Below are 57,671 nucleotides of genomic sequence, written 5' to 3' on the forward strand. Positions count from 1 at the left end.
CCTCCAATTGTCAGATGGTGTCTAACAATTGGGGTGCAGTTCATAGTGCGGGGTTTTTTTTGATTGGAGAGGCGTGATCAAAACGAAGCGAAGTACTGATGAGTGTTCGCTATACAAAACACGTCTTATTTTACTTATACGAGCCGGTCCACCGTTATCATGAAAGTATAAATAAATTTCTCCTTTTATTATTTCATATCCGATTAAGACAACCCAGTGATAAGAGTAAAGTGATGGTGAAAGAAAGCGGAACGTAAAATACTTGTCGAATTTTGCTGCTACAGGATGGCCGCTCTGAAGTTCATTTATTACTTCGTCAATTCGGTTTGAGCTTTTAATTGACCAGTTTGTTCCAAGTATCTTACGGAGTCGACGTACCATGCTAAACCGAAACGTACCGATCGGGGTGGTGAATAGCTTTTTGTAAAGTTCATTTATCGAAAGAAAATAGGCATCGCTGAACCAGTAATTTAAAATAACAGAAACCGTGACGGGTCCGCAGGCTGAAGATCGGTATTTCTGCTTTATATCCTTATCGTACTGTGATTTTCCATTAACCGAGATCATCGTGGTTTAACCCTCCAATTCAAAAAGAGCTTTCCTGATAAAAGGAAAGCTCTTTTTTGTTACGTCACACTTCCATAATGATTGGTAAAATCATTGGGCGGCGTTTCGTTCTTTCATAAAGAAACGGCGAAAGTGCATCGGTAATTTCATTTTTTATATCAGACCATTGAGTGGTGTTGTTGTTTAACAGTTGTTTAATATGGCGATTTAACATTGATTGTGCTTCATAAATTAAGTCACCAGATTCACGCATGTACACAAAGCCGCGTGAAATAATGTCTGGGCCAGCTTCGATTTTATTTGTTGTTTTGTTAATGCTGACAACAACGATAACGAGGCCTTCCTCAGATAAAATACGGCGATCGCGTAAAACGATATTGCCAATATCACCAATTCCGCTTCCGTCAATATAGACGGATCCTGATTGAATTCGTCCTGCAACGTAAGCCTCATCTTTTGAGAGAGCCAGCACATCTCCGTTGTCCATAATAAAGCAGTTTTCTTCCGGAACACCACAATCTATGGCATGCTGGCAGTGTGTTTTTTGCATCCGATATTCTCCGTGAATCGGCATGAAAAACTTTGGCTTAATTAAACGGAGCATCAATTTCTGTTCTTCCTGGCTTCCGTGTCCTGATGTGTGGATATCGTTAAGTGGTCCGTGAATGACGTCTGCTCCGGCACGTGACAAAGAATTAATGATCCGGTTCACACTTACTGTATTTCCTGGAATAGGCGAAGATGAGAAAACGACCGTATCATTTGGCTGAATTTGAATCTGGCGGTGAGAGCCATTTGCAATGCGAGAAAGAGCTGCCATTGGTTCACCCTGACTTCCTGTGCAAAGAATCGTTACTTTGTTCGCAGGAAGTTTATTCAGTTGATGCGTATCGACAAAGGTATCTTTCGGGCATTGGATGTAGCCTAGCTGCTGCCCGATCGTAATGGCAGATTCCATGCTGCGTCCAAACACACCGACCTTCCTGCCATCTTCAACGGCTGCTTCCACCACCTGTTGAAGACGGTGGATATTTGATGCAAACGTCGCAAAAATGATTCGGCCTTCTACCTTACGGAAAACATTGCGAATGCTTTCGCCTACTTTGCGCTCGGACATAGTGAAATTCGGCACTTCACTGTTCGTACTGTCAGAAAGAAGACAAAGTACACCTTCTTTGCCTATTTCAGCCATCCGAGTTAAGTTAGCAGGTTCGCCGACCGGTGTAAAGTCGAATTTGAAGTCGCCTGTGTGAACAATGCTTCCCTGAGGTGTTTTGACTACAACGCCATATGAATCTGGGATACTATGAGTTGTCCGGAAAAAAGAAACGGACGTTTTTCGGAATTTTATCACATCGTCTTCGCCGATTTCATGAAGGCGGGCACGGCGTAAAAGTCCATGTTCATCAAGCTTGTTACGGAGCAGGCCAAGAGCAAGTTTGCCGCCGTACACCGGGACATTCACAACACGAAGCAGGTAAGGGATTCCGCCAATGTGATCTTCATGTCCATGTGTGATGAAAAGCCCTTTAATTTTATCTGCATTTTTTTCTAGGTATGAATAGTCAGGAATAACGTAATCAATTCCGAGCAATTCATCTTCCGGGAATTTAATTCCGGCATCAATCAAGATAATTTCGTCTTGAAATTGGACTGCATATGTGTTTTTGCCGATTTCACCCAAACCGCCGAGGGCGAAAACAGCTGTTTGATCATTTTTTACAAATTTCATGCCTTACAGCTGCTCCACTTTAAAGTCAGGCGATTGTTTTTCGTATTCGAGATGCGGATCGTTTACCTTTTGAACGAATTCGATATTGTAGGGGCGGCTTTTTAATGCGTGTCGAACAGCACGTTCTGATTCCGCTTCTGCGTATAACGATTTCGTTTTTTCGCGAACGGGTACTTCTGATCGATCTTCTTGATAGTACACTTTGAAAATCATAGTTTTCTCTCCTTTTCCGAAATGATATATACAAACCGCAATTAGAGCGGTTCTTCTCGGTTTTTATTGGTTATATTAGATAGAAAGAAAGATGTTTTTAAATGTAATAAACATCTGTTGTATCTTACACAAAGACAGCCCTTCATGAGGAAGGGCTTAACCATTCATTTTTTATGCAATTGATTTTCTTCTAAGCAGGTCTTTCCACTGTTTTACAAGCTTCTTTTTCAGCTTTTTTAACATTGTGGATCACTCCTTAAAGTCATTTTATCATATGGGTGTCTTTATGCAAAGAAAAATGGATACGCGTATAATGCACGGTTTCTACAATATCATACATTTTAACGTTCAATTGGCTGTGCATTTTCCTCAACGTGGAACGGATCTTTTTTATTAATGTAGTCATAAAACATAATACCATTTAAATGGTCGATTTCATGCTGGATACAAATAGCCGGAAGTCCTTTTAACCGAAATTTAATCTCGTCGCCATCAATCGTTGTTCCTTTCACGGTAACACGTGCGTAGCGGTGGACGTAACCCGGTACATCACGGTCGACGGACAGGCAGCCTTCACCGCTAGTCAAAAATGCTTTTTCCACTGAATGGCTGACGACCTTTGGGTTAAAAAGAGCATAGCTGACCTGTTCTCCTTTTTCATTCTTTAAGTGAATGGCAATCATTCGTTTGGATATGCCGATTTGTGGAGCTGCAAGTCCGATGCCGGGGCGCAGTCCATACTTTTCAGCTATGTCTGGATTCTGGCTGTTTTGTACATATTCAATTAATGAAGCAAGAGTTGCTTTATCTTCATTTGAAGCGGGAAGCGGCACATCGCTCGCTTTTTCGCGTAAAACAGGGTCTCCTTCACGGACGATATCGTTCATTTTTATCATCGCTATACCTTCCTTTTTGCAATTGGTGTAATTATCTTATCAAAAAGTGAGCAGAATGTTAATGACACAAACCCCGTGTTTTAGAGGATAGAGAACGGGAAAAGAGAGAAAGGCGGGTTCAAGAACGTAATGTATAACAGATGTTAAAAGCGCTTTCTTTTTATAGTACAGATAAAGAAAATCAACTGATACAGATTTTGTTTTTGGGAAAATATACAATAGGATTATTAAGGAATCTTTTTAAATTGACGGAACAAACGTGATGTTATACACTATGAATGTAGCTTTAGATTGTATTAGTGATTTTTAAAAAATAACTGGTACAGGAAATTATAAATAAAAAACAGACGTGAAACTATTAAAGAAAGGATAGGTGACGATCATGAGTGCAAAGAAAACTGCTCAGTTCGATCCGCAAAAAACACTCGAATCAATTGAAAATGAATTTGAGATGGTTCAAGTTTTAAATGAAGAAGGAAAAATCGTAAATGAAGAGGCAATGCCAAAATTGTCGGATGAAGAGCTTCAAGAGTTAATGACACGAATGGTGTATACTCGTGTCCTTGATCAGCGCTCTATTTCCCTTAACCGTCAAGGTCGCCTTGGCTTCTATGCGCCGACTGCCGGTCAGGAAGCGTCACAAATCGCTTCTCATTTCGCTTTAGAAAAGGCGGACTGGATTTTACCAGGCTACCGTGATGTGCCTCAAATTGTCTGGCACGGTCTTCCTCTTTACCAGGCTTTCTTGTTCTCACGTGGACATTTCGTCGGCAACCAGGCGCCAGAGGGAGTAAACGTATTATCTCCGCAAATCATCATTGGAGCACAATATGTGCAAAATGCCGGTGTCGCCCTAGGATTGAAAAAACGTGGCAAAAAAGCGGTTGCTGTCACATATACAGGCGATGGTGGCTCTTCACAAGGAGACTTTTACGAAGGAATCAACTTCGCAGGTGCTTTCAATGCTCCGGCAATATTCATTGTCCAAAACAACCAGTTTGCCATTTCAACACCGCGTGAAAAGCAAACTGCAGCCAAAACAATTGCTCAAAAAGGGATTGCAGCAGGTATCCCTTCTGTTCTTGTTGATGGTATGGACCCGCTTGCTGTATACGCTGTGGTGAAGGAAGCACGTGAACGCGCACTTAATGGAGAAGGTCCAACATTGATCGAAACATTATGTTACCGTTATGGTCCGCATACAATGGCCGGTGATGACCCGACACGTTACCGGACATCTGATCTTGATACAGAGTGGGAGAAAAAAGATCCACTCGTTCGCTTCCGTAAATACCTTGAAGAAAGAGGTTTGTGGAGTGAAGAGAAAGAAACAGAAGTGATCGAACGTGCGAAAGAAGAAATTAAAGATGCAATTAAAAAAGCAGATGAAACACCAAAACAAAAAGTGACAGATCTAATGGCAAATATGTACGAAGAAATGCCGGCTAATCTGAAAGAACAATATGAAATTTATACTGCAAAGGAGTCGAAGTAAGCCATGGCACAAATGACAATGATTCAAGCGATTACTGATGCCTTGCGCGTAGAACTAAAAAACGACGAAAACGTCCTTGTCTTTGGAGAAGATGTCGGCGTTAACGGCGGTGTGTTCCGTGCGACGGAAGGCCTTCAAAAAGAATTTGGAGAAGAGCGTGTTTTTGATACGCCGCTTGCAGAATCAGGAATCGGCGGTCTAGCTGTCGGTCTTGCTCTTGAAGGATTCCGCCCTGTACCGGAGATTCAATTTTTCGGGTTTGTTTATGAAGTTATGGACTCTGTGAGCGGTCAGCTTGCTCGTATGCGCTACCGTTCTGGAGGCGTCTATTCGGCTCCTGTCACAATTCGTTCACCTTTTGGCGGAGGTGTACATACACCTGAACTGCACGCTGACAGCTTAGAAGGATTAATGGCGCAGCAGCCTGGTTTGAAGGTTGTCATTCCATCATCTCCATATGATGCAAAAGGACTTTTAATTTCTGCTATCCGTGATAACGACCCGGTTATTTTCCTAGAGCATATGAAATTATACCGTTCGTTCCGCGAAGAAGTGCCGGAAGAAGAATACACAATTCCATTAGGGAAAGCTGCAGTAAAGCGTGAAGGTTCTGACTTGTCGATCATCACATATGGAGCGATGGTTCACGAATCTTTAAAAGCGGCAGAAGCACTTGAGAAAGAGGGACATTCTGTTGAGGTAATCGATCTTCGTACGGTTCAGCCGCTTGATATTGACACAATTATCGCCTCTGTTGAAAAAACAGGCCGTGCGATCGTTGTTCAGGAAGCGCAAAAACAAGCGGGCATCGCTGCGAATGTAGTTGCCGAAATTAATGATCGTGCGATCTTGAGCCTAGAAGCGCCGGTTCTCCGCGTTGCTGCACCGGATACTGTTTTCCCATTCTCACAAGCAGAGGGCGTTTGGCTTCCAAATCACAAAGATGTGGTGGAAACAGCGAAAAAAGTGCTTGGATTTTAATCAATAGATCACATTAGAAAAGGGCCCCCAAACCGAGAGCAGGGTCCCTTTTCTCAAATTTACATCATAGGAGGATGAATACATTGGCATTTGAATTTAAACTACCGGATATCGGTGAAGGAATTCATGAAGGCGAAATCGTCAAGTGGTTCGTAAAGCCAGGAGATAAAGTACAGGAAGACGACGTGCTTTGCGAGGTGCAAAATGACAAAGCGGTGGTAGAAATCCCTTCTCCAGTTGCAGGAACAGTAGAAGAAATTCTTGTTGAAGAAGGTGCCACAGCAATCGTCGGCGATACGTTAATAAAATTTGACGCTCCTGGTTATGAAGATTTGAAATTTAAAGGCGATGACCATGGAGACCAAGACGAAGCCAAGACAGAAGGACAAGTACAGGCTACTGCTGAAGCAGGGCAAAATATCGAAAAAGCCCCAGCTGAAACGACAAAAGCAGCTCCTGCAGCAACGGGCGCTGGCAGTCAGCCGCAAGCTGATCAGTCTGATGTAGATCCGGATCGCCGCATCATTGCAATGCCATCAGTTCGTAAATATGCGCGCGAGAAAGATGTAAACATTGTCCTGGTAGCTGGCAGCGGTAAAAATGGCCGTGTTTTAAAAGAAGATATCGACGCTTTCTTGAATAAACCTGAAACACAATCAGAAACACCGTCTCAGGCAGCGCAGGTAAACGCACAAGAAACGACGCAAGAATCAAAACCAGCTGCAGCTGTGGTGATTCCAGAAGGCGAATTCCCGGAAACTCGCGAAAAAATGAGCGGCATCCGCAAAGCGATCGCCAAAGCAATGGTCAATTCAAAACAAACAGCACCACACGTAACATTGATGGATGAAGTTGAAGTAACGAAACTGTGGGCACACCGCAAAAAATTCAAAGAAGTGGCTGCGGAGAAAGGCGTAAAACTAACGTTCCTTCCTTATGTAGTAAAAGCATTGACAAGCGCGCTTCGAGAATACCCTGCTTTGAATACATCCATTGATGATGCAACAAGTGAGATTGTTCATAAGCATTATTACAATATCGGTATTGCAGCCGATACAGAAAAAGGTTTGATGGTTCCAGTTGTTAAAAATGCGGACCGCAAATCAATGTTCACGATTTCAAACGAAATTAATGAACTAGCTGTAAAAGCGCGTGACGGTAAACTTGCCCCTGCTGAAATGAAAGGTGCATCTTGCACGATTACAAATATCGGATCTGCTGGAGGCCAATGGTTTACACCGGTTATTAATCATCCGGAAGTAGCGATTCTTGGAATTGGAAGAATTTCTGAGAAAGCAATTGTAAAAAATGGTGAAATTGTAGCCGCACCTGTGTTAGCATTATCATTGAGCTTTGATCATCGTATGATTGACGGAGCGACAGCACAAAATGCGTTGAATCACATTAAACGGTTGTTGAACGACCCAGAACTTTTACTAATGGAGGCGTAACCAAATGGTAGTAGGAGATTTCCCGATTGAAACAGACACTATAGTCATCGGCTCAGGTCCTGGGGGATATGTAGCCGCTATTCGTGCAGCACAACTTGGACAAAAAGTGACAATTGTTGAGAAAGAGAATCTTGGAGGAGTTTGCTTAAACGTAGGATGTATCCCTTCAAAGGCACTCTTAACAGCCGGTCATCGCTTTGAACAGGCGAAACATTCCGATGATATCGGTATTATTGCTGAAAATGTGTCAGTAAATTTTGATAAAGTTCAACAATGGAAAGCCAGTGTTGTTAAAAAGTTAACTGGCGGCGTTGAAGGCTTGTTAAAAGGAAACAAAGTAGAAATCGTACGCGGTGAAGCGTATTTTAATGATGCGAATACACTTCGCGTTATGAATGACGATTCTGCTCAAACGTACACATTCAAAAACGCGATCATTGCAACAGGATCACGTCCTATTGAAATTCCGAACTTCAAATTTTCTAAACGTGTTCTCGATTCAACGGGTGCTCTTGCACTTCAGGAAATTCCAAAAAAACTTGTTGTCATTGGCGGCGGCTATATCGGATCAGAACTATCGACGGCATATGCCAACTTCGGTTCTGAAGTAACAATTCTTGAAGGCGCTCCTGAAATTCTTGGTGGATTTGAAAAACAAATGACGGCTATTGTTAAACGCGGCATGAAGAAAAAAGGCGTTACCATTGTAACAAAAGCAATGGCAAAATCCGCTGAAGAAACAGCAAACGGTGTGAAAGTAACATACGAAGCTGGCGGCAAAGAAGAAACAATCGAAGCGGATTACGTACTTGTAACAGTAGGCCGTCGTCCGAATACTGATGAAATGGGCCTTGAAGGCGCTGGTATTAAAATGTCAGACCGTGGCGTAATCGAAGTTGATAAACAATGCCGTACAAGTGTTGATAACATTTACGCGATCGGCGACATTGTTGAAGGACCGCCACTTGCCCACAAAGCATCATATGAAGGTAAGATCGCAGCGGAAGCCATTAGCGGTGAAAAATCCGAAGTAGATTATCTTGCTATTCCAGCTGTGTGTTTCACAGAACCGGAACTTGCAACAGTGGGTTACACAGAGGCACAAGCGAAAGAAGAAAATATCGCTGTTACCGCTGCTAAGTTTCCATTTGCAGCGAATGGACGTGCACTTGCGCTTAATAGCACGGACGGTTTCGTGAAAATCGTTGCACGTGAAGAAGACGGTCTAGTGATCGGTGCTCAAATTGCCGGATCAGGAGCATCAGACATGGTGGCTGAGCTTGGTTTAGCGATTGAAGCGGGTATGACTCTTGAAGATATTGCGATGACCATCCATGCACACCCAACGCTCGCTGAAATGACAATGGAAGCGGCTGAAGTGGCACTAGGTACACCAATTCACATTGTAAAATAATCAGACCCCCCGACTTCCTTTTATGAGGAAGATCGGGGGTTTTTTGTCCCATTTTTTATTATGACATACAATTTGTGCTTGAATTCTTAATTGTGTTATATTATTATGTATTCAAGGAACATAAATCGCTTTCAAAACAAAAATGGGAGGTAACAAAATGGGAACAATCGTCTGTAAATCTTGCTTGTCTACAATGGAGCACTTTGAAGAGGAAAAGGTGACAGTTCTTTACTCTCACTGTGGATGCGATACTGAAACGGAAATTGATGACTAAAAATGATAAGAGCTGCTCCTATACGGGAGCAGCTCTTTTTAATATATAGGCTTGCGTTCTTTAATGACACGCAATGTTTTTAATTGTTCATCTTCAGGACCTTGTACAGGAAGTCCTGCTGCCACGTTTTCACGCACGTATCGTAAATTCTCTTCGGTAATAATTTCGCCTGGGATGAAAATAGGGATACCCGGTGGATAAACCATCATAAACTCAGCCATGATACGGCCAGCTGACTCTTCAAGCGGGACGGTTTCTGTCTCAGCGTAAAAAGCTTCACGCGGTGACAGTGCAAGAAGAGGGATATCAGGAAGCATAACATGCGCATATTTTGATTGTACGGTATCTGTAAAAGTTGATGCCATTTTTGTAAGTGCTTCAATGAGTAATGCGCAGTCTTCTTTTGAATCTCCGGGAGTGATGATACAGAGTAAGTTGTATAAATCACTTAATTCCACTTCTATATTGTACTGTTCTCGAAGCCATTTTTCCGCATCATGGCCGGTGATGCCAAGATTTTTTACGGAAATAATCAGTTTCGTCGGATCGTAATCGTATGTCGCTTTCGAACCAAGAATTTCCCGTCCTGCACAGTAAAGATGATCAATTTTGTTGATTTTTTCACGAGTGTTTTCCGCGAGTTTAATGGTTTCTCCAATAATCTTTTTTCCATTTACAGCTAAATGCTTCCGCGCTGTATCCAGTGAAGCAAGAAGGATATAAGATGTTGACGTCGTCGTTAACATGCTTAAAATAGACTGTACACGATTGACCGAGACAAGACCGTCACGGACATTTAAAATCGAGCTCTGAGTCATAGAGCCCCCAAGCTTATGAACGCTGGTGGCGGCCATGTCTGCGCCTGCCTGCATGGCGGAAATCGGCAGATCATCATGGAAATGAATGTGAACGCCGTGTGCTTCATCGACGAGGACCGGAACAGAAAATGAATGCGCCGTCTCGACAATCTGCTTTAAATCGCCGGCAATTCCGAAATATGTCGGGTTAATGACAAGAACTCCTTTTGCATCTGGATGCTCTGTTAAAGCCCGTTTAACCGACTCTGTCGTCATTCCATGTGAAATACCAAGATCTTTATCGATTTCAGGGTGAATAAAGATTGGGACGGCACCAGAAAATACAATTGCCGTCATAATGGACTTATGTACATTACGCGGAACGATGATTTTTTCTCCGGGTCCGCAAACCGCCATGATCATTGTCATAATGGCTCCGCTTGTTCCTTGTACGGAGAAAAAGGTATGATCTGCACCAAATGCTTCGGCGGCAAGCTGTTGTGCCTCTTTAATAATGCCATGTGGCTGATGGAGGTCATCAAGAGGGCTAATGTTTATTAAATCGATTGATAACGCATTTTCACCGATAAATTCTCTGAAGACAGGGTCCATCCCTTTTCCTTTTTTATGTCCAGGTATATGAAATTGAACAGGGTTCTTTTCTGCATGCTTGAGAAGCCCGTCAAATAATGGTGTTTTGTGTTGTGACAACGTTTCTTCCACCTCTTTCTAAATAGTTCGCTAAAACAAATGAATTATAGCACTTTGATGGGGCGTTGCATAGAAAAATTCACATACATATCGTGTCAAAAAAACAAGGGTTTTAATCGCTGGAAATCGAATAAAATAAAGTGAGGTGAATTGAATGGAATACTCTTATCCATTTAGGGATGATTGGTCGACCCAGGAAGTCATTGACGCAGTATCTTTCTTTGAAGCGGTGGAGAACATATATGAAAAAGGAATGAACCGTGAAGAGTTTATGAACCGTTATCGCCGTTTTAAAGAAATCGTTCCGGGAAAGGCAGATGAAAAACGAATCTGCGATGAATTTGAGGAGGCGAGCGGCTATTCTTCGTACCTTGCCGTTCAAAAAGCAAAACAGTCGGAAGAAAATACGCGCATTCGTATGTGAAAGAAAGCCCGTTTGTATGAGCAAACGGGCTTTCTTATTATTTAAACGACAATTTGTATAATGGAATCAGCGTTTCAAATGTTTCTTTTGCCAATTCATAAAATCGAGTCCCATCTTGTAGAATTGGATCATTTGCTGCAATATGCCGTCCAATTAGAAATTCAGCTTTTTTCACATCACGGAACCGTTTAAGCGATTCCTTCAAATCAATTTCTTCTAATGAAACAGCATCTTTTTTCATATGGTCTAATGAAATGACATAATTATTCGGAACATTCTTTTCAATGATATCGATGTTTTCTAAAAATGTTTTGGCGATGTCTGACTTTTGAGGCAGTTCATAAATAAATGCCAGCCAAATGAACACGTGATCGTCAAATAAGCCAATTTGAAAATGAGGATGCTGTTTGTATCCGCGTTTATTTCCGGCAATGGCCATCCACGTATCGTTTGGCGGGTTTACTTTGCGCCGCGCGTGCTTGGCGATATGCAAAAACATTTCATTCCCAAGCAGTGCCGATAGGTCAGCTGTTAAATTTGTGCCAATCTCTTTAAACTTCGGCTGGATTCGTTCTTGAATTGCCGCCATTCTTTCGTCAAGACCTTCAATCAAAAATGTGTCGAAATCGCTCTGTGTAAATCCTTTAAATTGCATTGGCTACTATTCCCTTCCCTGTGTTTAATCGTTTTTGTGTTAAAATTTCTGCTTCTATCTTCTATTTTACCATAGCAAATATGAATGGAAAAACTTGATAAGCACGATCAATTAGAGTAATGTGAAAAGAAACTAAACTGGAATATAAGAGGAGCAGGAGGGATGAAACATGACAAATTGGACAGCGATAGATGAAACCGTAAAACGTTGGATACAAGAAGCGGGCTCTTTAATCAGGGCATCGTTTCATCATGCCCTCAGTATCCAATCAAAATCAAATCCTAATGATTTAGTAACGAATATGGATAAAGAAACGGAACGATTTTTTATAGACAATATACGAAAACATTATCCCGATCATTTTATTTTAGGGGAAGAAGGTCAGGGAGACAATGTCCAGTCGCTTGACGGAGTAGTGTGGATTATTGATCCGATTGACGGAACGATAAATTTCGTTCACCAGCAGCGCAATTTTGCAATTTCTATTGGTATTTATGAAAATGGCAAAGGGGTTCTTGGATACATATATGATGTTGTAAATGGTGAACTGTATCATGCCCGTCACGGGGAAGGCGCATGGATGAATGATGTGCCGCTTGAAAAGCTGAAACCGGTGCCTGTAAAAAAAGCGATTATCGGCATTAGTTCGACATGGCTTGTCAGCAATCGTCATTTTGATCAAAAAAAGCTGGTTTCACTCGCGAAAGATGTTCGTGGAACGCGCTCGTACGGTTCTGCTGCTCTTGAACTCGCGTATGTTGCATCAGGAAGGCTCAGTGCTTATATAACAATGCGGAATGCACCATGGGATATTGCCGGGGGGAAAATAATTGTAGAAGAAGCAGGCGGTTATGTGAGTACACTGGATGGCTCGGAATTAAATATGTTAACAGTCAATCCTGTTTTAGCTTGTGCACCGGGATTGCATGAACAAATTGTAAATGATTATTTAAAATAAAAAACCGGAAAGACAGCCTTCTGTCTTTCCGGTTTTTTAGAGACGTCCTGCACGGCGCATCTTAGCTTTGTAAGAAAATCCAAACCCCATGACAGCTAAAAGAAAAACAATAGAAAGGATTGCACCAATCCAGCTTTGTTCACCAATTGCGACTCCCATGCCGATCATGCATAGAGCAGCAAGGACAGCGAACCCGAGAAACGGCCATTGAATGTTAGGCACTATGCCAGCCCCCTTTTTCTCTATTGTAGTATAAGCTGTTCTTTTTTTGCAATGACCGTTTTTTCCAAATAGGCAGAGCGGAAAGTGTATGATATAATAATTCAGTTAATGGAAACCGAACAAAACGAAGTTTCTAGAAAAGGCAGGAGGAAATAGTTTGAAAACAAGAAACGATTTACGGAACATCGCGATTATCGCCCACGTTGACCATGGGAAAACGACACTCGTCGATCAGCTTCTAAAACAGTCAGGGATTTTTCGTTCAAACGAACACGTAGAAGAGCGCGCGATGGATTCGAATGACCTTGAACGCGAACGAGGCATTACGATTCTGGCTAAAAATACCGCGATTCAATATAAAGACACGAAAATTAACATTCTCGATACACCTGGACATGCAGACTTCGGAGGAGAAGTAGAACGGATCATGAAAATGGTTGATGGTGTTCTTCTCGTTGTCGATGCATATGAAGGTTGTATGCCGCAAACGCGCTTCGTGTTAAAGAAAGCATTGGAGCAAAACTTGCGTCCAATTGTTGTCGTCAATAAAATTGACCGTGATTTTGCCCGGCCTGCAGAAGTAGTAGATGAAGTTCTTGAATTGTTCATCGAACTCGATGCGAATGACGATCAGCTTGAATTCCCTGTTATTTATGCATCTGGTATTAACGGAACAGCGAGCACAACAGCGGATAAACAGGATGAAAATATGGAGTCTCTCTATGAAGCAATTATTGAGCACATTCCAGCACCTGTGGATAACAGCGATGAGCCGCTTCAATTCCAGGTTGCCCTTCTGGATTACAACGATTACTTAGGCCGGATCGGGATTGGGCGTATTTTCCGTGGCGAAATGGCCGTTGGACAGTCTGTTGCCTTAATGAAACTTGATGGTAAAGTAAAACAATTCCGCGTTACAAAAATGTTCGGTTTCTTAGGTTTAAAACGGATTGAAATTGAAAAAGCAAAAGCCGGGGACCTCGTTGCTGTTTCAGGAATGGAAGATATCAACGTTGGGGAAACGGTTACGCCTGTCGAGCACCAGGAAGCACTTCCGGTTCTTCGCATTGATGAGCCGACACTGCAAATGAATTTCTTAGTAAACAACAGCCCATTTGCAGGCCGTGAAGGGAAATTTGTTACGTCTAGAAAAATTGAAGAACGGCTGCACGCGCAGTTAGAAACAGATGTCAGCTTGCGTGTCGAAAATACAGCATCTCCGGATGAGTGGATTGTGTCTGGACGCGGAGAACTTCATTTGTCGATTTTAATCGAAAACTTGCGCCGTGAAGGATTTGAGCTTCAAGTATCAAAACCGCAGGTCATTGTACGTGAAATTGACGGCGTAAAATGCGAACCGGTTGAACGCGTTCAAATTGATGTTCCTGAAGAATACACAGGATCCATTATTGAATCCATGGGTGAACGTAAAGGTGAAATGCTGGATATGGTGAACAATGGTAACGGACAAGTTCGCTTAATCTTCATGGTACCAGCCCGTGGATTGATTGGATACACGACTGAGTTTTTAACAATGACTCGGGGGTATGGAATAATTAACCATACATTCGATAGCTATCAGCCAATGCAAAAAGGCCGGATCGGTGGACGTCGTCAAGGGGTTCTTGTTTCACAGGAAACAGGCAAAGCATCCACATATGGGATTATGGGTGTTGAAGACCGCGGAATCATCTTTGTTGAAGCAGGTACTGAAATTTATGCCGGTATGATCGTAGGGGAGCATACACGTGATAATGACTTAACAGTTAATATTGCCAAAACAAAACAAGCGACAAACGTCCGTTCTGCGAACAAAGACCAGACGGCTACAATGAAAAAACCAAGAATTATGTCGCTTGAAGAAGCGCTTGAATACTTGAATGATGACGAATATTGTGAATTAACACCAGAATCTATCCGTCTCCGCAAAAAGATTCTTGACAAAAGTGAGCGCGAGCGGGCAGCGAAAAAGAACAAGCAGGACTAAGCACATTAAGCAGGAGGGATGGGTGTGGAAGGACTGGAACACGTCAGTCCGCTTCTTGGTACAATCATTGAAGTGTTCGGCGTTAAAGCAGCTGTCTACATTTACTGGGGGATTTTAATTGCTCTTTCCATTCTCGTTTACAATCTCGGGTTTGCGAAAAAATTAAAAATGTGGCAGAACGTAATTATTTATATTTCACTTGCCGTAGGCTCTTTGCTTCTTTTAATCCTGTCGTACCAGCTGCCGGTTGTTGAAAGCCTTATTGTAGCGGCACTCGTCCTCGGGACATATAAATTCAGATTGAAAAAGCATCAAAAAGAGAATATACAATAGTAAAAAGCGGAAGGCTTTTATGCCTTCCGCTTCTATTTTTTTGTATGTCAATTTGATAAAACTGCAAATAATGTTCGGATGTCCGATATAAATGCGCCATATTATATACGCCTTCTGCGCTTTGCTTCCGAGGAGCGATAGGGAAAATTAATATTAAATGGATGGAAAGAGAATGAAAAAAGCTTAAAATCATAACCTTATATAAAATCCACATTTAACAATGATGTATAAACTTTCGAAAAAAGTCCCTAAGCATCGGAAATGGGTTTATTGAAGCAAATCTTTTTGTTTACCAGATCTGAATACAAAAAATTGTCCGGTACTGATCCTTTTTGTCGTATTGTCTGTGATGCGAGTGCGGCATTCTTCACACATATATGTGTGTATGGGCCGGTTGCGCAGCTTTTTTGCAGCGGGAAGACTGTCTTCGATTTTTTCTATTTTATCGCAAATGATGCATTTTACTCTCATAGGGAACCTCCCAATTATTTTATTATCAGTATAGCATGAACGGTTTACTGTTACCTTCTTTTATGGAAAAGGGATATATTTGCGGATATAATGGAATAAAAAGCTAAAGGGGCTGTCTAATTGGCTAATCGAACTGAGCAATATTTGATCCCGTCCTTGTTTGAAGAGCTGCAGCATGAACGGCTGGCGATCTTTTCGACTTTGGATGCTGAAACTGGAGCGCCAGTTATGAATGCGATTTCATGGCTTTTTGCCCCAGATGAAAAAACAATTCGGCTCGCCGTAGACGGGCGGTCAAAAATGATTGATAATGTCATGAAAAACCCGCTTGTTTCAATCGCAATTTTCGCTGCTGAATCGACTTATATGATCAGTGGATACGCCAGCGTTACAGAAGATCGGTTAGCGGATGTTCCGCTTAAGGCAGCTATGATCGAAGTGAGTATCAGTGAAGTACGCGATATCATGTTTTACGGATCAAAAATGGCCGCTTTACCTGTTTATGAAAAAACGTATGATTTGCGTGCTGCGGAAAAACTAGACCGTCAAGTGATGAACGCGTTAAAAAAGAGAATGTAGGTAATCGCTAATTTCTGCTATCTTTATAAGTTTTATAAAAAGCCTTCCCAGTGAGGAAGGCTTTTTTCAATCAATACGGATAGCGGTTACATGTGTGATAGGATTACCAAGATTTGAACCGTCTTTTAACAAGAAGTGAACAGGCCCGTCTTCACGAAGTGGTTTTCCTTTTTTTGAGAAAGCCATTATGAGTGAATCGGCTTCTTCAATTGGGAAAGAATGCTCTCCATTTCTCGTTTCGACTATTAAAATAGACGCGTCTGCAGCAGGTTCTGCATTTTTTAAAAATGGGCTAAGCGGTATACCGAAAGAGCCGGTCAAGACTTTTTCTTTCTCGTATTTCTTCTCTGATTGAATCGTTGGAGGAAAAATTGCGCCTTCGCGTATTTCTTTTTCCCAGAATTTCGACATACTTTTCGTGTACTCATCATTTGGGTCTGCTTCCGGTTGATTTGGTTCAGCAAAATAAGAATCTAAGTCAATCCGGCGGTCGTCGAAAATCCATACACCAGGATCGAGCGTTACAGGGAATGAAACTTTCCCTTTAAATGGAATAATTTGCTCCATGAAGAAGCCTCCTTTAACAAGCTATGTATAAATGTAAGTATACAGTTAATTTTTCCTGTTGTCAGTGAGCTCATTAAAATTCCTTGCAAAATGCCTGTATTAGCGATAAAATCTTTAAATATATAGTGATTCCATTCTTGGAACAGGGGGAGTTTAACTTGGCATCAGAAATGAAAATAGACCATAGGGAAAAAGCCTACTCTCTGTTACAGGCGGATGCGGAAAAGATTTTGCGTCTCATCAAAGTTCAAATGGACAACTTAACGATGCCGCAATGTCCTCTTTATGAGGAAGTGCTTGACACTCAAATGTTTGGCTTATCCCGTGAAATAGATTTTGCCATACGTCTTGGACTGGTGGATGAAGTGGATGGCAAAAAGCTTATCGATTCACTTGAACAGGAGCTGTCCTCTTTGCACGAAGCGTCCGTCGACCGGTAAACAGACAGAAAACTCAAACAGCTGTTTGAGTTTTTTTACACTTAAAATGAGTACCGCTTTTCGGTAAGCGCACGAATGGAAGGTTTATATGTGGAAAAGAATGTTGAAATCGTATGATTATTCGCTTATCGCTGCCTTTCTAATTCTTTGCTTGTTTGGATTAATGATGATCTACAGTGCAAGCTCAGTTACTGCTGTCCAGCGATACGAATTAGATAGCAGTTATTTTTTTAATAAGCAAAAATGGCATGTGATTGCTGCGTTTTTCATTTTTGCTATTGTATCCCTCTTTCCTTATAAAAGATATAAAGCAAAGCGTTTTTTACTTTTGATTACACTTGGCATGTTCTTAACTCTTTTTCTTCTCTTTTTATTCGGCAGTGTGTCTAACAATGCACAAAGCTGGTTTCAGCTAGGCACGCGCTCTATACAGCCTTCAGAGTTTTCAAAGCTCGTCATCATTATTTATATGGCCGCTGTATTTTCAAAAAAACAAAAAAATATAAATTCATTAAATAACAGTATTGCACCACCAGTCATTGTTCTTTTTCTCGTTTGTTTTTTAGTTGCGATTGAACCGGATTTTGGTACAGCAGCTATTATTCTTTTCATTGGGTTGACAATCATTTTGTCATCCGGTATAAAAATGAAAAAGCTTGCAAAATTTGCACTGCTTCTGGCAATCTTTGGAGTGATTTTATCACCGCTCTTTATCTGGCAGAAAGATAACATTTTATCCGAAGAAAGAATGAGCAGGGTGACAAGCTATTTGGATCCATTTAAGTATGAAGAGGATGATGGTTATCATCTTGTTAATTCATATCTTGCGATTGGCTCTGGCGGACTGACAGGTCTGGGACTTGGTCAAAGTGTTCAAAAGCTAGGGTATTTACCTGAACCACACACGGATTTTATTATGGCCGTGATAGCAGAAGAGCTAGGTGTTTTTGGGGCATTTATAACGATTGGTGGTCTTGCTTTTATCGTCCTGCGCGGCCTGCGTACATCTATGAAATGCAGTGACCCGTTTGGCGCTATGCTGGCAGTCGGCATATCATCAATGATCGGCATCCAATCATTTATAAACCTGGGTGGTGTTTCCGGAGTCATTCCGATTACTGGTGTACCACTTCCGTTTATCAGTTACGGCGGTTCCTCGCTTATCCTGCTTTCGATATCAATGGGTATTCTAGTAAATATCTCGATGCATACGAAATACGAAAAAAACTATAAATCTTAATTTTAAAATAAAAAGGTTCATTACTTGAACCTTTTTATATATATTTATCAACATATCAGGGGAGAGATGAAGATGAAAAAAATCAGCAAAGTGCTGGTGGCGAACAGGGGAGAAATTGCAATCCGCGTATTCCGTGCCTGCACTGAATTACATATCCGAACGGTTGCTGTCTACTCAAAAGAAGACTCTGGTTCTTATCATCGTTATAAAGCTGACGAAGCATACCTTGTCGGTGAAGGGAAAAAACCAATTGATGCTTATCTTGACATCGAAGGCATCATTGAAATTGCTAAGCAGGCAGACGTCGATGCTATACATCCAGGATATGGTTTTTTATCTGAAAATATCGAATTCGCAAAACGATGTGAAGAAGAAGGTATTATTTTCATTGGACCAAAATCTGCCCATCTCGACATGTTTGGAGATAAAGTAAAAGCACGGACACAGGCGATCGCTGCAGATATTCCAGTTATTCCAGGTTCTGATGGGCCTGTAAACAGCCTTGAAGAGGTTGTGGAATTTGGAAAGCAGCACGGCTTCCCGATTATTATTAAGGCGGCACTTGGCGGCGGTGGACGCGGTATGCGAATTGTACAGAGTGTGGAAGAAGTTCGTGAAGCGTATGACCGTGCGAAATCAGAAGCAAAAGCCGCATTTGGTAATGACGAAGTGTATGTTGAAAAATTTGTTCAAAATCCAAAACACATTGAAGTTCAAATAATAGGTGACCATGAAGGCAACATCGTTCATTTATACGAGCGTGATTGTTCCGTTCAACGCCGTCATCAAAAAGTTGTTGAAGTGGCACCGGCTGTATCCATTTCAGAAGACTTGCGTGACCGTATTTGTGATGCAGCGGTTAAGCTGATGAAAAATGTTGATTATTTAAATGCCGGTACGGTTGAGTTTTTAACTGCTGGAGACGATTTCTACTTTATCGAGGTGAACCCGCGTATACAAGTAGAGCATACGATTACAGAATTGATTACAGGTATTGATATTGTTCAGACGCAAATTTTAGTAGCCGAAGGTCATTCAATGCACAGTGAGAAGGTTGCTATTCCCGTACAGGAAAATATTCGTACGATGGGTTATGCAATTCAATCACGTGTTACGACAGAAGATCCGGAAAACGGATTTATGCCAGATACTGGTCGTATTATGGCCTACCGTTCAGGAGGGGGTTACGGTGTACGTTTAGATGCCGGGAACAGCTTTCAAGGCGCCGTTATTACACCATATTATGACTCTTTACTCGTAAAAGTTTCTACATTTGCCATGACATTTGAACAGGCAGCATCTAAAATGGTGCGTAACTTGCAGGAGTTCCGTATTCGTGGTATTAAAACGAATATCCCGTTTCTTGAAAATGTTATGCGCCATGAGGATTTTATTGCAGGGAACTATGATACCTCTTTTATTGATACAACTCCGGAGCTTTTCGTGTTCCCTAAAAAGAAAGACCGTGGAACGAAAATGCTCAATTACATTGGTACAGTGACAGTCAACGGTTTCCCTGGAGTTGAGCAGAAGAAAAAACCAGTTTTTGATACACCGCGTATTCCAAAAGTGAAGCTTTCTGAAAAACCGGCATATGGTACGAAACAAATTCTAGATGAACAAGGTGCAGACGGTCTTGTGAACTGGGTGAAAGAACAGAAGCAAGTATTGTTAACAGATACGACAATGCGTGATGCGCATCAGTCACTTCTTGCAACACGTGTACGCACAAATGATTTAATACACATTGCACCTGCAACAGCCCGCTTGCTTCCAGAATTATTCTCAATGGAAATGTGGGGCGGCGCAACATTTGATGTAGCATACCGTTTCTTGAAGGAAGATCCGTGGAAACGTTTAGAGACGCTTCGGAAGCAAGTGCCAAATGTATTATTCCAGATGCTTCTTCGTGCATCAAATGCTGTCGGCTATAAAAATTACCCGGATAACGTCATCCGTGAATTTGTTCAGCAGTCTGCTGAATCCGGCGTCGATGTCTTCCGTATATTTGATAGCTTAAACTGGGTAAAAGGCATGGAAGTAGCAATTGATTCAGTCCGACAGTCCGGTAAAATTGCTGAAGCGGCCATCTGTTATACAGGTGATATTGACGATCCTTCTCGTGCAAAATATAACGTTGACTATTATAAAAAGATGGCAAAAGAATTGGAAGCGCAGGGAGCTCATATTCTTGGAATTAAAGATATGGCAGGATTGTTGAAGCCACAGGCTGCTTATCGTTTGATTTCTGAATTGAAAGAAGCGGTAAACATTCCGATTCATCTTCATACACATGATACAAGTGGAAATGGTATTTACATGTACACGAAAGCGATCGAAGCAGGAGTTGACATCGTCGATACCGCGCTAAGCACAATGGCCGGTTTGACGTCTCAGCCAAGCGCGAATACACTTCGTTATGCGCTTGAAGGTACGGACCGTGCACCATCAGTCAGTATCGATGCACTAGAAAAATTGTCGTACTACTGGGAAGATGTGCGTAAATATTACGCTCCGTTTGAAAGTGGAATGCTTGCGCCGCATACGGAAATTTATGAGCATGAAATGCCGGGTGGCCAGTACAGCAACCTTCAACAGCAAGCAAAAGGGGTAGGTCTTGGCGATCGCTGGGATGAAGTAAAAGACATGTACCGCCGTGTAAACCTAATGTTCGGCGACATTGTAAAAGTAACACCGTCTTCAAAAGTTGTTGGAGATATGGCGTTGTTTATGGTTCAAAATGATTTAACAGAAGAAGAAGTTCTGTTAAAAGGAGATAAAATTGACTTCCCGGATTCGGTGATTGAGTTGTTTGAAGGTTACCTCGGTCAGCCAGTTGGCGGATTCCCGGAGGCATTGCAAAATGTCATCCTAAAAGGGAAACAACCGATTACTGTTCGTCCTGGGGAACTGCTCGCTGATGTAGATTTTGATGCGCTGCGTGAAGAGTTAAAGAAAGAGATCGGCGATGAACCTACTGACAACGACATAATTGCGTATGCACTATATCCGAAAGTATTTACTGACTATGCAAAAGTAATTGATCAATTCGGCGATATTTCTGTTCTTGATACACCTACTTTCCTTTATGGTATGCGTTTAGGTGAAGAAAAAGAAATCGAAATTGAGACGGGTAAAATATTGATCGTCAAACTTGTTTCTATCAGTCAGCCGCAGTCGGATGGCACACGCGTCGTATATTTTGAACTGAATGGACAGCCGCGTGAAGTGGTCATAAAAGATGAAAGCATTAAATCAGCTGTAAATGCAAAAGTGAAAGCTGATCCGAAAAATGAAGGGCATATCGCAGCAACAATGCCTGGAACAGTTATTAAAGTGATTTCAGAAATAGGCGAGAAAGTAAAACGAGGTGATCATCTCATGATTACCGAAGCAATGAAGATGGAAACGACTGTACAAGCGCCATTTGATGGAACAGTCAAAGCCATACACGTAAATAACGGGGAAGCCATTTCAACTGGAGACCTGCTCGTCGAACTTGAAAAATAAATAGAAGAACCCCGTCCTTGCTGGACGGGGTTCTATTTATTGGTTGTTGATTTTGCTTCTTGAAATAAGCAAAATGAAGTAACAGAGGAGACCGAATAAACATGAAATAAATAATGCATGAGCGAGTGCTATATATAGGTTTAAATTGGTCCAAATAATGAATGCTCCGGCTATTACTTGCAGCAAAACGAGACCGAAAGCAATAATCCATCCCCAGTATATAACACGCTGATATTTATAATGCTTTACGGCTATGTAAGTTATGTACAAAATCCAGATAAATATTAGTCCTGCAGCAGCCCTGTGCCCCATTTGAATCCATTGGTACATATTTGATGGAAGAAATGAATGATTTCCACAATGCGGCCATGATCCGCATACCATGCTTGCTTCTGTATGTCGGACAAGAGCCCCAGTATAAACCACAATATAACTGTATAAAGTAACGCCAATTGTATGCCATTTCATCCGTCTATCAATGACAATTTTGGAAGCATCAAAACGCTGGTCTACTTCGAAAATAAGCAGTGTCAACAGAAGGACGGCTGCAAATGAAATAAGGGAGATACCGAAATGCAGCGCCAGAACAAAATCATTTTGCCCCCACAATACAGCTGCGGCCCCGATTAGTCCTTGAAGAACTAAAAAAAAGAATGATAGTACGGAAAGAAATTTCGTTTCACGCTTGTGTCCAATCATTCTCCATGAAGCGATGGAAAGAGCAAGAACAAGTAAACCTACTCCGCCGGAAACAACACGGTGAGAAAGTTCAATAACCGTTTCAATAGTAATATTTTCCGGTATGATTTGTCCATGGCAAAGCGGCCATTCATTTCCACAGCCAAGACCGGACTCCGTTTTTGTAACAAGAGCGCCTCCTAGTAAAACTAAAAGCATCCCAATTGTTGTTAAGACCCCCAGCCATTTTAACCAACCCCGCATTGTATTCACCTTCTTCTCTGTATATGAACATATCCGTAAATGATCATACAGGTATTAGCGGCGCATCGCAACCGCTTACTGCACACATTATCTATTATCTTATAAAAGAGATTCATTGAAAACTAAATGCCTGCACGAGACACAAATTCGACAAAATTAGTTCATCATCTGTTCACATAAAAGAGTTGCGATATGTTTTAATATGGAGTAGTACCCCTATTAGTTTCAAAATGTTCAAACATAGTGTAGAAAAGCGCGGCTTTATCCTTTATAGTAGAAAAAGAGGATCTGTTTACCAGAGAGGGGGGGGAAATGGTGTCGCGTGTCGCAACGACGATAAAAAAAACAAATGTGCCTGAAACGACAGCCATGAAAGATTTTATGGCACTCATTAAAATCGGCATTGTTAATTCGAATTTGATTACGGTTTTTACTGGTATGTGGCTGGCTTTTTTTATGAATGATATCCCGTTCTTGGCCAACCTTGATACTATAGCTTTTACATTGCTCGGATCGGCACTTATAATCGCTGGTTCTGCAAGTTTAAACAATTACATAGACAGGGATATTGATCCGCTAATGGAGCGGACGAAAGCTCGACCGACTGTGACAGGGAAAATTAGCTATTCAAAAGTGTTAATGATTGGACTAGCGCTCGTCATAACAGGATCAGCGCTTTTATTTTTGACAACGTTCACAGCCGGTATAATCGGTATAATTGGTATAGTAAGTTACGTCGTCATCTATACGATGTGGTCAAAACGCCGTCATGTAAACAATACAATTGTCGGAAGTATATCAGGAGCCGTTCCGCCATTAATCGGTTGGGCAGCTGTTGATTCGACACTCGATGTGCTTGCCTGGATGCTGTTTTTAATAATGTTCATCTGGCAGCCTCCTCACTTCTATGCACTTGCAATGAAGCGGAGTGAAGAGTACCGGAAAGCAGGTATTCCCATGCTGCCAACTGTGAAAGGGTTTGCGGTAACTAAACGTCATATGTTTGCATGGACGTTGTTCCTGCTGCCGCTTCCTTTTTTTATGATGGATCTCGGTGGCGCATTTGTTATATTGGCAACGCTTTTAAACATCGGCTGGGTAGCATTGGCGATCTCAGGGTTTAAAACGAAAGACGATTTGAAATGGGCAAGATATATGTTTGTCTACTCACTTCAATATTTAACAATTACGTTTGTTTCGATGGTCATAGTGACTGTTATTTGAGGATGGGAGTTCTTTCTTTTTGAAGAAATCCATATATAAGCACTATTAGTCTAGAAATTTATATGAAAGAGGGGTAGTAATAAGCTATGAAACAGAAGCTAACAAAATGGCGTCTTTTGACGGTTTTTGGCCTGCTGGCGCTTGTTCTGTCTGGCTGTGGCGAACCATTTCTTTCAACGTTGAGACCAGCCGGAGAAGCAGGTCAAATCGCGTATGATCTCATGATTCTAAGTACTGTGATCATGGTTGGCGTTGTCATCGTTGTATCGATTATGTTCGCTGTTGCTGTCATTAAGTTCCGCCGCAAAAAGGGTGACGATTCAATCCCGAAACAGGTTGAAGGAAGTCATACTTTAGAGATCGTTTGGACGGTTATTCCGATTCTGCTCCTCATCATTCTTGCTATTCCAACGGTTATCGCAACGTTTGACCTTGCCGATACGAAAGCGATGGATAAAAAGAATGAAGATGGTACTACTGATGCACTTGTTGTCAATGTTCGAGCAAGCTTGTATTGGTGGGAATTTGAATATCCGAATCAAGGTATTGTAACAAGTCAGGATCTTGTCGTTCCAACCGACCAAAAAGTGTATTTTAATGTAAAAGCATCAGATGTTAAGCATTCGTTCTGGATTCCGGCTGCGGGCGGAAAAATCGATACGAATGTTGAAAACGTTAATAAAATCTGGCTTGAATTTGACAATGAAAAAGCGTCTGAAGCTGGAAATATTTTTTATGGGAAGTGCGCGGAGCTTTGCGGACCATCCCATGCGTTGATGGACTTTAAAGTAAAAGCGATTCCGCAAGATGAGTTTGATCAATGGGTAACTGCTATGAAATCGACTAAAGAATCAACACCAACAGATCCTGAGGCTGCTGCCGGACAAGAAATCTTTAAGCAAAAATGCTTAAGCTGTCATGCTGTTACTGCTGCAGATGAACGTCCGGAACAAGCGCGTCTTGCACCGAACCTTGCGAACTTTGGTGATCGTGAACTTGTCGCGGGGATTCTTGAACACAATGAGGAAGAAGTGAAGAACTGGCTGGAAGATCCTGAGAAGTATAAGCCAGGCAATAAAATGACAGGCACATATGGTGAGTTATCTGATCAAGAATTAGATCAGCTTGCTGCTTACTTAATGGGTCTAAAAGTAGAACAATAATCTATTGAAATACCTAAAAGGAGGTAAAACCGTTGAGTACCATTGCACACACGCAAAAACGGGGATTTGCCGGTACAGTTTGGGAATACTTAACGACAGTTGACCATAAAAAAATCGCAATCCTTTATTTAATCGCCGGAGGTCTTTTCTTCCTTATCGGTGGTATTGAAGCGATGATGATTCGTATTCAGCTGGCTGTACCAAATAATGATTTTGTTAGTGCCGGTCTTTTTAATGAAATTATTACGATGCACGGTACGACGATGATTTTCCTGGCAGCTATGCCGCTCTTGTTTGCATTTATGAATGCGGTTATGCCGCTTCAAATTGGCGCACGCGATGTTGCGTTTCCATTTATTAATGCATTAGGTTTCTGGCTGTTCTTTTTCGGGGGTCTTTTCTTGAATCTTTCCTGGTTTTTGGGAGGCGCTCCTGATGCAGGCTGGACATCTTACGCTTCATTATCACTAGCATCAGAAGGACACGGAGTTGACTTTTACGTTCTCGGACTCCAAATTTCCGGCTTCGGTACATTAATGGGGGGGATTAATTTCCTCGTTACCATTATCAATATGCGTGCACCGGGTATGACTTATATGAGAATGCCGCTGTTTACTTGGACAACGTTTGTTGCATCAGCGCTTATTCTTTTCGCATTCCCGCCGCTAACAGTCGGCTTGTTCATGATGATGTTTGACCGTATGTTTGGTTCTGGTTTCTTTGATGTTGCTGCAGGCGGTAACACAATCATCTGGGAGCATTTCTTCTGGATTTTTGGTCACCCGGAAGTATACATTTTAATTTTGCCGGCGTTTGGTATTTTCTCTGAAATTTTCCCGACGTTTGCAAGAAAGCGTTTGTTTGGATACTCATCTATGGTATTCGCAACGGTTTTGATCGGTTTCCTTGGTTTCATGGTATGGGCTCACCACATGTTCACAACAGGATTGGGTCCAATTGCGAATGCCATTTTCGCTGTAGCTACAATGGCTATTGCTGTACCAACAGGTATTAAAATCTTTAACTGGATTATGACAATATGGGGCGGTAAAATTACGTTTACTGTACCGATGCTCTATGCCGTTTCATTTATTCCTTCATTCGTTATGGGTGGTGTAACAGGGGTTATGCAGGCTGCGGCTCCTGCCGATTACCAGTTCCATGACAGTTACTTTATCGTAGCTCACTTCCATTATGTAATCGTCGGTGGTGTTGTGCTTGCTCTTTTAGCAGGCTGCCATTTTTACTGGCCGCTTATGTTTGGAACGATGTTGAGCGAGAGATTAGGTAAAATTACATTTGCGTTATTCTTTACAGGTTTCCATTTAACGTTCTTTATCCAGCATTTCCTTGGTCTTATGGGGATGCCGCGCCGTGTGTGGACATTCCTTCCGGGGCAGGGTTTAGAAACTGGAAACTTAATCAGCTCAATTGGTGCTGCATTTATGGCTGCCGGCGTGATCATCTTTTTAATTAATGTTGTGAATACACAAGTGAAAAATGTACAAGTTGGCAGAGACCCATGGAAAGATGGCCGTACACTTGAGTGGGCAATTCCTTCACCAGCACCATTTTACAATTTCAAACAGCTTCCGCTTGTGCGAGGCTTAGATGCATTCTGGATTGAGAAAATGGAAGGCAAAACAGAAATGACACCGGCTGAACCGATTGGTGACATTCATATGCCTAATAATGCATTTGCACCATTTTTAATATCTCTTGGCTTATTCATTGCTGCATTTGGTGCAATGTATCAGGTAGATGATAAACCATGGGCAATTCCAGTTTTGATCATTGGAATGGCTATTACATTTGGTTCCATGCTGTATCGTTCAATCAAGGATGATCATGGTTATCATATTCATAAAGAAGATTTACTTGATGACGCTGACAAAGGGGGAACACGATAATGGCAGCTGAAGAAAAATTCAGTCCGCAGACGTGGCCTGTGTCACCTGAACAGGCGACCCTGGAAGGCAAAAACAAGTTTTTAGGTTTTTGGTTTTTCCTTGGCGGCGAGACCGTATTGTTTGCATCACTTTTCGCTACATATTTAGCGTTAAAAGATAGTGTTCCGAGTCCAGATCATGCACTGGCGAAGGATTTATTTGAACTACCGCTTGTGTTCTTAATGACAATGCTTCTATTAACAAGCTCATTAACTTCCGTGTTTGCGATGTACCATATGAAGAATTACAACTTCAAAAAAATGCAAACATGGCTATTTATTACGGTGGTTCTTGGTCTCGCATTCCTTGCATGTGAGATTTATGAATTTAATCATTACTACCATGAATTTGGACATACGTTTACAAGCAGCGCATTTGGTTCGGCGTTTTACATGTTAGTTGGTTTCCATGGCGGGCACGTTGTGTTCGGACTTGCATGGATTATTGCGTTAATGATACGCAACGCAAAGCGTGGATTGAATTTGTACAACGCACCGAAGTTTTATCTTGCAAGCCTTTATTGGCATTTCATTGATGTTGTCTGGGTGTTTATCTTCACGGTTGTATACTTAATGGGAATGGTGGGATAACAGATGGCGAATTTACAATCAAATTCAGGTGATCCTAAAGTTAACTACGAATACCGCCGTAAGAAAAGTGCTGATGAAATGAGAATGCAAGTCATCACTTTTACGTTGATGATTTTCTTTACAGTTCTAGCTTTTGCTGCAGTAGGAGCAGGATTCTCTAAATGGTTCATCATACCATTTGTATTGCTTCTAGCATGCGTCCAAGTTGCATTTCAACTGTATTATTTCATGCACATGAGTCATAAAGGACATGAAGCGCCGCAACTGTTTATGTGGTCAGGTATTTTCGTGGCCTTCCTTACAATCCTTACTTTCTTGACAATTATTTGGTGGTAAGAATGAAAAGTGTTCCCCCTTTTGGAGGAACACTTTTTTTCTGTCATGAACTTGTCAATACATAACGTTGAATCATCCTTTTTTGAGGGTTATAATGAAGAAAGCATCACAAAACATTGAGGTGAATAAAATGATGCCAATTGGAATATTTGGTTTCCAGGCTCTTTGGAGTCCTTTGTTTATTGTTATCCTTCTGTTTATGACTGTCCTCTTTTTCCTTTTGACGGTTAAATGGAGAAAGAATTTTATTCATAGTGAACCGCTGACTAAAAGGCAGGCCGTTTTGTTTTTGACGGCAATAGTTGTCCTTTTTGCTGTTAAAGGATCCCCAATTGATTTATTAGGACACATCATGATGACATATCATATGATTCAAATGGGGATTTTATACCTTGTTGTTCCGCCGCTGCTAATTAAAGCCATTCCTTGGTGGGTCTGGAAAGCAGTGATTGAAATGCCTGTAATTCGTCCGGTATTTTCGTTTGCTACTCGTCCGCTGATTGCCCTTATCTTTTTTAATGGCTTGTTTTCGTTTTACCATATCCCGCTTATCTTTGATTTCATTAAAATGAGTGCGGTGCTTCATAGTTTATATACAGTTGTTCTGTTTTTCTTTGCAATCTTCATGTGGTGGCCGCTCGTTAATGAACAGCCGGAAGGTCATGGTTTGCATGGGCTGAAGAAAGTAGGCTACATCTTTGCAAATGGGATACTTTTGACCCCCGCTTGTGCATTGATTATTTTTGCGGCGGCACCGTTATATGCTACATATACTGATGGCTCTACATGGTTGAAAGCAATGGAACTATGTGTACCGCCTTCAACTCTTTCTGGTTTGAATTTAAGCGGCCCTGAATTATTTTCAAATATGCCCCCATTAGAAGATCAAAAAACTGGCGGCATTGTCATGAAAGTGATTCAAGAAATTGTTTATGGTGTAGTGTTGGCCCAAGTGTTTTTTGAATGGTTCCGTAAAGAGGAAGAGCAGGCGGATCAAATTACAGAAGCCGCGCTTGCACGCCATAATAACACAATATCTTAAGAGACAAAGAAAATGACGAGGCGTTTTTGTTTGCCTCATACATAATGGAAGTGAGGAGTATACATGTCGTTACCGATTTTGCCGACAATCAGTACAGTATTTATTGCACTTAGTGCAATTACTGTTGCGATTGGCTGGCTGCAAATTAAGCAGCGGAAAGTTGAACAGCACAAAAAAACGATGCTGCTTGCGGGAGTTTTTGCCCTTAGCTTTTTCATCATCTATGCCAGCCGTACACTATTCATAGGAAATACTGCTTTTGGCGGTCCTGATGATATAAAAATATATTACACAATTTTTCTTATTTTTCACATTTGCCTTGCGACAACAGGAGCCGTTTTCGGTATTGTGTCCATTGTGAGCGGTTTGAAAAATAATATAATCCGCCATCGTAAAATTGGACCATATACAAGCGTAATCTGGTTTTTTACGGCGATTACAGGAGTTGCGGTTTACTTGCTTTTGTACGTTTTTTACAAAGGCGGCCCGACTACTTCAGTCTTTAAAGCGATTCTCGGATCATAAAAAAAGCTTTCCTCCATTAAAGGGGGAAAGCTTTTTTTTACACGTAATGAACGCTTTCTGCTTTAATATCAGCCAGAAGCTTTTCACATGTTTTAACAAGTGATTCAGGATAGTATTCATCATCACCGTATTCAACACCGTGTGGGTAATAATGCTTACCTAGAAGCGGTGTCATCAGCTCAATAACTGCATCATCTGCACCGACATCACCTTGGACGGCGAAACCAGATACACGGAGATAATATACGCCTTCTTTTAATTCGAATTTGCGATCATATGTAACACGTTCATAATCCCACTGACCTGCTAGCACCATTCCATGCTGTTCCATAATGTACGTCAGACGGTTTAAATCAATTTGTGTTTTTTCTATACCCGTATTTTCAAATTTCATGAAAAAAGTTCCCTCCTGCATTTGTATCGTGTAATTGCTTCATCTTCCATAATAGTCGATATTTCGCTTTCATGCAATCGGCTTCAAGATAATGTACGTGACAATTTTGAAAAGTTGAAATCGAAAGTTTTTTTCAATCATGAATGTGTAATGATATACTGATGTAAGAACAGTTATTGTGTCAGTCGATGGATGAAGGAGGAGATTTTCTGCGTTCCGTTATTAAAATATTGATTGTATTCTTACTTATTATGCTAGCAGGCATTTATACAGATAAAGCACTTGAAGAATCAAAAGAAACGATGCCCCAACCCCCTGCTGTCAACAGTGGATTGGTAGAACCGGAAAAAGAAACAACAGCTGAAAAAGTACCGGATTCTGGAGTTGGTTCATTAATTGGAAAGTCAATAGAAACATTGCTGCATCATTACGGTCCTCCACTAAGGAAAGAACCTTCTGCTTATGGTTATGAGTGGTGGGTTTATCAAACAGAAAACACGTATTTTCTTGCAGGGGTAGAAAATCAAAACGTGGTAACGGTTTATGCGACAGGAAGTACAGATACTGATCCCTTTACACTTGGGATTCCATCGAGCGAAATTTTTCGTTCACGGTATCCCGAAACAGAAATTGTGGTCAATGCGAATGAAAGCTATTATCGCTTTGAATTATCAGAGGAAGACTTGAATGTCCGTCCCCTTGTAAGAATCGGTTCTTTTTATGCGCAGTTGTACATTGACCAGTTTACGGGTACTCTTTCTGCCGTTCGGTTTATGACAAAGGATGTCCTACTGAAAATGCAGCCTTATGAATTGGTGTATCAAGGATCAAAGCCGGAAGTACCTTCGCCTGGCCGGTCCGAATGGGTGCACATTGAAAGAGGCAGTGAGCAGCAAATGTATGAGATTACTAATGTAATGAGAGGCAGGTCTGGCTTGTCTTCGCTTGATTGGAACCCAGGTGCTGCAATGGCAGCGAAAAATCATAGCAAAGATATGTTTGAAGCCGGTTATTTTGATCATGAGTCACCTCAATATGGCGAGCTTGAAGATCGGCTTGAACGATCCGGAGTTGAATATGGGTCGGCTGAAGAAAATATTGCCGCCAACTATGTTGATGCTGCCGCAGCAATGGAAGGATGGCTTAATACTCAGGAACATCGCGAAATAATACTAAGTGAATCCTACTCTTCACTTGGAACGGGTGTTTACCGAAAACATTACACACAAAACTTTACCGGAGAGTGAAATTGTATGGTAAAATAAGTCGATGGAGGTGCATCATATGATTGCAACAACGATGGAACTCATCAATGTCGCGGATGCAGCAGATGAACTGGGGAACATGATTCTTCAGTCCGAAACGGCTATTAAATACCGTAACTGCTACAAAAAGCTATATTCAGTTGAATCGGTAAAACGAAAAATTTATGCGTTTAGCCGTTTAAAAGATCAATACGATGATGTGCAGCGGTTTGGCCGCTATCATCCTGATTATAAAAAGATTATGATGGAAACACGACAGGCAAAGCGAGAGATGGATATGGATGAACATGTCGCTGCGTTTAGACAGGCTGAAACAGAGTTGCAGCAGCTTCTTGATGATGTAAGCCTGATTGTTGCCCGGTCAGTTTCTGAACAGGTAAAAGTACCAGGCGCGGGTTCAATATTTTCAAGCGGATGCGGCAGCTGCGGAAGTGGCAGCTCGTGCGGATGCTCTGCATAAAGTATACAGTGTTTTTCCGATGAATCAAGGAACATACTTCTTAAGCTTAGACCGACCCCGTAATATAGGGTTTACATGCAGTGTTCCTAGTTTGTACGGGATAAAAAAATCTATTGCCGGGGGGCGGAATATGTTAACGGAACGACAGGCGTTAATTGTATGGCTTCATTCTCTTAAGCCCGCAAAATCATTACGGAAATTTGGGAATGTTCATTACGTATCAAAAAAAATGAAATACGTTGTTCTCTATTGCGATCAGTCGGATATAGCGGTGCTTGCTGAGAAAATTGCTTCCTTTTCTTTTGTGAAAAAAGTAGATTTTTCAGAGAAGCCGTTTTTAAAAGTGGACTATGAAAATTCACGTCCAGATAAAGCAAAAGAATATGATTATAAAATTGGTGTATAAAAAAGAAGGATCTGTCTCAAGGACAGATCCTTTTTTATTGAAGTGGTGGAATAAAGTGATTAAGCCTTAAAATGCCGGTTACATATTGATAATAAAGCGCTTTTTCCGCAAATGCGGTGGAGGGTTTTACATTTAGTTCAATGACAGATTTATGCAGAGAATTTGCAGCCTGCTCAAACATGCTGTACCGCTCATTCGGTTTTTCATGAGGATATGGAATTCCCTCCCTGCATATGTAGATCGGCTGGAAATCTCCAGGTTTTGTCGGTGCCAAGACAACGGCACACGATGTGACATTTCGCTCATTAATGGTTGAATGAAGAGCAAGGAAATGGACAACGCGCTGTTCTGCTCTTTTTGACAGGTCAATCAGTTCATACAAATCCGAATATCCTTCCCCGAGTTCAATAAATCGTTGAATCAATTTTGATTCCTCCTATTACGTCAATTCTTTTTCATAGACAAAAACTGTTCACCTTATTATAATAAATTTCATCATCATACACGAAAAAATTTGATATGATAAATTTAAGTCATCTTTCCTAAAAGGAGTCGGGCAAATAAGTGAAGAAAGTCCTGTTATTTAGTATGTCGCTGCTTATTGTCTCCGGGGTTTTATTAACAATTCAATGGATTGGCTATGAAAAGTTATCGGAAGCATCAGAAAATATTCTTTCCGCACAGGAAATTGAATTATACGTAAAGAAAGACGGTTTTGATGTGAATCAGACCATTCACTCATTGCCGGAGAAAGAAAAATTAACGGTAAAGCTTCCAGCAGATGCAGAGAAGGTCACTTGTTCAAAAGGGGACAATTGTGAAATCGGCGGTCAGTCTGGATTAATAGAAGTAAGTGGAGAGGAAGTGACAATCAGTTATAATCTTCCCGCCTCTCCATCTGCCCATTCATTTTTGCTGAATAACTGGTATGCTGTGTTGTCCGATGTTACCGTCACATCATCTTCTTTAATGGTTACGGATTATACGAAGCGGAATGGGGAGTGGGTGTCATCACTTAAACAGACCGCAGCAAAACAAAAGTCGATCATTGACTTTTATTCATTCGAAGGGGAATCAGCTGCAGCAACGCTTTACTGGCAAAAGGGACCACTTGCCAAAACGGAGATATCACCGGTTTTAACAGTTTACGGTGAGGGAAATATCGAATCTTCGGCTGCTTCATTTACTTTACCTTTTGCGGAAGAAAATGTCGAACCGCATACCGTCGTCATTACCAAAAATGTCGAACCAGCTGAATTTACCGGCTTAACATTTGTTCAAAATGCAAACGGATTGCAGTCAATTCGAAATCAGATTATTGACGATTATACAGCGCAGCATTTTATTTTTCAGGATGATGAAAAGTGGCTTGCTTCTTTCATTGCTGTTTCTTTATATGATTCCCAATCCGGCTTTGTGAAAGCATCAAATATGAAAAAAGTGATCGCCGACAATTTGACAGAAACAGAATATGAAGAATGGCTAAAGCAACTGAAGCTTTTTAATGGAAAAGAAGTGAGTGCAGGAAAGCTTGATGAGCTGTTGGGTTCGGTAAAGGATGAAGATACCAACTTCTTTTCGGTAAATAAAAAGAGTGATACCGCTGTTTCACCGCTTCTTTTTTTCGACAGCCGTCCGGTTACAATTGAAGGTGAAAAAGAAGCCTCATTTCATATGACAAACAAAGATGGGCTTCTGTATGTGCCGTTGAAAGACGCAGCTGCCGCACTTGGTTATTCCGTTCAAGAACTGTCGGAAGGCGAGCTGCTCATGAAAAAAGACTTTGAAACGTTCCGGTTTTATTTAAGAGAAAACCGCGTTTTATTTAATGAACATACTTATGCACTTTACGGTACCGCTCTACAAAATATAAACGGTACAACATATATCGATAAGATCTGGTTTCAGAAAATCTTTTTAGTCGAAGTACAGGAAACACCCGGACAAATTAATTTGCAGTCTTATGGATTATAAACCTTGTCGAATATAGACAAGGTTTCTTTTTTGTGATGTAGATTCACTTGCGTGTTTATGTTACCATATACGAAGAAAAACGAATGGCAGGTTGGATAGAATGAGAATTATTTCTGGAACAAAAAAAGGACTTTCTCTAAAAGCAGTACCAGGCAAAGATACCCGGCCGACTACTGACAAAGTAAAAGAATCCATTTTTAATATGATCGGTCCTTATTTTGATGGAGGGATAGCCCTCGATTTATTTGCAGGTTCAGGCGGGCTTGGCATAGAAGCGCTCAGTAGAGGGTTTGAGCGGGTGATTTTTGTAGACCGGGATATGAAAGCGATTCAAACCGTGAAAGAAAATCTTCGTGCTTCCGGATTCAGCGATGCTGCTGAAGTATACCGTAATGAAGCGGAACGCGCTTTAAAAGCGGTTTTAAAGCGTGAAATCGTCTTTGATGGTATTTTCCTAGATCCCCCTTATCAAAAACAAAAACTTGAGTCCATGCTTCAATATATCGGTGAGCAGAAGATGCTTTCAACAGGTGGATTTATTATGTGTGAACACGGTGCAAACATAGTATTGCCTGATGCTGCGGGTCCTTTTGAACGAGTTCGATTTGAAACGTACGGAATAATTTCTATTTCTATTTACAAATGGGCGATTGATGGGGAGGAATAATGATGGCGAGTGTGGCAGTATGTCCAGGGAGCTTTGATCCAATCACCAACGGACATCTCGATATTATTCAGCGGGGGGCAAAAGTTTTTGATAAAGTGTTTGTCGTGATCTTAAGCAATTCATCAAAAAAACCGTTATTCTCAGCAGAGGAAAGAGCGGAATTAATTCGCCATGTGACCGCTCATATTCCAAATGTGGAAGTGGATCATTATCAAGGTCTTCTCGTGGACTATGCAAAAGAAGTGAATGCCAATGCGATTTTAAGGGGATTGCGTGCTGTATCTGATTTTGAATATGAAATGCAGATTACATCGATGAACCGCGTTCTTGACGATCAATTGGAAACATTTTTTATGATGACCAATAGTCAATATTCATTTTTAAGTTCCAGCATTGTGAAAGAAGTGGCGAAATATGGTGCGGATATTTCAGATCTTGTTCCGAAAGTGGTCGAGGAAGCACTCATTCATAAACGGCTGACAGGGCCAACAGCATAAAAACAGCTGACACGAAAGAAATTAATTTCTTTTGTGACGGCTGTTTTTATATTGAAAAGTGAGCAAAATCGAAGTAATTGCCAAACATAAAACGGTCATCATCATGCCTTTTTCAGGTGGAATAGCGGAAACGGAAACGACTGTTGCAGTCGGTTTTTTGATTAGCAAGAACGTAATGATGACGGCATATATACTATGGAGGATGCGCGCAAAGAAAAAGGGGCCGTACCGTATGTCGGTTTCGCTTATAATTGATGCTACTTGTGCGTGAACACTAAAGCCGCTAAACGCCAGCATAAAGCTGATGATCAGCAGGATGTCAGCCGAATCTCCGTTCATACTCGATGCCTGTTTTGCACCAGCAGTGAGTTCGATTAGACCAGTAATCAGCGGGGCAGTCATGGATATATCCACCCCCGCTTTTAAAAATAAAAAAGAAACAGCTGAAAAGATTCCGTTAATTTTCAGCAACTCTGTCATGACAGAAAAAAAGACGATAAACCCTCCGACGAGCATGAGCGTCTGCACAGAAGAAATGACTGCGTCAGCAATCAAGGTGCCAAATGCCCGTCCGTCCTCCTTGCGCGCTAAAAAAAATGATTCGATCGCCCCTGTTGATACGGAGGGTGAAACAGGGGTCTGTCCACCATAAAAGCGCATCGTGATTCCAACGAAAAACGCAGCCATGTAATGAGCGGCCGCAAGTAAAAATCCAGTGTCTGGATCTTGAAGAAAACCGCTTGCAATAGCACCTAATATAAATAATGGATTGGAGGAGTGGGCAAACGCAAGAAGCCGCTCCGCTTCAATTTGTGTAATTGTGTTATCAGCTCTAAGTCTGGCCGCGAGTTTTGCGCCGGTAGGAAATCCAGAAGCAAGGGAGAGAATCCAGGCAACACCTGCAGGTCCAGGAAGACGAAAGAGAACACGCATCACTTTTTCTGTAAGAGAACCAAAAAAGGCTACAACACCAAGGCCGAGAAGCAACTCGGTTAAAATAAAAAAAGGAAGCAGGGATGGAAAAACGGTTTTCCACCACATGTCCATTCCTACTCTCGCCGCGTTTAGTCCGTTCGAAGAAAAAAAAAGGAGCGAAGCGGTCAATAGAGTTACAGTTACAGCGGCAAAAGACGTTTTCCACGAAACACGATTCATTAAATGCAGCCTCCCGAGCGAAAATGCAGTTTTCTTGCTTTGTTTTTTGTACAATAAAAAAGAGCCTGTACGAAAAGATATGCATGGTAAAGAAGAATAGACTGACGTATGGTGAACTGGAGGTGTTTTTCATGACAGATGAGCCCAAAATAGGTTTAGCACTTGGATCGGGGGGCGCAAGAGGATTTGCTCATGTTGGCGTTCTAAAAGTGTTTCAGGAGGAAAATATTCCTGTTCATATCATTGCAGGCAGCAGTATGGGTGCGCTTGTAGGCGCATTATACGGGGCTGGTCATACGATGGATCAATTATATAAATTATCGTCCGCATTTCAACGGAAATTTTTTCTTGATTGGATCGTGCCGAAAATGGGCTTTATTGCCGGAAGAAAAATAAAAGACCTTATCCGTCTGTTTACACATGGAAAACATATTGAAGAGTTAAACGTCCAGCTAGCCATTATTGCAACGGATATAAAAGCAGCGGAAAAAGTAGTTTTTACAAAAGGGCCGATTGATGAAGCAGTCCGTGCAAGCATCGCGATTCCAGGCATATTTGTTCCAGAAAAAATTGGGGGGAGGCTGCTTGTTGATGGTGGTGTGATCGACCGTGTGCCTGTGTCTGTTGCAAAAGAAATGGGTGCTGATATAGTGATCGGTGTTGATGTTGCATCGGTGAAAAAAAATGCGGAAATGACGACAATATTTGACGTTATTATGCAAAGCATTGATATTTTACAGCTTGAGATAATTGAAAGCAGAACACTTGCATCGAATTTAATGATTCGGCCGTCTGTTGATTCATACAATTCGCGCGCTTTTACACACATACCGAATATTATTGCAGCAGGCGAACAGTCAGCGAGAGAACATGTAGCTGCGATAAAAGAGATGATTTCTGCATGGAAGGAAGAACAAAGGTGAAAAATAAACGAACAGCGGTCACATATCTATTATTGATCGCGATTATTACGGCAGCATTTATTCCGCTTCCGTACTATATTACAAAACCGGGTGATGGACATGAACTTGATCCAATCGTTCATGTAGACGGCGGTGATGAAAATGATACGGGGACATTCATGCTAACAACAATCCGTATGGGACCGGCCAATATTTATTCTTACATCTGGGCGTATATCAAAGATTATGAAGAAATATTGCCGAAAGAAGACGTACGGTATCCACATGAGTCAGATAGTGAATATAACGCCAGACAAGTCCATCTAATGGATAGTTCCCAGCAAAACGCGATTACGGTTGCATTCGATGAAGCGGGCAAAACGTACGAATGGCTATATCAGGGCATAAAGGTACTTGCTGTTTATCCTGACATGCCGGCAGAAGACGTACTTGAAGCAGGTGACCGTATAATTGGAATCGATGGTCAGAAAGTTAAACAATCGAAAAATATGACAGACTATGTCCAATCAAAAGAACCAGGAGAAACTGTCACCGTAAAATATGAGCGGGAAGAGAAGCAAAACGAAGCAGAAATTGAATTAAAAGCGTTCGCAGAACTTGACGGAAAATCAGGGCTCGGTATTAGTCTTGCTGATGACCGTGTACTGAAAAGTGATCCAGAGGTTAACCTTGAAGCCGAAGAAATTGGGGGACCATCAGCGGGTCTTATGTTCACCTTGGAAATTTATGACCAGCTACTGGAAGATGACATTGCAGCAGGGCTTCGAATTGCGGGAACCGGAACGATCTCATCCGATGGAACAGTTGGCAGAATAGGCGGTATCGAGCAAAAAGTTGTTGCTGCTGACCGTGCGGGTGCAGAAGTCTTTTTTGCCCCTGACGATGAATTACCGGAAGAGATGAAGGATTTGCCAACCAATTATGAGCAAGCAAAAAAAGCGGCTGAAGATATTAAGACCAACATGAAAATTGTACCGGTCAAAACATTTTCAGACGCAGTTTCTTATCTGTCGAATAGGGCGGTTTCAAAATAATATTGGTGGTGCTGAAAATTCGTGATTGAGAAGCCGTTCTGTATAGTGAGCAGGTGCAGAAGGGGCCGAAGCATATACTCGGGATGCTTTAATGTCAAGTTCCAGAAAAGGCGTACCGGCTGCTGTCCGGGATATAAGAGGGACAGTGATCTCATTTTTAATTAACCGGATATATGAACGTCCATTGCCGTTCATTCCAAGAAGGCGTACAAAGGATAAGTTTTTCAAAGCAGTTTGCATTTCCTGCTTTGTTGTATTTGTTAATACATGTGTCATCATTCTCTGTAACCTTGTCCATGTGTAGCGTTTTGTTTTCACCTGCTCCATAAATGATTGAAACGATCCGCTTTTTAATGCCGCGTTCATAATTCTTGGACCAATACCTTCTTCAATTTCATAAATCGTTTCAAGATCATTTGGATGAATGGAAAGAAGCCGGTATCGCAACAAAGGCCAGTATAGATCCCAAGAATGGAGTAGACCGATATCTTGTTGTTCCATTAAAAAGGAGCGGACAGAATCAGGTAAAAAATCATCTACTTCTTTATGGTCAAATAATAATTTTCTAATTGCTGTTGCGCTGGCAATATGACCAGAAGCCTTTTGATCGTGATAACCAGGTCCTTTTCGCAAAATTGTCATAGGCTTCATAGGATTTGGCAGTGCATTATTTGCAGTCAAATAATGAAAACCGAGAATATTATTTGGCTTGGACAGGTCTAGCGGCAGAGGGTCATCGGAAAAAATTTTTTCTCTTGCCAGCGTCTGTGAGACGGGATAACTGCTTCCTTTTTTCATAAATAAATGGACCCATTCATCTAATGCTTGTTTTTTTTCATTAAGACGGTCGGCTGATATTGTAAATGGCTCGATTCGGCCTGTTTCACTGCCGAAGCAGAACGACTGGCATTTTAAATGATGGAGGATTTGAATGGCGCCGGAGGCAAAGATCTCTGCCTTTTGTGTGGAAAACGCATACGGGAGTTCAACTACGATATCAACTCCGTTATGAAGCGCCATTTTTGTACGCGTCCATTTATCGACGAGGGCTGGTTCTCCGCGCTGCAAAAAAGAGCCGCTCATCACAGCAATGATCACATCTGCATTTGACTGGCGCCTCGTTTCGTTTACATGATAAAGATGGCCATTATGGAATGGATTGTATTCAACGACAATACCGGCTGCGTTCATGAAATAATTCCTTTCTTAACGTGAATGTATCTTCATTTTCAAAGATGGTGGCGAAAAAGTCAAACCGGCTTTTCACTGTAAAGAAAATATATTGACATTCTATCTGGAGAGGGCTATAATTACTTTTGTTGCCTTGAGGTGATTAAATGAAATGGTCAATAATACAATTGCAAAAATACCGCGACCGCGGTCTTGAAATCGACGAAAAAGTTGATTTAACCGAACTGACGACGCTCGATAACGATATTCGCCGCATTTCACCTGTTCATATAACAGGCCGCGCGGATATTCGCCATGACCAGGTTGTTTTCCATGTGAAAGCAACAGGAGAAATGGTAGTGCCGTGTTCACGAACGCTTGTTGACGTATCGTACCCGTTTGATCTCCCGTTGACAGAAACGTTTCTTTTGAAACCGGAAGAAGGGGAGTCTTATGAAGCAGAAGATGTTCACCTTCCAGAAGGAAACGTGATTGATTTACGGCCGATTCTAGAAGAAGCGATCATCCTGGAAATACCGATGCAGATTTTTAGTGAAGACGCAGACAAGCATGTTGTGCAGTCAGGGAAAGATTGGACGTTTTTTGAAGAAGAAGACGAGCTTCCTGAAAAAGAGAAGCCGAGCGTTGATCCGCGTTTAGCGGGACTGCAAAACTTCTTTACGTCTAATGAAGAGTAATCGAGAAGTACAGCTATTCTGGCTTCATATAGTTTTTATTCCTTTAAGGAGGTGTATATCACATGGCAGTACCTTTTAGAAGAACATCCACTACACGCAAAAACAAACGCCGTACGCACTTCAAACTACAAGTGCCGGGTATGGTTTCTTGCCCGAACTGCGGTGAAATGAAACTTGCGCACCGCGTGTGCAAAGAGTGCGGAACATATAAAGGTAAAGAAGTCGTTAGCAAATAAGACGACCATCAAATCTTTCAAAAAAGGCGGAGAGGCCATGGCTCTCTGCTTTTTTTGTGCTTGTTTTTCTTTCTGTGAAAGCGCTAAAATATTGAAAAAGGGGGTCATTGGAAATGGAATACACGATCAAGCTGGATGAACAAAGCGGAATTCTGTTATTCACCATAACGCGTGCTGAGAAGCGCAATGCCGTCAATTATACTGTAATGACTGGACTGAAAGAAGCGGTTGAACGGGCAAAAGAAGATGACGTGCGAGTCCTTGCCGTTACTGGAGAAGGTGACCGTGCATTTTGTTCAGGCGGTGATTTGTCTGTGTTTCATTCGCTCCGCACTGAAGAAGAAGCATATGCAATGCTGTCGAAAATGGGCGCTGTTTTATATGAGCTGGCAACGCTTCCTAAACCGACAGTTGCCTTACTTAACGGAACAGCTTTAGGAGGCGGGTGTGAGGTCGCCGCCGCATGTGACTATCGTATTGCCCGGAGCGGCGTGAAAATAGGATTTATTCAAGGAAGACAGTCTATTACAACCGGCTGGGGAGGGGGAACCCTCTTATATGAGCGAATCGAACCTCGTTATGCCTTTAAAATGCTGTCAGAAGCTGCTGTGTTCCATGCAGAACAGCTTGAAGTTTTCGGCTTTATTGACATGATAGATGAAAGAGCCGGGATGGATGAGGCAAGAAGTTTTTTCGAAAATGAGCTGACGATACATAGCACGGTGCTTACTGCTTATAAAAAAATGCGCATAGCGAGATGGGATTCATATGGTCTTAAAGAAAGAATCGAGCAGGAAATAAAGCAATGTGCTGCTTTATGGGAGCAGGAAGCGCATCATGATGCTGTTGCGAATTTTTTATCAAAAAAAGAATAAAAGCTGCCTCAGCCATTGAGACAGCTTTTTTCATCAGCTTATTTTTTGTGTATCGACAGCATTCGGATCCCAAAGCAGGCGTGAGCTATTCTCGGATACGGATACAAAATTCATTTTGTTCCAGAATGACTGCGACTTAACTCTTGGCTTTGTCATGATTGGCAAGTTAAATGATTTTGCAAACTCCACAAGCAAAAGGCCGAGGCCTTTTTTTTGAAAATCAGGAAGCACTTCAAGCTTCCAAATTTCAAGGTATTTTTCACTAGCTGGAATAAGGTTCAGCTTATCTTCACGAATGTATAAACACATGCGTGCAGCGAGACGGTCGCCGTAATAAATCCCATAAAAAGGAGAGGTTGTATTGTCTTCCACCATTGATATTTCAAGTTCTTCAAGCATCGACAGTTCTTCAAGTCCATACTCTTTAAACGATTTGAATTCCTCAATCGTTTTAAAATTCATTTTTAAATTTTCCACTTTTAATCCCATGTATAATCCTCCTTTGCAATCTTGCTTTCCCTTTTTGTTCACTTTCTATTATATAATATAAAAATCAAAAATTGTAGTGAAAGTAAGAGAACGCTTACATTTTAGGGGGGCTAATGATGAATATTTCGATCATTGGGGGCGGTGCAGTGGGATTATTCTTTGCTTCACAGTGGAGCAAAGATCATTGTGTCACGCTTTGGACAAGGACAGACATGCAGGCGGAAATGATACAGCGTGATGGATTATATATATTTGAGAATGGGAACGAAAACGTGCAATATATTCAATCAAAAAAAATAGGCTGTCAACCTCTACAAGCAGACCTTATTGTAGTGGCGGTGAAACAATATAATATGAAAGACGTCATGGGAGAATTAACAAATGCAAAGAGTCATTCTATCATGTTTATACAAAATGGCATGGGTCATCTCGATCTTTTGGATAAGCTCCCTCATCATCATATATATACTGCGTCTGTAGAACATGGCCTCGTTAAAATTAACGGGGGGACGATTCAAGTGAACGGACGAAATAAAACGAATATAGGTGCATTTCGGGGCGGGACAGAAGAAATCATTGATCATTTGCAAACCGATTCATTTCGATTCGAATGGAGAGAAAATATTCATCACATGATGATTGAAAAAATGGCGGCCAATGCCATTATTAACCCCCTCACCGCAATGTTGAATGTAAAGAATGGGCAAATCGCTCAAAATGAGCATTATCGATCCATCGCAAAAGATCTTTGCCGGGAGTTTGCCTCTGTTTTTTCGTATAAATCAGAAGAAGAAACATTTGAATCTGTTCTATCGATTTGCAAAAACACAGCTTATAATGAATCATCTATGCTAAAAGACGTAAAAGAAGGACGTCTTACGGAAATCGATGCGATTGTTGGTGTATTGGTAAAAGAAGCTGAAAAGAAAGGTTGTCATGTACCATTGTTTCGTATGATATACAACATGATCAAAGGGAAAGAAAACATGCCGCCACTTATGTCAAATTAAGTTCAGCTTGCCTGTTTTCAAAATGCGTCCCCTATCCATCATAATCGCTTGGTCAGCAATAACACGGGCATCCTCCTGATTGTGTGTGACGAAATGGGCATAATGCCTGTTTTTTATAAAATATCAAGCAGTTTATTACGAATTTTCTCGGCAAAATTAAATCCAATTGCGAGAATCGGCTGTCGTATGTAATGAGAAGCAGACGATTCTTCTTCGATCCTTGTGGTGTAAACACATTCAGCTCACGATCGAGCCAGAGAAAGAATCCCAGTACACCCATTGCAAATGTATACGTGATGGGAGTAAGAAAATCGTGAAGAAAAATATCGCACCTGCTAAAATTCATAATGTCATATTAGCCATGGCCGACTTTTATATCAATTTGATCTCGAAGTGTTAACTGCACAAAGCCGGTATAGTTTTATATGCCATATCCTAAATAATTATGTATGGAACAGGCACATTGTTTTTCCTTTCCTTACAACAGGTGGTATACTCAAACAAGAAAATTGTGCGCAGAAAGGAAGTACATTTATGGAACAAGAACGCATTTCTGTTCCCGCCTTAAACCAGTTTGCGAAAGACTACATAAGCGGAAGAGAACAAACCGCGTCGTATTTTGATTACAATCCGTTTCAACAGTCTGATTTTGTAAAAAGAGCGGCTGATTTACAAACGCGATTATTTGAACGAGACAAGCTTGCCCAAATCATTCGAGACTACATGACACCATTTCAATTAACCGGCGAGATCGAACGGTCTCTCGAAAAGCTTAAAAATGAGAAATCAGTTGTCGTTATTGGCGGACAGCAGGCAGGACTGTTAACAGGCCCGCTTTATTCCATACATAAAATCATTTCAATTATACAAACCGCTGCGGCCCAGGAAAAAGAACTGGGCATTCCAGTTGTTCCTGTTTTCTGGATAGCCGGGGAAGACCATGACTTATTGGAAATTAATCATGTTTATGTTGAAAAGGATGGCCAGATGCAAAAGATGGGCTACCCAGAGCGTTTCGTTAAAAAACAAATGGCGTCAGAAACTGTGTATGAGAAGGGCATAATGGAAAAATGGGTGACAACCATATTTTCCTCAATGCAGGAAACGATGTATACGAATGAGCTGTTAAAAGATGTTCTCCAAGCTGTTCAGCAGCAGGAAACCTTCACGGCTTTTTTTGCACAATTGACCCAAACGCTTTTCAGCAAGTACGGTCTATTGCTCATTGATGCAGCAGACCCCGGCTTAAGGAAACTGGAGGCTCCTTTTTTTAAACGTTTAATTGTCGAAAATAAAGAGCTTGCGGCTTCTGTTGCCCGTTCACAGGAAAAGGTTAAAAGGGATGGCTACAAGCCGGCTATTGAAACAGGTGAACATCCTGCCAATCTGTTTTTGAATGAAGATGGTGAACGCTATTTACTTGAAAAAGACGGCGATGCTTTTGTAAGTAAAAGCGGTAAAACATATTCGGAAGAGGAACTGCTCCAATTGCTTGAGATCTCACCGCAAATCTTCAGCAATAATGTCGTTTCCCGTCCCCTGATGCAGGAATGGATATTCCCAACACTGGCGTTTATAGCGGGACCCGGCGAAATCGCCTATTGGGCAGAACTGAAGGATGCGTTTCACTATTTTGACATGAACATGCCTCCGGTTGTACCGCGTGTAAATATCACCCTCATTGAACGGTCTATTGCTGGAGCAGTAACTAGTACAGATATGACTATTCAGGATATTATAAAGTTCGGTGTAAAAGCGGAAAAGGAAGCCTATATTGAATCCGTAAGAGACCGTCATTTACATGAACTGGTCGCTGATATGAAAGAAGCCCTATTTGCGAGCTACGAAAAAATCGAGAATCGTGCAGCGGAACTCCATAAGGGGCTGAAGCCAATCGTGGAAAAGAACAAGGCATACCATGCCCGGCAAATTGACTATTTAATTAAAAAAAGCGATACAGTGCTTGAACAAACCCAGGCTGCTTCTCTCCTTCGATTTGACCGTATTGAAGCTGCTTTGCATCCTGGGGGGCCCCAAGAAAGAATTTGGAATCTCTACCCTTTTTTAAATGCGTACGGTCCAGAATTTTTAGATGAATTACTAAAACAGCCATTTGTTTATAATGGGGACCATTATCTTGTTTATATATGAATAAAAAGTCTGCCTTTTTGGCAGGCTTTTTTTGTATGAACAGAAGAAGAAAAGGCATAGGATAAATAAAGGGATTTGGTGTAATGAAAATGGTGGTGCAAAGTGGGGGGATGTGGTAAAGTTAGTGTAGAAAGTGGGGAAACAGCGATGTTCATGGGCGAATACCGTCATTCGATTGATGAAAAAGGAAGAGTCATAATCCCTGCAAAATTTCGTGGGGATGCCGGTAAAACGTTCATCGTGACGAGAGGCCTTGATGAATGTTTGTTTCTTTACACACTAACCGAATGGAAATCGCTTGAAGAAAAATTGTTGACTCTGCCGCTAACAAAAAAAGATGCAAGGGCTTTTACCCGTTTCTTCTTTTCAGGTGCCAATGACTGTACCCTGGATAAGCAGGGGCGCATTAATTTGTCTGATTCCCTAATGAAATATGCGTCACTTGAAAAAGATTGCGTCATTGTCGGTGTCTCAAATCGGATAGAAATTTGGAGTGCTTCCAAATGGGACAACTACCTTGAACTTTCTGAACAGTCATTTTCAGACATTGCTGAAAATTTAACAGACTTTGATTTATAAATTTGATTGGACTGATATAAACATGGATTTTAAACATACGACCGTGCTTTTGCGTGAAACGGTCGACGGGCTTAATATTCGGCCTGATGGCATTTACGTGGACTGTACACTTGGCGGAGCAGGGCATAGTGAATATTTGCTCTCCCAACTCGGGACTAATGGGAAGTTATACGTTTTTGACCAAGACGATACAGCTATTGAACATGCAAAAGATCGGCTTGCCCCGTTTGGTGACCGCGTTGTTTTTATAAAGAGCAATTTTGAACACATAAAAAGAGAACTAGCTAACTACGGTGTTAAGGGTGTTGACGGTATTTTATATGATCTTGGAGTCTCATCACCACAGCTAGATACGCCGGAACGCGGATTTAGCTATCATCATGATGCGCCGCTGGATATGCGTATGGATATAAACGCATCGCTTACCGCTTATGACGTTGTTAATGAATGGCCATTTGAACAGCTTGTCCGTATTTTTTTTAAATACGGAGAAGAAAAATTTTCTAAGCAAATTGCAAGAAAAATTGAAGCGGCCCGTGAACTAAAACCGATCGAAACAACGGGTGAATTGGTAGAATTAATTAAAGAAGCAATTCCAGCACCGGCCAGACGTAAAGGGGGGCATCCTGCTAAGCGTGTCTTTCAAGCCATACGAATTGCCGTCAATGATGAGCTGGGTGTATTTGAGCGTTCGCTCCATGATGCGATTGATTTGCTCAATTTGAATGGGAGAATTAGTGTTATTACATTTCATTCGCTTGAAGATCGAATTTGTAAAACAGTGTTTAAAGACGCTTCAACAGGACCAGATCTGCCGCCAGGATTGCCAGTTATACCAAAAGAATATGAACCGGTATTAAAACTTATAACTAGAAAACCAATTGTTCCTGAAGAACAGGAAGTAGAAGAAAATAACCGTGCGCGTTCAGCAAAACTTCGTATTGCAGAAAAAAGAAAGACAACCTTTTAGGGGGGATAAAGATGAACGAAACTGCGAAAAAGCTAGCCGTTGAAGAACCAAAAACGCAATTTAATGCGCAGCGGAAAATAACAAAACAGTTTTTTACACCAGGTGAGAAAGTACTATTTCTTGTTTTTGTGCTGACTGTCTGTTTCATGAGCGCCAAACTTATATCTACGCAGGCGGCTATTTATGAAACCAACAAACAAATACAAGACATGGAAGCTAAAATACAGGAGCAGGAAAAGATAAATCATGATCTTGAAATACAGATAAGTGAAGAAAGCACATATGAAAAAATTTGGGAACGGGCAAAAGCAATGGGTCTTGATTTAAGCGATCAAAATATTAAGGTTGTTGAACCGAAATGATTGAAAATAGTAAAAACCGAAAAACAGGAGCTGCGATTCTTTTTATTGGATTCGCCCTCCTCTTTTTTATCTTATTTACCCGCGTCTTATTTATTCAAACAACCGGAAAAGCGGACGGGCATGAGCTGAAAAACGAAGCGCTGCAGAAGTATATGCGTACCGATGTACTTGAAGCGAAAAGAGGGACGATATACGACACAAATGGGGAAGTAATTGCAGAAGATACGACGTCCTTTACAGTAGCGGCTATATTAGACCCTTCTGTTACGACTAATCCAGAAGAGCCTAATCATGTAACAGATCCGGAAAAGACGGCGAAAATTCTGGCAAAGTATTTTGAAATGGATCAAACAGCTATTGAAGAACGCTTAAAAAAAGACGGTGCTTTCCAAGTGGAGTTTGGAAGTGCCGGCAGGGGTTTATCTAATAGTGTAAAGCGAAAAATCGAAGACGAAAAATTGCCGGGTATTACATTTATACGGCAGTCTAAGCGATTTTATCCAAACGGGAAATTCGCCTCTCATTTAATTGGTTTTACACAACAGGTTGAAAAAGAAGTGAACGGGAAATTTTTGTTTGATACGCAAGGACAAATGGGCATTGAAAAATTATACGAAAAATACCTGGAAGGAAAAGATGGGAAAATCCGCTACACGAGCGACTTGTGGGGCTACTTGCTTCCCAATCGCCAGGAAATGGTCGAGGAGCCGGAAGATGGCGACCATATTTATTTAACTATCGATTCCAAAATACAAACATTTCTTGAAGATGCACTTAACGAAGTATCTGCGCAGTATGAACCAGCGAAATCATTTGCTATTGTCGCAGAAGCGAAAACTGGGAAAATTTTGGCCATGAGCCAAAGACCAACATTTCATCCTGGAACTCGTGATGGTTTAGACACTAACTGGATGAATGACCTTGTGGAATATTCGTATGAGCCGGGTTCGACGATGAAAATTTTCACACTAGCGGCGGCGATTGAAGAAGGTGTTTTTAACCCGAAAGAATTGTATCAATCTGGAACGTATAAAGTCGGTCCGAACCGCGTGAGAGATCATAATGCTGGTGAAGGATGGGGCATGATTACGTACGAAGAAGGGGTCCAGCGTTCGTCTAACGTCGCGATGGCTAATCTTCTCGAAAGAATGACACCGGGTGTTTTCCGGCAGTATTTAGAAGACTTTCGATTCGGACAGGCTACAGGCATAGCACTGCCAAACGAAGCGACCGGAAGTATATTGTATAACTTTCCGCTTGAGCAGGTAACGGCCTCATTCGGACAAGGTTCCACGGTGAATGCGATGCAAATGATACAAGGCGCCACCGCAATCGCTAACGGCGGAAAAATGATGAAGCCATACGTCATCGATAAAATTATCGATGACACGTCAGGGAAAAAGATCGTGAGTACAGAGCCGGAAGTCGTCGGTGAACCAATTTCAAAAGAAACAGCAGAAGAAACCATTAATGTCCTTGAGACAGTCGTTACAGCGGAGCATGGTACAGGAAGGCCTTATCATATTGAAGGCTATGATGTGGCCGGGAAAACCGGAACCGCACAGCTTGTGGGGGATAATGGGAAATATTTAACGGGATTTAATAATTATTTATTTTCCTTTATGGGTATGGCGCCGAAAGATGATCCAGAACTGATTGTGTACGTCGGAGTGGCCCAGCCTAAACTTAACAATGAATCGGGATCCGCACCGGTATCGAAAATTTTTAATCCTGTTATGCGAAACAGCCTTCAATATTTAAATGTAAAACCAGATGAAAACATTGTGTCAAAAACAGTGGAATTGGAAGATTTCATTGGCAAAAAAACAGCTGAAGCCCGTGAAGCATACGCAAAATACGGAGTGGACCCTGTAATAATCGGAACTGGGGATAAGATTGTAAAACAAGTTCCGTCAGCAGGCGAAAAGCTGCTGCAAGGTGAAAAAGCGATCGTTCTTACATCAAAAAATTGGACGATGCCTGACATGACAGGATGGTCAATCCGTGATGTCATGAAAATTACAGAGATTGCCGGATTAAAACTCAGTTATTCAGGGACAGGATATGTGGCATCACAAAACATTAAAGTAAACAAGCCAATAAAAGAAGGCCAGAAATTAATCGTAAAACTTGAGCAGCCGGGAAGTGTTGAGGAAGCTAACGAAAGGGCAAAAGAAGATTCTGATCAATCCAGATAGTTAAATAAAAAACGTTATGGATGACTGCATCCGTAACGTTTTTTTTGTCAATTTTTCTTAATTTATGCATATAGTCATTGGGGAGGAAAGGAGATGGAACTATGCGCGTCAGAATGTTCTGGCTGCTGGCAGCTTCACTGATTGCCTTTACGGCGCTCATTGTCCGCACCGGCTATATACAATTGTCATTGGGGAGCGAATTAACTGAAAAAGCGGAACAATTATGGGGAAGAAGTATTCCATCACAGCCGGAAAGAGGCATTATTAAAGACCGGAACGGAACCATTCTTGCCGGCAATAAAAGCGCGCCGACCGTTTATGTCATTCCTGCCCAAATAGAAGATGCAAAAACTGCTGCCCGTAAACTTGCAGCTATTTTAAACGAAAAAGAATCGGTTATTTATGAAAGAATGATAAAACGTTCATCCATTGAGCGTTTATCATCAAAGGGAAGAAATATCTCTACAGAAACTGCGCGTAAAATCACAGAATTGCAATTAAAAGGGGTATGGATTGGCGAAGATTCAGTACGTGATTATGTGTTAAAGGAGCGGCTTGCTCATGTTCTAGGCTTCACAGGGGCTGATAATCAAGGGCTGGCGGGACTTGAAGCATATTACGATAAAAAACTGGCAGGTATATCCGGTTCTGTTCAAATGTTTACCGATGCGAAAGGGGAAAAAATGCCCGGTCTATCTGATGAGTACGTCCCTCCAAAAGATGGAATGGATTTGCAGCTGACCATCGATTCTAAAGTTCAATCAATCATCGAACGTGAACTTGATTTTGCGGAAAAAACGTACAAGCCTGACGGTGCAATGGCCATCGCGATGGATCCAAATAGCGGGGCTATTCTGGCGATGTCATCCCGGCCTTCATACAATCCCGGTGCATTCAGGGAGTATGATCCGGATGTGTATAACCGAAATCTGCCTGTATGGAGTACCTTTGAACCGGGTTCAACATTTAAAATTATTACGCTTGCAGCAGCACTTGAGGAAAAGAAAGTCAACCTTGACCAGGATCATTTTCACGATCCAGGCCATGTGGAAGTGAACGGATCAAGACTGCGCTGCTGGAAGCGGGAAGGACACGGCCATCAAAGTTTTCTTGAAGTGGTTGAAAATTCATGCAACCCGGGGTTTGTTGAACTCGGAAGCCGTCTCGGGGAAAAAACGTTGTTTCAATACATTCGCAAGTTCGGATTTGGTCAGAAAACGGGAATTGATTTATATGGAGAAGGAATGGGGATTTTATTTACTGAGGAGTCTGCAGGACCTGTAGAAGCAGCGACAGCCGCATTCGGACAGGGGGTTGCAGTAACTCCGATTCAGCAAGTAACAGCCGTTTCAGCTGCTGTGAACGGAGGCACACTATACCGGCCTTTTATAGCAATGAACTGGACAGACCCTAAAACAGGGAAAATAACGACTGAAAATAAACCAAAGAAAGTAAGGCGTGTTATTTCAGAAGAAACATCCAGTGAGGTTCGGAGGGCACTTGAAAGTGTTGTGGCGAAAGGAACAGGGCGGAATGCATTTGTAGAAGGATTTAGAGTCGGCGGGAAAACGGGTACAGCACAAAAAGCCAAAGATGGACGCTACTTGGAGAATAATCACATCGTTTCCTTTATTGGCGTTGCACCGTCTAACGATCCGAAAGTCGTCATTTACACTGCGATCGACAATCCGAAGGGAACCGTGCAATTTGGCGGAACGGTTGCAGCGCCAATAGTCGGTAAAATGATGGGGGATGTTTTGCCGATTCTTGGTGTGAAACCTCAAAAAGGTCAAATAGAAAAAGAGAAAACGTGGAATGATCCAGATATTATTGAAGTGCCTGACCTTATTGGACTGAATAAAAAGGAGTTAAAAGAACAGTTGATTAATGTGGATATTGAAATAGAAGGATCGGGAGAAACGGTCGTCTCACAGTCTCCATCTGCAGGAGTAAAAGCGGAAAGAGGGAGCAAAGTACGTGTTTTATTAAAATAATTTGGGTATAGCCGCCGAAAATTACTGAAACAGGCTGAAAAGCATTCGCATCGGCGGCTTTTTTTCGTTACAATAGAAATCGCGGGAATTGTACATATTGTTTTTAGAATAGAAAGGATTGAAAAACGTGGATTTATCAACCGTGTTAACGGCCATTCCATTTTACCGTCAGGATAAAGAAGGAAATCCGACGATTACATCGATTGAAAACGATCACCGTCTCGTGTCGGACGGATCGATTTTTATTTGTATAAAAGGCTATACATTTGATGGTCATAACGCCGCTAAAGAAGCAGTGGAAAAAGGAGCAGTGGCAATTATCGCTGAGCAGCCGGTTGATGTATCGGTTCCGGTCATATATGTTCGCAGCACGAAACGCGCGATGGCACAGTTGGCTGCTCATTTTTACGGACATCCCACCGAATCGTTTCACTTAATCGGTATAACCGGTACAAACGGGAAAACGACAACGAGCCATTTAATTGATGAAATTCTTCGAGCTTCAGGCGAAACAACCGGCTTAATCGGGACAATGTACATGAAAATTGGTGATGAAACGGTTGAAACGAAAAACACCACACCGGAAAGTTTAACGTTGCAAAAAACATTTTCAAAAATGAAAACTGCTGGTGTCTCGGCTGCGGTAATGGAAGTGTCGTCTCACGCTCTTCAGGAAGGACGGACGAACGGTACACAATTTAATGTGGCCGTTTTTACAAATTTAACCCAAGACCATCTTGATTTTCACCGAACGATGGATGAATATAGGACAGCAAAAGGATTGCTTTTCTCACGTCTCGGTAGTTCATTTCACTCTTCAACTCCGACTTTTGCCATTCTAAATGCGGATGACAAAGCATCTCAAGTATATGAAGCAATGACTGCTGCTCATGTCGTGACGTACGGTCTGGAACAAGATGCTGACATTCAGGCAAAAGAGATTCAATTAACGTCTGCAGGGACGGCTTTTACTATTCACTACCCAGGTGGGATGATAGGAATTAAGTCAAAGTTAGCAGGGTTATTTAACGTTTACAACATTCTTGCCGCCTTTGCCGCAGGATTCGTCTCAAACGTTGCTCCTGAAACAATGAAACATGCACTTGAACGTGTGGTTGGTGTAGCAGGACGCTTTGAAATGGTATCCAATGATAAAGGTGTGTCCGTCATTGTTGATTACGCACATACGCCTGATAGTCTTGTAAACGTGCTAGAAACGGTTCGTCCCCTGACGAAAGGGCGGGTCATCGCAATTGTGGGCTGTGGTGGTGACCGTGATAAAACGAAGCGGCCGCTCATGGCGCAAGCAGCATGTGAACATGCTGATGAAGCAATTTTTACATCGGATAATCCAAGAAGTGAGGATCCAGCTGCCATTTTAGCAGATATGGAGTCAGGTGTTGTTGGACAAGAGTATACAATTATAGAAGACCGGAAAGAAGCCATTCACAGGGCGATAAAATTTGCACAGCCGGGCGACTCGGTTGTCATTGCCGGAAAAGGACATGAAACATATCAAATTATTGGTCGAACAGTTCTTCATTTTGATGACCGTGAAGTTGCAAAAGAAGCACTAGCTGACAAGAAAGGCGGGTTCGCATGAGTGAGTGGCAAATAGGATTAGTCATCGCGGTTTCTTTTTTTATAACGGTCATGATAGCGCCGTTATTTATACCATTTTTACGCCGGTTAAAATTCGGGCAGAGCATACGGGCGGAAGGTCCGGAATCTCATCAGCAAAAATCAGGAACGCCAACAATGGGAGGACTTGTTTTTTTACTGTCCATTATCATTACGACACTGTTTTTTGTTCAGTTGTTCGGTTCAATTGGCGCAGAAACGACTTTGCTTTTGCTCGTAACAATCGGATTCGGGCTATTGGGCTTTTTGGATGATTTTATTAAAGTTGTCATGAAACGAAACCTTGGGTTGACATCTATGCAAAAGTTAATCGGACAAATTGTCATTTCAATTGTTTTTTACGTTATATACGCACAGCATGGATTATCAACTGAGCTTTCATTCGGTTTCTTTTCAATTGATCTAGGAATTTTGTATGCATTGTTCGTATTGTTCTGGCTTGTAGGTTTTTCAAATGCGGTTAATTTAACAGATGGCTTGGATGGTCTTGTATCTGGCACAGCGTCCGTTGCATTCGGTGCTTATGCAGTTATTGCCTGGAGTCAGGGGCTCGAGGAAACAGCTATTTTTGCGTTTGCAGTTGTGGGTGCTGTCATTGGCTTTCTTGTTTTTAACGCGTATCCGGCACATGTGTTTATGGGTGATACGGGTTCACTTGCACTAGGCGGCGCTATAGCGGCATTATCTATTTTAACAAAATTTGAATTTTTATTATTATTGATCGGAGTTGTTTTCGTTGCGGAAACACTGTCGGTTATTTTGCAAGTTTGGTCGTTTAAAACGAGAGGAAAACGAATTTTTAGAATGAGCCCGCTGCACCATCATTTTGAACTTGGCGGATGGACTGAGTGGCGTGTCGTCGTCACGTTCTGGTCAGTCGGAGTTGTGGCTGCAGCGATTGGTGTATGGATAGGAGTATGGAATTCATGAAGCAGATTGTCGAGTTTAAAGGGAAAAATGTGCTTGTGCTTGGTCTTGCCAAAAGCGGACTAGCTGCTGCGGTTCTGTTGAAGAAGTTAGGAGCGATTGTCACGGTAAATGACGGCAAGCCTTTCGAAGAAAATGAAGCAGCTAAATTGCTCATATCGGAAGGGATGAATGTTATTTGTGGAAGCCATCCGGTTGAATTGCTCGATGAAGGGTTTGAAGTGGTTGTCAAAAACCCGGGCATACCGTATTCTAATCCGATCGTATCCGCGGCAGTATTGCGTGGAATTCCGGTCATTACTGAAGTAGAAATTGCCGGACTCATTTCGGAAGCACCGTTTATTGGGATTACCGGCACGAACGGGAAAACAACAACGACAACACTTATTAATGAAATGATGAAAGAAGATGGAAAAGGAACGGTACTGGCGGGGAATATCGGTGAAGTGGCGTCTGAAGTGGTGCAAAGTGCGAAACCAGATGACCATGTCGTCATTGAACTATCATCTTTTCAATTGATGGGCATCCAATCATTCCGTCCGCATATTGCGATTATAACGAACATTTACGATGCACACCTTGATTATCATGGCTCAAAGGAAGAATACGCTGGAGCGAAAATAAACATTACGAAAAACCAGACAAAAGATGATTATTTGATTATTAACGCAGATCAAGAAGAGCTCTTGTCTATGGCAGAAGCAAGTTCTGCAACTGTTATTCCGTTTTCTGTTCATAAAACAGTTGAAAACGGAGTGTATATAGAGAATGGAACCGTTTATTTTCAAGGTGAAGCAATTATTCAAACTGCAAATATCGCACTGCCTGGTAATCATAATCTTGAAAACATTCTTGCGGCAGTGGCTGCAGTTAAACTTTCCGGTGTTTCCACGGATTCAATTATTCGTGTGTTAAAAACATTTGCAGGTGTTCGTCACCGGACTCAGTTTGTTCGTGAATGGAACGGGCGAAAGTTCTATAACGATTCAAAGGCAACAAATACTCTTGCGACGAAAAGTGCGCTGACTGCATTTCAATCACCGGTGATCCTGCTTGCGGGCGGTCTGGACCGTGGAAATGGTTTTGATGATTTGCTTCCATACCTTACTTCGGTAAAAGCTGTTGTGGCGTTCGGGGAAACGGCGGATAAATGGATTGAAACGGCTGCAAAAGCGGGAATTTCAACAGTTAAAAAGGCTGATTATATGACAGATGCAGTTGAAAAAGCCGTTGCACTTTCTGAAAAAGGGGATGTTGTTCTTCTATCACCCGCATGTGCAAGCTGGGATCAATATAAAACATTTGAAGAACGCGGCGACATATTTATAAACTGCGTGAATAAACTATAAGAAAGAGCCGGAGCCGGATGAGGCTCCGGCTTTTTATTTATGCTTGAGCGGAAAGGGGTGCACAATCGTTTCCAGACAGGCGCCGGATTACTTATTCTTGATGCTCGTTTTAGTTTTGACTGGTACAGGTTTATTTATGGTAGCAAGTGCGGGAGAAGTGTGGGGACAGTTTAACTATGAAAATCCTTTTTATTTTGTTGAGAGACAGGCATTTTTTGCAGCCGCAGGTTTGGTTGTAATGGCAGTAATTTCGTATGTCGATTATAGAATATGGAGAAACCTTTCATCAGTCCTATTAGTGCTGGCCTTTTTATTGCTGGTGGCTGTACTCATTCCTGGTATTGGGATGGTGAGAAATGGATCGCAGAGCTGGATCGGATTTGGTTCGCTATCGTTTCAGCCATCAGAGTTAATGAAAATTGTGCTGATTTTTTATTTGTCCGCTTTGCTTGCTGAAAGAAAAAAAGTGATTCACTTATTTTGGAAAGGGCTGTTTAAACCACTCCTTGTGCTTGGAATTGCTTTTGCACTGATCATGATGCAGCCTGACCTTGGAACGGCAGCGGTAATGGGAGGAACTGCTTTTCTTCTATTATTTGTCGCGGGTGCGCCAATACGATTCTTTGTACTGACTGGAGTCTCTGCTATAGGGGGACTTGCCCTATTAATTATATCCGCACCATATCGAATGAAACGAATTACCGCCTATCTTGATCCATGGTCCGATCCGCTTGGAAGCGGATTTCAAATCATCCAGTCATTGTATGCGGTTGGTCCTGGCGGGTTGTTCGGATACGGCTACGGAGAAAGCCGTCAAAAATATTATTATTTGCCCGAGCCCCAAACCGATTTTATTTTTGCAATCTGGGCGGAGGAGACAGGTTTTATTGGCGCTGTCTTTATTATGATACTATTTTTTCTCCTCATATGGCGGGGCATTCATATCGCGTCGCGGATTGAGGACGCATTTGGGGTATTACTCGTCTGTGGAATTACAGCGATGATCAGCTTGCAGTCGTTCATTAACCTGGGAGTTGTAACAGGATTATTGCCTGTTACGGGTGTAACACTGCCATTTTTAAGCTATGGCGGTTCTTCATTGACAATGACACTTGCTTCAGCGGGGATTGTGCTCAGTGTTAGTCGTTCAACTGTATAATATACAGTAGAATTGGAGGAATTTTTCTGTTTTTTTAAGATAATATTTGATTCTCGCGACGCATTGATTTAAGATGAGAATGCATTGACAGCTATCTGTAAACGATGAGGCTGTGAGATGAATATTGAGGTGAATGTAATTGAAAATTGTTGTCAGTGGCGGTGGGACTGGCGGGCATATATATCCCGCGCTAGCACTTATTAGAATGATTAAACTGAAACACCCGGAAACATCTTTTTTATATATCGGAACTGAAAAAGGTTTAGAGTCTAAGCTTGTTACACGCGAAGGCATTCCTTTTCGGTCAATTGATATTACGGGCTTTCGCCGGGCAGTTTCTATTGAAAATGTGAAAACGATTATGCGTTTCTTAAAAGGTGTAAATGAATGTAAAAAGATGCTGAAAGAATTTAAACCGGATGTCGTCATCGGGACTGGCGGCTATGTTTGCGGACCAGTCGTGTATGCGGCATCGAAAATGGGCATACCATCCATTGTACATGAGCAAAACAGTGTACCGGGTTTAACGAATAAATTTTTAAGTAAGCACGTAAATCGAATTGCGGTCTGTTTTGAAGAAGCAAAAGAATACTTTCCTGCCGAGAAGACGGTTTTAACGGGAAACCCACGTGCTTCAGAAGTAATAGAAGCAAACGGCTTAGGTGTAATAGAAGAGTTCGGTTTATCTAGCAAGAAAAAAACGGTGCTTATTTTTGGAGGAAGCCGCGGCGCAAAACCGATTAATGATGCGGTTACAGCAGCGTTACAAGATTTTGCAAACCGGGAGTATCAAGTGATTTATGTAACCGGTGATGTTCATTTCAACAAGGTTTCTGATATCCTCGAAAAGGTTGGGAAACCAGCTAATGTTTCAGTTGTCCCATTTATTCATAATATGCCGGAAGTACTGGCAGCGTCGGACCTCGTCGTCGCTCGGGCCGGTGCAACAACATTGGCTGAATTGACAGCTCTCGGCATTCCGTCCATTCTTGTGCCAAGCCCGTACGTAACGAATAATCACCAGGAAAAAAATGCGCGAACACTTACTGATCGGGGTGCCGCGATCATGCTTTTAGAAAAAGACTTGAGTTCTGATTCACTTGTACGGGAACTCGATTCTATCTTAACAAATGATTCACTATTAATAAAAATGAAAACAGAAGCAGAACGCCTCGGTATCCGGGATGCTGCTAGCCGGCTGTACAATGTCATGATTGATATAACCGGGAAAGACAAGTAAAGGAGCGGTTCATCTTGAAAGAAATCATCAAAGAACTTACTCAATTGCAAGCCGGTGCTGTGATAGAAAATGAACCGCTTGCAAACCATACAACAATGAAAATTGGTGGGCCGGCAGACGTGTTTTTTGAGCCTTCCTCCATTGCCGGCCTTGAAAAAGC

59 protein-coding genes (1 of these 59 running past the window's edge) are annotated in these 57,671 nt (G+C 41.7%); 44 read left to right on the top strand and 15 right to left on the bottom strand.

The window, feature by feature from the left end; translation table 11 throughout:
• Positions 1-21: 21 nt before the first annotated feature.
• The 4 genes from BTO28_RS00005 to def all read right to left on the bottom strand — a co-directional run bounded on the left by BTO28_RS00005 (position 22) and on the right by def (position 3,408).
• Entirely contained in the window at positions 22-567 is a 546-nt protein-coding gene (locus tag BTO28_RS00005) for a C39 family peptidase (protein WP_076762769.1), read from the bottom strand.
• A gap of 64 nt (positions 568-631) precedes the next feature.
• On the bottom strand, positions 632-2,299 hold the full coding sequence (gene rnjA / locus BTO28_RS00010; RefSeq protein ID WP_076762771.1) for a ribonuclease J1: 1,668 nt from the start codon (positions 2,297-2,299) through the stop codon (positions 632-634).
• A gap of 3 nt (positions 2,300-2,302) precedes the next feature.
• Entirely contained in the window at positions 2,303-2,512 is a 210-nt protein-coding gene (locus tag BTO28_RS00015; protein ID WP_076762773.1) for a DNA-dependent RNA polymerase subunit epsilon, read from the bottom strand.
• 341 nt (positions 2,513-2,853) lie between these two features.
• A complete protein-coding gene (def, locus tag BTO28_RS00020) occupies positions 2,854-3,408 on the bottom strand; it encodes a peptide deformylase (protein WP_076762775.1) in 555 nt (184 codons plus the stop codon).
• Positions 3,409-3,790: 382 nt separating this feature from the next.
• Between def and pdhA the strand changes: the two genes are divergently transcribed.
• The 5 genes from pdhA (at position 3,791) to BTO28_RS00045 (ending at position 9,023) form a co-directional block, all read left to right on the top strand.
• Positions 3,791-4,903 (top strand): pyruvate dehydrogenase (acetyl-transferring) E1 component subunit alpha, encoded by a 1,113-nt coding sequence (gene pdhA, locus BTO28_RS00025; protein ID WP_076762777.1) that lies wholly within the window; start codon positions 3,791-3,793, stop codon positions 4,901-4,903.
• 3 nt (positions 4,904-4,906) lie between these two features.
• Entirely contained in the window at positions 4,907-5,884 is a 978-nt protein-coding gene (locus BTO28_RS00030; protein ID WP_076762779.1) for an alpha-ketoacid dehydrogenase subunit beta, read from the top strand.
• A gap of 83 nt (positions 5,885-5,967) precedes the next feature.
• On the top strand, positions 5,968-7,335 hold the full coding sequence (locus BTO28_RS00035; RefSeq protein ID WP_076762781.1) for a dihydrolipoamide acetyltransferase family protein: 1,368 nt from the start codon (positions 5,968-5,970) through the stop codon (positions 7,333-7,335).
• 4 nt (positions 7,336-7,339) lie between these two features.
• Positions 7,340-8,749: a dihydrolipoyl dehydrogenase gene (gene lpdA / locus BTO28_RS00040; protein WP_076762783.1), complete on the top strand. Its 1,410-nt coding sequence runs from the start codon at positions 7,340-7,342 to the stop codon at positions 8,747-8,749.
• Positions 8,750-8,906: 157 nt separating this feature from the next.
• Positions 8,907-9,023, top strand: a complete 117-nt coding sequence (locus BTO28_RS00045) for a GapA-binding peptide SR1P (RefSeq protein ID WP_076762785.1) — start codon at positions 8,907-8,909, stop codon at positions 9,021-9,023.
• Between the two features lie 38 nt (positions 9,024-9,061).
• Here BTO28_RS00045 and BTO28_RS00050 read toward each other — a convergent pair whose 3' ends face one another.
• Positions 9,062-10,531, bottom strand: a complete 1,470-nt coding sequence (locus tag BTO28_RS00050) for an aminotransferase class I/II-fold pyridoxal phosphate-dependent enzyme (protein WP_076762786.1) — start codon at positions 10,529-10,531, stop codon at positions 9,062-9,064.
• Positions 10,532-10,685: 154 nt separating this feature from the next.
• Between BTO28_RS00050 and BTO28_RS00055 the strand changes: the two genes are divergently transcribed.
• A complete protein-coding gene (locus BTO28_RS00055; protein ID WP_076762788.1) occupies positions 10,686-10,955 on the top strand; it encodes a UPF0223 family protein in 270 nt (89 codons plus the stop codon).
• Positions 10,956-10,992: 37 nt separating this feature from the next.
• Here the strand turns inward: BTO28_RS00055 and BTO28_RS00060 are convergent, their stop codons facing one another.
• Positions 10,993-11,610 (bottom strand): YktB family protein, encoded by a 618-nt coding sequence (locus BTO28_RS00060; protein ID WP_076762790.1) that lies wholly within the window; start codon positions 11,608-11,610, stop codon positions 10,993-10,995.
• Between the two features lie 169 nt (positions 11,611-11,779).
• On the opposite strand from BTO28_RS00060, the gene BTO28_RS00065 reads away from it, so the two are divergent.
• Positions 11,780-12,568, top strand: coding sequence for an inositol monophosphatase family protein (locus tag BTO28_RS00065; RefSeq protein WP_076762792.1), 789 nt, complete (start codon positions 11,780-11,782; stop codon positions 12,566-12,568).
• Between the two features lie 36 nt (positions 12,569-12,604).
• On the opposite strand, the gene BTO28_RS00070 is transcribed toward BTO28_RS00065, so the two are convergent.
• Complete coding sequence (locus BTO28_RS00070; protein ID WP_076762794.1) at positions 12,605-12,790, bottom strand: YlaF family protein; 186 nt, start codon at positions 12,788-12,790, stop codon at positions 12,605-12,607.
• A 157-nt stretch (positions 12,791-12,947) separates the two neighbouring features.
• Between BTO28_RS00070 and typA the strand changes: the two genes are divergently transcribed.
• Together typA and BTO28_RS00080 are read left to right on the top strand one after the other, a co-directional pair.
• The gene (typA, locus tag BTO28_RS00075) at positions 12,948-14,777 is read left to right on the top strand and encodes a translational GTPase TypA (RefSeq protein ID WP_076762796.1); all 1,830 of its coding nucleotides are present in this window, start codon (positions 12,948-12,950) and stop codon (positions 14,775-14,777) included.
• 24 nt (positions 14,778-14,801) lie between these two features.
• Positions 14,802-15,110 carry a YlaH-like family protein gene (locus BTO28_RS00080; RefSeq protein ID WP_083711188.1) on the top strand — a complete coding sequence of 103 codons (309 nt, stop codon included), beginning with the start codon at positions 14,802-14,804 and terminating at the stop codon, positions 15,108-15,110.
• A gap of 267 nt (positions 15,111-15,377) precedes the next feature.
• Here the strand turns inward: BTO28_RS00080 and BTO28_RS00085 are convergent, their stop codons facing one another.
• Entirely contained in the window at positions 15,378-15,581 is a 204-nt protein-coding gene (locus BTO28_RS00085; RefSeq protein ID WP_076762797.1) for a YlaI family protein, read from the bottom strand.
• Positions 15,582-15,701: 120 nt separating this feature from the next.
• Between BTO28_RS00085 and BTO28_RS00090 the strand changes: the two genes are divergently transcribed.
• Positions 15,702-16,160, top strand: coding sequence for a pyridoxamine 5'-phosphate oxidase family protein (locus BTO28_RS00090; protein WP_076762799.1), 459 nt, complete (start codon positions 15,702-15,704; stop codon positions 16,158-16,160).
• Positions 16,161-16,226: 66 nt separating this feature from the next.
• On the opposite strand, the gene BTO28_RS00095 is transcribed toward BTO28_RS00090, so the two are convergent.
• A complete protein-coding gene (locus BTO28_RS00095) occupies positions 16,227-16,727 on the bottom strand; it encodes a hypothetical protein (RefSeq protein ID WP_076762801.1) in 501 nt (166 codons plus the stop codon).
• A gap of 158 nt (positions 16,728-16,885) precedes the next feature.
• Here BTO28_RS00095 and BTO28_RS00100 point away from each other — a divergent pair, with 158 nt between their 5' ends.
• The 3 genes from BTO28_RS00100 to pyc all read left to right on the top strand — a co-directional run bounded on the left by BTO28_RS00100 (position 16,886) and on the right by pyc (position 21,917).
• Positions 16,886-17,167 (top strand): YlaN family protein, encoded by a 282-nt coding sequence (locus BTO28_RS00100; protein WP_076762803.1) that lies wholly within the window; start codon positions 16,886-16,888, stop codon positions 17,165-17,167.
• Between the two features lie 88 nt (positions 17,168-17,255).
• Positions 17,256-18,407 carry a putative lipid II flippase FtsW gene (ftsW, locus tag BTO28_RS00105; protein ID WP_076762804.1) on the top strand — a complete coding sequence of 384 codons (1,152 nt, stop codon included), beginning with the start codon at positions 17,256-17,258 and terminating at the stop codon, positions 18,405-18,407.
• A 72-nt stretch (positions 18,408-18,479) separates the two neighbouring features.
• Positions 18,480-21,917: a pyruvate carboxylase gene (gene pyc / locus BTO28_RS00110; protein WP_198936721.1), complete on the top strand. Its 3,438-nt coding sequence runs from the start codon at positions 18,480-18,482 to the stop codon at positions 21,915-21,917.
• A gap of 36 nt (positions 21,918-21,953) precedes the next feature.
• Here the strand turns inward: pyc and BTO28_RS00115 are convergent, their stop codons facing one another.
• Positions 21,954-22,859 (bottom strand): COX15/CtaA family protein, encoded by a 906-nt coding sequence (locus tag BTO28_RS00115; protein WP_076762807.1) that lies wholly within the window; start codon positions 22,857-22,859, stop codon positions 21,954-21,956.
• A gap of 312 nt (positions 22,860-23,171) precedes the next feature.
• Between BTO28_RS00115 and cyoE the strand changes: the two genes are divergently transcribed.
• The 7 genes from cyoE to BTO28_RS00150 all read left to right on the top strand — a co-directional run bounded on the left by cyoE (position 23,172) and on the right by BTO28_RS00150 (position 29,688).
• Positions 23,172-24,083 (top strand): heme o synthase, encoded by a 912-nt coding sequence (gene cyoE / locus BTO28_RS00120; RefSeq protein ID WP_076762809.1) that lies wholly within the window; start codon positions 23,172-23,174, stop codon positions 24,081-24,083.
• Between the two features lie 86 nt (positions 24,084-24,169).
• Complete coding sequence (coxB, locus tag BTO28_RS00125) at positions 24,170-25,246, top strand: cytochrome c oxidase subunit II (protein WP_076762811.1); 1,077 nt, start codon at positions 24,170-24,172, stop codon at positions 25,244-25,246.
• Positions 25,247-25,278: 32 nt separating this feature from the next.
• Positions 25,279-27,156: a cytochrome c oxidase subunit I gene (ctaD, locus tag BTO28_RS00130; protein WP_076762813.1), complete on the top strand. Its 1,878-nt coding sequence runs from the start codon at positions 25,279-25,281 to the stop codon at positions 27,154-27,156.
• Positions 27,156-27,785: a cytochrome (ubi)quinol oxidase subunit III gene (locus BTO28_RS00135; RefSeq protein ID WP_076762815.1), complete on the top strand. Its 630-nt coding sequence runs from the start codon at positions 27,156-27,158 to the stop codon at positions 27,783-27,785. The genes ctaD and BTO28_RS00135 overlap by 1 nt, the downstream gene beginning before the upstream one ends.
• A 3-nt stretch (positions 27,786-27,788) precedes the next feature.
• Positions 27,789-28,121: a cytochrome c oxidase subunit IVB gene (gene ctaF, locus BTO28_RS00140; RefSeq protein WP_076762817.1), complete on the top strand. Its 333-nt coding sequence runs from the start codon at positions 27,789-27,791 to the stop codon at positions 28,119-28,121.
• Positions 28,122-28,254: 133 nt separating this feature from the next.
• Entirely contained in the window at positions 28,255-29,163 is a 909-nt protein-coding gene (gene ctaG, locus BTO28_RS00145; RefSeq protein WP_076763403.1) for a cytochrome c oxidase assembly factor CtaG, read from the top strand.
• 63 nt (positions 29,164-29,226) lie between these two features.
• Positions 29,227-29,688 (top strand): DUF420 domain-containing protein, encoded by a 462-nt coding sequence (locus BTO28_RS00150; RefSeq protein ID WP_076762818.1) that lies wholly within the window; start codon positions 29,227-29,229, stop codon positions 29,686-29,688.
• A gap of 37 nt (positions 29,689-29,725) precedes the next feature.
• On the opposite strand, the gene BTO28_RS00155 is transcribed toward BTO28_RS00150, so the two are convergent.
• Entirely contained in the window at positions 29,726-30,082 is a 357-nt protein-coding gene (locus tag BTO28_RS00155) for a YugN family protein (protein ID WP_076762820.1), read from the bottom strand.
• Positions 30,083-30,270: 188 nt separating this feature from the next.
• On the opposite strand from BTO28_RS00155, the gene BTO28_RS00160 reads away from it, so the two are divergent.
• The 3 genes from BTO28_RS00160 to BTO28_RS00170 all read left to right on the top strand — a co-directional run bounded on the left by BTO28_RS00160 (position 30,271) and on the right by BTO28_RS00170 (position 32,213).
• Positions 30,271-31,329 (top strand): CAP domain-containing protein, encoded by a 1,059-nt coding sequence (locus BTO28_RS00160; protein ID WP_083711192.1) that lies wholly within the window; start codon positions 30,271-30,273, stop codon positions 31,327-31,329.
• Between the two features lie 37 nt (positions 31,330-31,366).
• Entirely contained in the window at positions 31,367-31,807 is a 441-nt protein-coding gene (locus BTO28_RS00165) for a YlbF family regulator (RefSeq protein WP_076762822.1), read from the top strand.
• 130 nt (positions 31,808-31,937) lie between these two features.
• The gene (locus BTO28_RS00170; protein WP_076762823.1) at positions 31,938-32,213 is read left to right on the top strand and encodes a YlbG family protein; all 276 of its coding nucleotides are present in this window, start codon (positions 31,938-31,940) and stop codon (positions 32,211-32,213) included.
• A 34-nt stretch (positions 32,214-32,247) separates the two neighbouring features.
• Here the strand turns inward: BTO28_RS00170 and BTO28_RS00175 are convergent, their stop codons facing one another.
• Positions 32,248-32,637, bottom strand: coding sequence for a DUF7147 family protein (locus tag BTO28_RS00175; protein WP_076762825.1), 390 nt, complete (start codon positions 32,635-32,637; stop codon positions 32,248-32,250).
• A 140-nt stretch (positions 32,638-32,777) separates the two neighbouring features.
• Between BTO28_RS00175 and BTO28_RS00180 the strand changes: the two genes are divergently transcribed.
• The 3 genes from BTO28_RS00180 to coaD all read left to right on the top strand — a co-directional run bounded on the left by BTO28_RS00180 (position 32,778) and on the right by coaD (position 35,351).
• Entirely contained in the window at positions 32,778-34,187 is a 1,410-nt protein-coding gene (locus BTO28_RS00180) for a stalk domain-containing protein (RefSeq protein WP_076762827.1), read from the top strand.
• Between the two features lie 100 nt (positions 34,188-34,287).
• Complete coding sequence (rsmD, locus tag BTO28_RS00185; RefSeq protein WP_076762829.1) at positions 34,288-34,854, top strand: 16S rRNA (guanine(966)-N(2))-methyltransferase RsmD; 567 nt, start codon at positions 34,288-34,290, stop codon at positions 34,852-34,854.
• A 2-nt stretch (positions 34,855-34,856) separates the two neighbouring features.
• Positions 34,857-35,351, top strand: coding sequence for a pantetheine-phosphate adenylyltransferase (gene coaD, locus BTO28_RS00190; protein ID WP_076762831.1), 495 nt, complete (start codon positions 34,857-34,859; stop codon positions 35,349-35,351).
• 21 nt (positions 35,352-35,372) lie between these two features.
• On the opposite strand, the gene ylbJ is transcribed toward coaD, so the two are convergent.
• Positions 35,373-36,506: a sporulation integral membrane protein YlbJ gene (gene ylbJ / locus BTO28_RS00195; protein ID WP_076762833.1), complete on the bottom strand. Its 1,134-nt coding sequence runs from the start codon at positions 36,504-36,506 to the stop codon at positions 35,373-35,375.
• Between the two features lie 131 nt (positions 36,507-36,637).
• Between ylbJ and BTO28_RS00200 the strand changes: the two genes are divergently transcribed.
• Both BTO28_RS00200 and BTO28_RS00205 read left to right on the top strand, forming a co-directional pair.
• On the top strand, positions 36,638-37,429 hold the full coding sequence (locus BTO28_RS00200; protein WP_076762835.1) for a patatin-like phospholipase family protein: 792 nt from the start codon (positions 36,638-36,640) through the stop codon (positions 37,427-37,429).
• Complete coding sequence (locus BTO28_RS00205; protein ID WP_076762837.1) at positions 37,408-38,463, top strand: SepM family pheromone-processing serine protease; 1,056 nt, start codon at positions 37,408-37,410, stop codon at positions 38,461-38,463. The genes BTO28_RS00200 and BTO28_RS00205 overlap by 22 nt, the downstream gene beginning before the upstream one ends.
• Here BTO28_RS00205 and BTO28_RS00210 read toward each other — a convergent pair.
• Positions 38,455-39,654 carry a nucleotidyltransferase gene (locus BTO28_RS00210; RefSeq protein WP_076762839.1) on the bottom strand — a complete coding sequence of 400 codons (1,200 nt, stop codon included), beginning with the start codon at positions 39,652-39,654 and terminating at the stop codon, positions 38,455-38,457. The two genes, BTO28_RS00205 and BTO28_RS00210, sit on opposite strands and share 9 nt — an antisense overlap.
• 146 nt (positions 39,655-39,800) lie before the next feature.
• On the opposite strand from BTO28_RS00210, the gene BTO28_RS00215 reads away from it, so the two are divergent.
• The 3 genes from BTO28_RS00215 (at position 39,801) to BTO28_RS00225 (ending at position 41,442) form a co-directional block, all read left to right on the top strand.
• Positions 39,801-40,331: a YceD family protein gene (locus tag BTO28_RS00215; RefSeq protein ID WP_076762841.1), complete on the top strand. Its 531-nt coding sequence runs from the start codon at positions 39,801-39,803 to the stop codon at positions 40,329-40,331.
• Positions 40,332-40,393: 62 nt separating this feature from the next.
• The gene (rpmF, locus tag BTO28_RS00220; RefSeq protein WP_073711095.1) at positions 40,394-40,567 is read left to right on the top strand and encodes a 50S ribosomal protein L32; all 174 of its coding nucleotides are present in this window, start codon (positions 40,394-40,396) and stop codon (positions 40,565-40,567) included.
• Positions 40,568-40,680: 113 nt separating this feature from the next.
• Complete coding sequence (locus BTO28_RS00225; protein WP_076762842.1) at positions 40,681-41,442, top strand: enoyl-CoA hydratase/isomerase family protein; 762 nt, start codon at positions 40,681-40,683, stop codon at positions 41,440-41,442.
• Positions 41,443-41,475: 33 nt separating this feature from the next.
• On the opposite strand, the gene BTO28_RS00230 is transcribed toward BTO28_RS00225, so the two are convergent.
• Complete coding sequence (locus BTO28_RS00230; RefSeq protein ID WP_076762844.1) at positions 41,476-41,931, bottom strand: GNAT family N-acetyltransferase; 456 nt, start codon at positions 41,929-41,931, stop codon at positions 41,476-41,478.
• Positions 41,932-42,047: 116 nt separating this feature from the next.
• Here BTO28_RS00230 and BTO28_RS00235 point away from each other — a divergent pair, with 116 nt between their 5' ends.
• The 13 genes from BTO28_RS00235 to murB form a co-directional block, all read left to right on the top strand.
• A complete protein-coding gene (locus tag BTO28_RS00235; protein WP_076762846.1) occupies positions 42,048-42,941 on the top strand; it encodes a ketopantoate reductase family protein in 894 nt (297 codons plus the stop codon).
• 534 nt (positions 42,942-43,475) lie between these two features.
• Complete coding sequence (bshC, locus tag BTO28_RS00240) at positions 43,476-45,092, top strand: bacillithiol biosynthesis cysteine-adding enzyme BshC (protein ID WP_076762848.1); 1,617 nt, start codon at positions 43,476-43,478, stop codon at positions 45,090-45,092.
• 147 nt (positions 45,093-45,239) lie between these two features.
• The gene (mraZ, locus tag BTO28_RS00245; RefSeq protein WP_076763407.1) at positions 45,240-45,671 is read left to right on the top strand and encodes a division/cell wall cluster transcriptional repressor MraZ; all 432 of its coding nucleotides are present in this window, start codon (positions 45,240-45,242) and stop codon (positions 45,669-45,671) included.
• Between the two features lie 22 nt (positions 45,672-45,693).
• On the top strand, positions 45,694-46,641 hold the full coding sequence (rsmH, locus tag BTO28_RS00250) for a 16S rRNA (cytosine(1402)-N(4))-methyltransferase RsmH (protein WP_076762850.1): 948 nt from the start codon (positions 45,694-45,696) through the stop codon (positions 46,639-46,641).
• Between the two features lie 11 nt (positions 46,642-46,652).
• Positions 46,653-47,003, top strand: a complete 351-nt coding sequence (ftsL, locus tag BTO28_RS00255) for a cell division protein FtsL (RefSeq protein WP_076762851.1) — start codon at positions 46,653-46,655, stop codon at positions 47,001-47,003.
• Complete coding sequence (locus BTO28_RS00260; RefSeq protein WP_083711198.1) at positions 47,000-49,201, top strand: penicillin-binding protein; 2,202 nt, start codon at positions 47,000-47,002, stop codon at positions 49,199-49,201. The genes ftsL and BTO28_RS00260 overlap by 4 nt, the downstream gene beginning before the upstream one ends.
• Positions 49,202-49,302: 101 nt before the next feature.
• Positions 49,303-51,195: a stage V sporulation protein D gene (locus BTO28_RS00265; RefSeq protein ID WP_076762853.1), complete on the top strand. Its 1,893-nt coding sequence runs from the start codon at positions 49,303-49,305 to the stop codon at positions 51,193-51,195.
• 127 nt (positions 51,196-51,322) lie between these two features.
• Positions 51,323-52,798 carry a UDP-N-acetylmuramoyl-L-alanyl-D-glutamate--2,6-diaminopimelate ligase gene (locus BTO28_RS00270; protein WP_076762855.1) on the top strand — a complete coding sequence of 492 codons (1,476 nt, stop codon included), beginning with the start codon at positions 51,323-51,325 and terminating at the stop codon, positions 52,796-52,798.
• The gene (mraY, locus tag BTO28_RS00275; protein WP_076762857.1) at positions 52,795-53,766 is read left to right on the top strand and encodes a phospho-N-acetylmuramoyl-pentapeptide-transferase; all 972 of its coding nucleotides are present in this window, start codon (positions 52,795-52,797) and stop codon (positions 53,764-53,766) included. The genes BTO28_RS00270 and mraY overlap by 4 nt, the downstream gene beginning before the upstream one ends.
• Positions 53,763-55,112: a UDP-N-acetylmuramoyl-L-alanine--D-glutamate ligase gene (murD, locus tag BTO28_RS00280; protein ID WP_076762859.1), complete on the top strand. Its 1,350-nt coding sequence runs from the start codon at positions 53,763-53,765 to the stop codon at positions 55,110-55,112. The genes mraY and murD overlap by 4 nt, the downstream gene beginning before the upstream one ends.
• Before the next feature lie 64 nt (positions 55,113-55,176).
• Entirely contained in the window at positions 55,177-56,271 is a 1,095-nt protein-coding gene (gene spoVE, locus BTO28_RS00285) for a stage V sporulation protein E (RefSeq protein ID WP_269843833.1), read from the top strand.
• Between the two features lie 139 nt (positions 56,272-56,410).
• Positions 56,411-57,511, top strand: coding sequence for an undecaprenyldiphospho-muramoylpentapeptide beta-N-acetylglucosaminyltransferase (murG, locus tag BTO28_RS00290; RefSeq protein ID WP_076762860.1), 1,101 nt, complete (start codon positions 56,411-56,413; stop codon positions 57,509-57,511).
• A 14-nt stretch (positions 57,512-57,525) separates the two neighbouring features.
• Positions 57,526-57,671, top strand: the start of a protein-coding gene (murB, locus tag BTO28_RS00295) for a UDP-N-acetylmuramate dehydrogenase (RefSeq protein WP_076762862.1). It continues 763 nt past the right edge of the window; 146 of the gene's 909 nt are visible here — the first part of the coding sequence; the start codon lies at positions 57,526-57,528; its stop codon lies off the right edge, out of view.

This window comes from Domibacillus epiphyticus, from assembly GCF_001975785.1.
GTDB classification, from domain to species: Bacteria; Bacillota; Bacilli; order Bacillales; family Domibacillaceae; genus Domibacillus; species Domibacillus epiphyticus.

Coding starts and splice junctions, on each gene's coding strand:
- BTO28_RS00005 (WP_076762769.1), bottom strand. CDS start 567: ATGATCTCGGTTAATGGAAAATCACAGTACGATAAGGATATAAAGCAG.
- rnjA (WP_076762771.1), bottom strand. CDS start 2,299: ATGAAATTTGTAAAAAATGATCAAACAGCTGTTTTCGCCCTCGGCGGT.
- BTO28_RS00015 (WP_076762773.1), bottom strand. CDS start 2,512: ATGATTTTCAAAGTGTACTATCAAGAAGATCGATCAGAAGTACCCGTT.
- def (WP_076762775.1), bottom strand. CDS start 3,408: ATGATAAAAATGAACGATATCGTCCGTGAAGGAGACCCTGTTTTACGC.
- pdhA (WP_076762777.1), top strand. CDS start 3,791: ATGAGTGCAAAGAAAACTGCTCAGTTCGATCCGCAAAAAACACTCGAA.
- BTO28_RS00030 (WP_076762779.1), top strand. CDS start 4,907: ATGGCACAAATGACAATGATTCAAGCGATTACTGATGCCTTGCGCGTA.
- lpdA (WP_076762783.1), top strand. CDS start 7,340: ATGGTAGTAGGAGATTTCCCGATTGAAACAGACACTATAGTCATCGGC.
- BTO28_RS00045 (WP_076762785.1), top strand. CDS start 8,907: ATGGGAACAATCGTCTGTAAATCTTGCTTGTCTACAATGGAGCACTTT.
- BTO28_RS00055 (WP_076762788.1), top strand. CDS start 10,686: ATGGAATACTCTTATCCATTTAGGGATGATTGGTCGACCCAGGAAGTC.
- BTO28_RS00060 (WP_076762790.1), bottom strand. CDS start 11,610: ATGCAATTTAAAGGATTTACACAGAGCGATTTCGACACATTTTTGATT.
- BTO28_RS00065 (WP_076762792.1), top strand. CDS start 11,780: ATGACAAATTGGACAGCGATAGATGAAACCGTAAAACGTTGGATACAA.
- BTO28_RS00085 (WP_076762797.1), bottom strand. CDS start 15,581: ATGAGAGTAAAATGCATCATTTGCGATAAAATAGAAAAAATCGAAGAC.
- BTO28_RS00095 (WP_076762801.1), bottom strand. CDS start 16,727: ATGGAGCAAATTATTCCATTTAAAGGGAAAGTTTCATTCCCTGTAACG.
- ftsW (WP_076762804.1), top strand. CDS start 17,256: ATGTGGAAAAGAATGTTGAAATCGTATGATTATTCGCTTATCGCTGCC.
- pyc (WP_198936721.1), top strand. CDS start 18,480: ATGAAAAAAATCAGCAAAGTGCTGGTGGCGAACAGGGGAGAAATTGCA.
- BTO28_RS00115 (WP_076762807.1), bottom strand. CDS start 22,859: ATGCGGGGTTGGTTAAAATGGCTGGGGGTCTTAACAACAATTGGGATG.
- cyoE (WP_076762809.1), top strand. CDS start 23,172: ATGGTGTCGCGTGTCGCAACGACGATAAAAAAAACAAATGTGCCTGAA.
- coxB (WP_076762811.1), top strand. CDS start 24,170: ATGAAACAGAAGCTAACAAAATGGCGTCTTTTGACGGTTTTTGGCCTG.
- BTO28_RS00135 (WP_076762815.1), top strand. CDS start 27,156: ATGGCAGCTGAAGAAAAATTCAGTCCGCAGACGTGGCCTGTGTCACCT.
- ctaF (WP_076762817.1), top strand. CDS start 27,789: ATGGCGAATTTACAATCAAATTCAGGTGATCCTAAAGTTAACTACGAA.
- ctaG (WP_076763403.1), top strand. CDS start 28,255: ATGCCAATTGGAATATTTGGTTTCCAGGCTCTTTGGAGTCCTTTGTTT.
- BTO28_RS00150 (WP_076762818.1), top strand. CDS start 29,227: ATGTCGTTACCGATTTTGCCGACAATCAGTACAGTATTTATTGCACTT.
- BTO28_RS00155 (WP_076762820.1), bottom strand. CDS start 30,082: ATGAAATTTGAAAATACGGGTATAGAAAAAACACAAATTGATTTAAAC.
- BTO28_RS00160 (WP_083711192.1), top strand. CDS start 30,271: ATGGATGAAGGAGGAGATTTTCTGCGTTCCGTTATTAAAATATTGATT.
- BTO28_RS00165 (WP_076762822.1), top strand. CDS start 31,367: ATGATTGCAACAACGATGGAACTCATCAATGTCGCGGATGCAGCAGAT.
- BTO28_RS00170 (WP_076762823.1), top strand. CDS start 31,938: ATGTTAACGGAACGACAGGCGTTAATTGTATGGCTTCATTCTCTTAAG.
- rsmD (WP_076762829.1), top strand. CDS start 34,288: ATGAGAATTATTTCTGGAACAAAAAAAGGACTTTCTCTAAAAGCAGTA.
- coaD (WP_076762831.1), top strand. CDS start 34,857: ATGGCGAGTGTGGCAGTATGTCCAGGGAGCTTTGATCCAATCACCAAC.
- ylbJ (WP_076762833.1), bottom strand. CDS start 36,506: ATGAATCGTGTTTCGTGGAAAACGTCTTTTGCCGCTGTAACTGTAACT.
- BTO28_RS00200 (WP_076762835.1), top strand. CDS start 36,638: ATGACAGATGAGCCCAAAATAGGTTTAGCACTTGGATCGGGGGGCGCA.
- BTO28_RS00205 (WP_076762837.1), top strand. CDS start 37,408: ATGGAAGGAAGAACAAAGGTGAAAAATAAACGAACAGCGGTCACATAT.
- BTO28_RS00210 (WP_076762839.1), bottom strand. CDS start 39,654: ATGAACGCAGCCGGTATTGTCGTTGAATACAATCCATTCCATAATGGC.
- BTO28_RS00215 (WP_076762841.1), top strand. CDS start 39,801: ATGAAATGGTCAATAATACAATTGCAAAAATACCGCGACCGCGGTCTT.
- rpmF (WP_073711095.1), top strand. CDS start 40,394: ATGGCAGTACCTTTTAGAAGAACATCCACTACACGCAAAAACAAACGC.
- BTO28_RS00225 (WP_076762842.1), top strand. CDS start 40,681: ATGGAATACACGATCAAGCTGGATGAACAAAGCGGAATTCTGTTATTC.
- BTO28_RS00230 (WP_076762844.1), bottom strand. CDS start 41,931: ATGGGATTAAAAGTGGAAAATTTAAAAATGAATTTTAAAACGATTGAG.
- BTO28_RS00235 (WP_076762846.1), top strand. CDS start 42,048: ATGAATATTTCGATCATTGGGGGCGGTGCAGTGGGATTATTCTTTGCT.
- bshC (WP_076762848.1), top strand. CDS start 43,476: ATGGAACAAGAACGCATTTCTGTTCCCGCCTTAAACCAGTTTGCGAAA.
- mraZ (WP_076763407.1), top strand. CDS start 45,240: ATGTTCATGGGCGAATACCGTCATTCGATTGATGAAAAAGGAAGAGTC.
- rsmH (WP_076762850.1), top strand. CDS start 45,694: ATGGATTTTAAACATACGACCGTGCTTTTGCGTGAAACGGTCGACGGG.
- ftsL (WP_076762851.1), top strand. CDS start 46,653: ATGAACGAAACTGCGAAAAAGCTAGCCGTTGAAGAACCAAAAACGCAA.
- BTO28_RS00260 (WP_083711198.1), top strand. CDS start 47,000: ATGATTGAAAATAGTAAAAACCGAAAAACAGGAGCTGCGATTCTTTTT.
- BTO28_RS00265 (WP_076762853.1), top strand. CDS start 49,303: ATGCGCGTCAGAATGTTCTGGCTGCTGGCAGCTTCACTGATTGCCTTT.
- mraY (WP_076762857.1), top strand. CDS start 52,795: ATGAGTGAGTGGCAAATAGGATTAGTCATCGCGGTTTCTTTTTTTATA.
- murD (WP_076762859.1), top strand. CDS start 53,763: ATGAAGCAGATTGTCGAGTTTAAAGGGAAAAATGTGCTTGTGCTTGGT.